Below are 56,959 nucleotides of genomic sequence, written 5' to 3'. Positions count from 1 at the left end.
TGATCGACGACGAGCCGCCGATCCGCCGGCTGCTCCGCACCGGTCTCGGGACGCAGGACTACGCGGTCGTCGAGGCCGCCGACGGGGCCGCGGCCCTCGCCGCCCTGGAGGCCGGCGGGGTGGATCTCGCGCTCCTCGACCTCGGCCTTCCCGACATGGCCGGCCACGCCCTCCTGGCGGCGGTCCGCGAGCGCTGGCCCGACCTGCCGGTCGTGATCCTGTCGAGCCGCGACGACGAGCGCGGCAAGGTCGAGGCCCTCGATCTCGGCGCCGACGACTACGTCACCAAGCCCTTCGGCATGAACGAGCTGCTGGCGCGCATCCGCGCGGCCCTGCGCCATCGCCTCGCCAAGCAGGGTGAGCGGCCGGTCTTCCGGGTCGAGGACCTCTCGGTCGACCTCGTCCGCCGCATCGTCCGGGTGGGCGAGCGCGACGTGAAGCTGTCGCCGCGGGAATACGAGTTCCTGCGCGTGCTGGTGCAGCACGCCGGCAAGGTGCTCACCCACGCGCAGCTCATGCGCCACGCGCCGGCTTCGTCGGACCCGCAGTACCTGCGCGTCTACATCCGGCAGCTGCGCCAGAAGCTCGAGCCCGATCCCGAGCGCCCGCGCTACCTGCTCACCGAGACCGGCGTCGGCTACCGCCTGCGCGCGCCGGACTGAGCCCGGCGCGCCGGCTCAGGGCTCCAGCCCCTCCTCGACGCGCCGCGCGGCGCGCAGCTTCTCGACCCGCGCCACCGAGAACACCGAGGCCTCGTAGAGGAGCAGCATCGGGATCGCGAGGGAGAGCTGCGAGATGACGTCCGGCGGGGTCAGGATGGCGGCGGCGACGAAGACCAGCACGATCGCGTAGCGGCGCTTCTCGCGCAGGAACGCCGCGTCGATGATCCCGATCTGGCCGAGCAGCGTCAGGATCACCGGCAGCTGGAAGGCGATGCCGAACGCGAAGATCAGCGTCATGATCAGCGACAGGTACTCGTCGACCTTCGGGAGCAGCTTGATCGTCGGCTCCCCGGCGACGCCCACCTGCTGGAGCGACACCGAGAATTTGATCAGCAGCGGCATCGCCAGGAAGAATACCACGAGCGCGCCGAGCAGGAAGAAGATCGGGGTGGCGACGAGGTAGGGCAGGAACGCCTTGCGCTCGTTGCGGTAGAGGCCGGGTGCCACGAAGGCGTAGATCTGCGTCGCGATCACCGGGAAGGCCAGGAAGGCCGCGCCGAAGACGCTGAGCTTGATGTTGGTGAAGACCTGCTCGAGGAAGTGCGTGGCGATCAGCTCGGCGTTCTGCGCACCCACGATCGAGACGTAGGGGTAGACCAGCACGTTGTAGATGTCGCGCGAGAAGAAGAAGCACGCGAAGAACATCAGCACGAAGGCGATGAGCGACTTGATCAGCCGCGACCGCAATTCGATCAGGTGCTCGAGCAGGGGCGCCCGGGATGCCTCGATCTCGGCCTCGTCCGCCTCGCTGATCATCGGGCAGCCGTGCCGTTCTTGGACTCTTCGGTGGCGGGATGCGCGGCGGGCGGGGCGGGCGGAGGGCCGAACGGATCGTCCACCGAGCCGGGCACGGGCAGGGGCGCCTCCGCGACCTCGGTCGTCGCACCATGGTCCGACGCGCCGGCGGGCGTGACCGGATGCGTATCGGAGGCTTGAGGGGTTGCCGCGGCTTCCTGCTCGGCCTTCAGCTGCGCCGTGGCGTCGGCCAGCGACCGGGTCTCGACCGGCGGGGTCTCGGGGCCGGGCATCTCCGGTCCCATCTTCTCCGGACCCATCTTGGCCCGGCCCTCGACGGCGCCCTTCAGCTCGTCGCGGATCGTCTGCACCGGATTGAAGGTCGAGCCCGCCGTGCGGACGGTGTTGCGGATGCCGTCGACCTCGCGCCGGACGTCGTCGAGCTCGGCCTCGCGGATCGCCTCGTTGAACTGCATCTGAAACTCGCCGGCCATGCGGCGCAGCTTCGTGGTGATCTGCCCGACGGTGCGCAGCGCCTTCGGCAGATCCTTCGGCCCGATGACGATGAGGGCGACGCCGCCGATCAGCATCACCTCGCCCCAGCTCATGTCCAGCATGTCGTCGACGGTCCTGCTGCCCCGAGATCCGGCACGGCGGCCGGACCCCGTCAGGCTCTACACGAGCGCGCGCGCTCTGACAGTCCTACAGTCAAGCTCGCCGTCAGACCGGCTTGCGCTCGCCGCCGGGGATATGACTCGCCGGGATGGCGGTGCCGGGGCTCGTCTCGGCGGTGTGCGGGATGGTGCGAACCGGCTCGGCCGGCGGCGGCGCGGCCTGGGCCGCCGGCGGGGTCTCGTCCTCGGCCATGCCCTTCTTGAAGGCCTTGATGCCCTTGGCGACGTCGCCCATCAGGTCGGACACCTTGCCGCGTCCGAAGAGCAGCATCACGATGACCGCGACGATGACCCAGTGCCAGATACTCATGCTGCCCATGGCAACCTCCTGCGGGCGCCCCGAAGAAGCGGGAGCGTGACGCCACGTCCGGTTGAGGATTTCGGGGCGAACCTAGGGATCGCGCCGCCCGAACACAAGCAGAGGCGATGCCACGGCCGGTGGAAGGCCGCGATGGAACGTCGCGCGGTGTCTCAGGTCAGGCGGCGGCGAGAGCCGCGGCGAAGCGGTCGCGGGCTTCCGCGACGTCGAGCCCGTCGCCGGCGGGGTCGAGCCGCGCCAGCGCAGCGGCGGCGCGCCGCGCGGCCTCGCCGGTCAGTTCGGGCGCCGCCTCGGCCACAGCCTGCATCTCGTCGCGCGCGCCGTTGCAGTGGAGGCCGATGTCGATCCCCGCCGCGAAGGCGCGCTCCGTCCGGTCGCGGAACGTGCCGGTCAGCGCGTGCATGGACAGGTCGTCGGTCATCAGCAGGCCGTCGAAGCCGATGGCGCCGCGGATGATGTCGCGGATGACGGTGTCTGACTGGGTCGCCGGCCGGTCGGGGTCAATGGCGGTGAAGACGACGTGCGCGCTCATCGCCATCGGCAGGTCTGCGAGGGCGCGGAAGGTGCGGAAATCCTGCCCGGCGAGATCCGCGCGGGTCGCGTCGACCACCGGGAGGCCGTGGTGGCTATCGCAGGTGGCGCGCCCGTGCCCCGGAATGTGCTTCATCACCGGCAGGACGCCGCCGGCCATCAGGCCCTCGGCGACGGCGCGTCCGATCTCGGCGACCCGTTCCGGACTCGTCGCGTAGGCGCGGTCGCCGATGATGTCGTGCGAGCCCGGCGCCGGCACGTCGAGGACGGGGGCGCAGTCGACGTTGATGCCGACCTCGGCGAGGTCGTGTGCCATGAGGCGCGCGCCGAGGCGGGCGATGGTCGCGGCGCTGCCGTTCAGCCGACCGTAGCGACCGCCGGCCGGATAGGCCGGCCAGTGGGGCGGGCCCATCCGCTGGACCCGGCCGCCTTCCTGATCGATCAGGATCGGCGCCCGGTCGGACCCGACGCAGTCCCGGAGTGCCCCGGTGAGGGCGCGGACCTCGTCGGGCGTCCCGATGTTGCGCTTGAACAGGATGAAGCCCCACGGCTTCACGTCCCGGAAGAAGGCCCTCTCCTCCGCCGTGAGCGACGGGCCGGTGCAGCCGAGAATCAGGGCGCGGGAGGTCATCTGGAACGGCTCGGATACTGCTCGGTGGCGGCGCGAAGACGGCGCGAGAACGGCGGCGGAACCGCCGGGCGGCGCGAATCGATGGCGACAGAGTCGGGCGGGAACGGGGAGCCGGCAAGACCAAACCGGGGCCCCGGACCAGTGGCCGGGGCGATCGCGCCGCCCGTGTTGCCTAGGGGACTCGGTCGGACGGGCGACGCGGATCACCGCGGACGGGCACGCCGTCCCGTCCGCGAGGTGCCGTCAGGAGATCAGTTCTTGGCCACGAAGCACTGGCCGCCCGCGCCCTGCAGGGCGCTGCACAGGCTCGCGGCCTGAGCCTTCTCCAGCGGTCCGACGCGGACGCGGTAGATCGTCTTGCCGTTGACCTCGGCCTGCCGGATCAGCTCGGGCTTGCCGGCGAGCTGCGCGTACTTGGCCTGCAACTGGTGGAACGCGGCCTTGGCCTCGGCGGCGGAGCTGCGCACTCCCAGCTGGACCGAGAAGCCGCTGACCGGGCCGGACTTCACGGCGTCGTCGTCCGTCGTGGTGCTGGCGGTGGTGTCGGGCGCGGCCGCCCCGGCCGGAGCGACGGCGGCGATGCGCTGGGCGGCCTTCGGCGGCGGCTTCACGGCCACCGGCTTGGGCGCCGGCTGCTCGACCGCGGCTTCCGGCTGCGCGTCGACGGGCGTGGCCGTGGTCGCCGGCATGGCTGCGGCGGTCTGGCGGACGGGCCTGGACTTCGGGGCCGGCGGAGCGGGCGGCTCGTCGCTCGGCAGGACCATGGTGGGGATCGGGGCCGGCCCGGCATCGGCGGCCTGCTGCTCGCGCGGCGGCGGCGCGGGCGGCGCTTCGGGCTTGACCGCCACGGTGCGGACGCGGCGCGGCTCCCCGAAGGCCTCGAACGGGCCGCTGCCCGGCGTCGTGCCACCCTGGGCGCCGCTCGGCTGCGACGGGCCCTGGGCCGCCCGCGCGGCCTCGGCCACGTCGAGGGGCTGCTCCTCGCGGTTCACGATCTTGATCTGGCCGTCCTTCTTGCCCTTCGGGTCGTAGATCTGCCGGTTCTGATCCGGGATCTCGACGCCGTCGGCGACCTTCGGGGCGACCTTGAGGGGCGTAGAATCGGCCTGGACCACCGGAACGCCGCCGTGGCCCGAATTGCTCAGGCCCTTGTAGGTGAGCGCCCCGGTGACGGCGAGCGCCACCACGGCGACGCCGGCACCCACCGAGGCGAGCCGCCGCCGCGGATTGGCGCGCCGGAGCGCGCGGCTGTCCGCGTAGGTCTCCTCGTCGCCGGTCGAGGTCGGGCCGCCCTCCGGAGCGTAGCCGGCGCCCTCGCGGTGCGTGTCCTGCTCTACCGAGGCGAGATACTGGTCGAACGCGTCGGCCGGCGTGGCCTTGGCGGGTTCCGGGGCGAAGCTCGGCTCGACCCGGGCATTCCAGGCGGCCTGCTGCGGGGCGGCGGGCGCGACGGCGCGCATCTCGTCGCGGGCCGCGAGCAGCGCCCGGAACGGGTCGTCCTGGCCGACGATGCGGGCGAGTTCCGCCAGCGGGTCGCCCTTGCCGGACGCCTGCGGCGCCTGGCCCTTCTCCTGACGCAGATCGCGCGCGAGGGCGTCCAAATCGACCTGAGCGCGCGAAGCGTTCGTCATGGCAGCATCCTCACATCAACGCCGAAGACCGGCCCGATGCACCCGGGCCTATCGCATCTCGTCCGGCGCGGTCACACCGAGAATCGCAAGGCCGGCCGCCAGCGTGCTCCGCAGAGCTTCGACGAGCGCCAGCCGGGCCCACGTCGACTTTCGGTCGGTTGCATTAACAAACCGTAATTGCGGCAAGTCTTTGCCCTTGTTCCAGAAACTATGCAGCGCGGAGGCCAGTTCATAGAGGTGGAAGGCGATTCTGTGCGGCTCGTGCGCCAGCGCCGCGGATTCGAGGACCCGCGGGTACTGCGCGATGAGGCGCATCATCTCGATCTCGCCCGGGTCGCTCAGCACGGAGAAATCCGCCTCGCGGGCCAGCGCCGCGGCCGAGAGGTCGGCGTCCGGGAAGGCCTCGCGCGCTTGCCGCTGCACCGAGCGGACGCGGGCATGGGCGTACTGGACGTAGAAGACCGGGTTGTCCTTCGTTTGCTCCACGACCTTGGCGAGGTCGAAATCCAGAGTCGCGTCGTTCTTCCGGTAGAGCATCATGAACCGGATCGCGTCGCGGCCCACCTCGTCGATCACGTCGCGCAGGGTCACGAACTCGCCGGCCCGCTTGGACATCTTCACCGGCGCGCCTGCGCGCAACAGCCGCACGAGCTGGCAGAGCTTGACGTCGAGCGTGGCCTTGCCGTCGCTGACCGCCTTCACGGCAGCCTGCATGCGCTTCACGTAGCCACCGTGATCGGCCCCCAGGACGTCGATCAGCTCGGTCGCGCCGGCGAGGTACTTGGCCCGGTGGTAGGCGATGTCGGAGGCGAAGTACGTGTACGAGCCGTCCGACTTCAGCAGCGGGCGGTCGCTGTCGTCGCCGAATTCCCGGGTGCGGAACAGCGTCTGCTCGCGGTCCTCCCAATCCTCCGGCAGCTGACCCTTGGGCGGCGGCAGGCGGCCCTCGTAGACGAGGCCCTTGGCGCGCAGTTCCGCGAGCAGGGACTTCACGGCCCCGCTCTCCTGGAGCGTGCGCTCGGAGAAGAACACGTCGTGGCGGATGCCGATCGCCGCCAGGTCGGCCCGGATCATATCCATCATCATGCCGAGCGCGGTCTCGCGCACCGCGGGCAGCCACTCCGCCTCCGGCTTGTCGAGGAGCGCGCGGCCGTGGGTCTCGGCCAGCGCGGCGCCCACGGGCTTCAGGTAGTCGCCCGGGTAGAGGCCCTCGGCGATCGCGAAGGGCTCGCCCAGGGCCTCGCGGTAGCGCTGGAAGGCCGAGCGGGCCAGCACGTCGACCTGAACGCCGGCGTCGTTGATGTAGTATTCCCGCGTCACCTGCCGGCCGGCGGCGACGAGCAGGTTGCACAGGGCGTCGCCGAACACCGCGCCGCGGCCGTGACCGACATGCATCGGCCCCGTCGGGTTCGCCGACACGTACTCGACGTTGATCGGGCCGCCGGGCAGCCGCGAGCGGCCGAACGCCTCCGGCGCCGTCAGCGCGTCGCGCACGACCGCGTGGAAGATCGCGGGGTCGAGCCGCAGGTTAATGAAGCCCGGCCCGGCGACGCTCGCCTCGACGATCCGCGGGTCCGCGCGGAGTTCCTCCGCCAGGGCCTCGCCGAGCGCCTTCGGGTTGGTCCGCGCCTCCTTGGCGAGCACCAGGGCGGCATTCGTGGCGAGATCGCCGTGCGACGCGTCGCGGGGCGGCTCGACGACCACGCGGCCCAGGTCGAGGCCCTCGGGCAGGTGGCCGGCGCGGGTCAGCGCCTCCACGGCCTCGCGCACGCGCGCCTCGAACAGGGCGAAGATGTTCATGGGTCTCGATCTCGCTCGCGCGGGGGTCTCGTCGCCCGGCCCGTCCGGCCTGCGCCCGCCCCGGCGGTCTAGCAAGGGGGCGGGAGGGTGTCACGGCGCCGGGCCGCGCACCGACCGCGCGGAATCCGCGGTCGCGGCATCGCTCCGGTAACCACGTGCGCGTCGCCGACGGGTTATCCCGCGCGACGAATACGGATCGCCCAGTGTCCGTCTTGTCTCGAACGAGACGACACGGTGTCATCGTTGGCGATCGTGAGTAGGCCGATCGCGGAGTTACTGATGAAGACCTTGACGATTGCGGGCACGGCGCTCTGCGCGCTCATCCTGGCCACGCCGAGTGCCGAGGCGGGCGGGTTCCGCGGCGGCGGATTCCATGGTGGCGGATTCCATGGTGGCGGATTCCGGGGCGGTTACCGCGGCGGCTACGGCTACCGCGGTGGCTACGCGGCCCGCGGCTTCTACGGGCGCGGCTACGGTTACGGCTACCGCGGCGGCTACGGTCGGGCCCTCGGCTACGGGCTGGCCGGCGCGGGGATCGGCCTCGGGCTCGGGCTCGCCGCCGGCAGCGTCTACGGCGGCTACGGTTATGGCGGCTACGGTTACGGCTACCCGGCCGCCTACGGCGGTTACGGCTACGGTTACGGCTATCCCGCCGCCTACGGTGGCTACGGCTACGGCGGGTGCTACGGCAGCTTCACCTGCGGCTGCGGCTGCTGACACGCGCCGGCCCCGCGCCGGGCCCTCAGGGCTCGGCGAGGGGCAGGCCCCGGCTGGGCAACTCCCAGTGCAGGTCCGGCGTCGTCGCGTAGAGCTTGCGGTGCGCCAGGACCGCGTAAGTGTCGGTCATGCCGGCGATGTAGTCGGCAACACGGCGGGCGACCCGGGCCTCGGTGGCACCGTCGAGACCGGCGCTCCACTCCTCCGGCATCCGGGCCGGCGCCGCGGTGAACGCGGCGAACAGGTCGTTGACGATGGCGTCGGCCTTCTTCCGCACGGCCACCACGCCGGGATGCCGATACATCCGCTCCCACAGGAAGCGCATGATCTCGGCGTCAGCCGCCGCGATCTCCGGCGAGAACACGATGACCGGCTGATCCGCGTCGCGGATGTCCTCGACGCGCTGCGGATCCAGGGCGGCGATGCGGCGGCCGCCCTCGCGGATGACGTCCTCGACGAAGCGGGTGATCACCCGGCGGGCGAGCTCGTGGATCATCCGCGACGGCTCCAGGCCCGGATGCAGCCGGTCGATCTCGTCGAGCAGCCCGGCCAGGAACGGGACCGCCCGCAGCTCCGGGATCTCGAACAGGCCGGCGCGCAGCCCGTCGTCGAGGTCGTGGGCGGCGTAGGCGATGTCGTCCGCCAGCGAGGCGGCCTGGGCCTCGGGGCCGGCCTGGCTCCACAGGTCGAGGGGATTCAGCGCGTCGTATTCCAGGATCGCCGCCGGGATGCCGCGGGCGGCGTAGCGGGGCGTCGGGTGGCCGTCCGCGGTGAGCAGCGGACCGTTGTGCTTGACGAGGCCCTCCAGCGTCTCCCAGGCGAGGTTCAGCCCGTCGAAGCCGGCGTAGCGCCGCTCCAGCCGGGTGACGATCCGCAGCGCCTGGGCGTTGTGGTCGAAGCCGCCGTGGCGCGCCATGCAGGTGTCGAGGGCGTCCTCGCCGGTATGGCCGAAGCAGGTGTGGCCGAGGTCGTGGCTGAGGGCCAGAGCTTCCGCGAGGTCCTCGTCGAGCCCGAGGGCGCGTGCGAGCGCCCGGCCGATCTGGCTCACCTCCAGCGTGTGGGTCAGGCGGGTGCGGTAGTGGTCGCCCTCGTGATGCACGAAGACCTGCGTCTTGTGCTTCAGGCGCCGGAACGCCGTCGAGTGGATGATCCGGTCCCGGTCGCGCTGGAAGTCGCTGCGGGTCGGCGAGCCGGCCTCCGGGATCAGGCGGCCCCGGGTGCGGGCCGGGTCGGTGGCGTAGGGCGCGCGCCAGCGCTCACCGTTCGGTCGCACGGCATCCGCTCTGTAACTCACGCACCCTGCTCATGACGGCTCCCCGCCCGGCGCGTTGCGGCGCGGGCTTGCGGCTCATATCTTGTGGGTCGAGGCGCCCTCGGCAACGGGCCGGGCGCGCCGTCCACCGAACGAATGCGTGGCCAGAGACCGATGGCTGAGATCACCCTGACCGCCCGCGCGGCCAAGCGCATCAACGAGATCATGGTGGCGGAGCCGGCGGGCTCGTCGCTGCGGATCAGCGTCAACGGTGGCGGCTGCTCGGGCTTCTCCTACGCTTTCGACATCACCCGCGCCCGCGAGGCGCAGGACGTCGCGATCGAGCGCGACGGCGCCACCGTGATCGTCGATCCGGTCTCGCTCGAGTACATGAGCGGCTCGACCATCGATTTCGTGAACGATCTGATCGGGCAGTCTTTCAAGATCGAGAACCCGCTCGCCACCGCCTCCTGCGGCTGCGGGACCTCCTTCTCGTTGTAGCCCCCGCCCCGGCGCCGACGCGCCGTTGCGTCCGTACGACACCTTTCCAGGCTCGATCGCCCGGGCCGGCGCGCGCGATTGCCTCGCCCGGCAAAACACGGCACGGCTAGGGCATCCCCGCGAGAGCCCTGGTCCGGACGCTGCCATGAACCACCCGAAGGCCCGTCTCCGCCTCCGGTCGGCCTGGGCGACGGCCGCCACGCTGGCCCTTCTCGGCCTCGCGCCCGCGCCGCTCGCCGCGCAGGAGGGCGCCGCCGCCGTCCAGGACGTGACGGTCAACGACGTGGTGATCCCGCTGGGCGGCACGCTGCTGAAGGCTCCGAAGCTGACGGCCAGCGGCACCCGCCTCTCCAAGGAGGATCTCGCGGCGATCCTGCGCCCGGATTCCAACGTGCCCTGGGAGCAGCGCCTCGCCCGGCTCGACGCCGGCAGCCTGACCGTCCCGGTCCTCGTCTCCGAGAACGCGGGTCCCGGCGAGAACCGGCAGACCGTCACCTACCGCGACGTGGTCGCCCGCGACATCCGGGCCGGCCGCGTCGGCGAGCTGACGGCGGCCGGCGCGACGGTCAGCTCCGTCGCGGGGCCGAACCGCGGGTCCGGGACCTACGGTCAGGTGCGCGCCACGGACCTGGATCTCGCCGCGCTCAGCCGGCTCTACACGGTGCCCGGCGACGGCAAGGGACCGGTCCAGCGCGTCTACGGCACCATCCAGGTCTCGGACGTCACCTACTCGGACGCGCGCGGCACCACCGTGAAGATCGCCCGCCTCGACGGCCGCGACCTCGGCGGCCGGCAGGTCCCGGACGGCTGGAGCGGTGCCTTCGCCATCGTGGCGAACGGCTTCGACGGCGCCAGCGACCGCCGACCGCTGGCCGCCGCCGCCGCCGATCTCATCGACGCCACCTCGGTCGGAAGCCTGGAGATGCAGGGCCTGAGCGTCAGCGACACCGATCCGAAGGGGCCGGTGCTGTTCGAGATCGGCCGGGCCGCCTACACCTCCTCGGGCTCCGAGGGCGGCACCACCCTGGACAACCTGTCGATGACCCGCGGCGCGCTGCGGATCCATGTCGGCCGCGTGGCCGCGCTGGGGACCTCCCTGGCGCCGACCGTCGCGACCCTCCAGGGCATCGCCGCCGAGCCGACGGGCGGCGCCGGCTTCTCCGACGTCGAGATGCGTCGCCTGACGCCGAAGCTCGGCACGCTCACCCTCACCGACCTGTCGATCGACCTGCCGCCCGAGGCGGAGGTCGAGCGGGCGCCTCCCCGCGACGTCCGGCCCCCGGCCCGTAGCGCCCTGCCCGAGCCGGGCCGGTCGGCGCGGACACCCGAGCCCAGGCCGGCCGACAGGACCGCGGATCCCCTGGCGGTCACGGTGTCGCCGCGGACGTCCCCCCGCGTCGCGCTGCGCGAGGCGGCCCTGGCCTTCGGCCCGCTGACCGATGGCGTGCCCAGCGCGACCCGCATCAGCCTCACCGGCCTGAGCCTGCCCGCCGACCTGCTCGCGGGCGCGCCGCTCCTCGGCCTGCTGCCGGCCTACGGCTACCGAGACCTCGACCTCGACCTCGTGGCCGACGCGAGCCTGGACGAGAAGGCCCGCGACCTCGCCCTGCGCGAGGTCACGATCTCCGGGCGGGACATCGGCACCGTCCGCCTGTCCGGCACGCTCGGAGGCATCGGGCCCGAACTGTTCTCCGGCACCCTGCCGGCGGCGACCATGGTGATGTTCTCGGGCAGCGCCAAGACCCTGAACCTGACGGTCGAGAATGCCGGCCTGTTCGAGCGCTTCCTGGCCGCGCAGTCGAAGGATCTCAGCCTCAAGCCGGACGAGTTGCGCAAGGAATACGTCACCGCCAGCCTGCTCGGCGTGCCGATCATCCTGGGCAACAGCGCGGCCGCCAAGGGGATCGGCGCCGCCATGGGCCAGTTCGTGATGAAACCCGGCAAGCTCGTGGTGCACGCCAAGTCCAAGGAGCCGGCGGGGATCGGCTTCATCGACCTGGGCGCGGCGCGCTCACCGGCCGCCGTCCTCGACCGGCTCGAGGTCGAGGCGAAGGCGAACTGAGGGGCGCCGCGATCGGCCGAGGCCATGGCCCGGCTCCGAAGGCGACGCCCGCATATCTGGAAGGGCCGCCCATGCTCGCCGTCCGCCTCTCGAAGGCCGCCCTCGTCGGCGCCCTGGCCCTGACTTGCACGCTGGTCGTGTACGGCAACGTCACGGAGCCGGCAGTGAACCTCGCCTTCGTGCAGCACGTGCTGTCGATGGACACGATCCTGCCGGATTCGGGCATCGCCGACCGCGCGATCACCGATCCGGCACTGCAGCGCGGCGCCTTCGCGATGATCGTCGCCGCGGAGGCTGTCACGGCGCTCCTGCTCTGGATCGGCGTCGCGCTGATGCTCGCGCGGCTGCGGGCCCCGCGCGGCGACTTCGACCGGGCCAAGACCTGGGCGATCGCCGGCCTGAGCGTCGGCTTCCTGGTCTGGCAGGCGGGCTTCCTGGGCATCGGCGCCGAGTGGTTCGGCATGTGGATGTCGAAGGTCTGGAACGGCCAACAATCCGCCTTCCGCTTCGCCATGACGGTCCTCGGCGTGATGATCTACGTCGCCCTGCCCGAGGCCGAGGATCCGGAGGCGGGCCGCATAGGCTGAGATCGCGCGGCCAGCGCTGCCCCGACGCGGGGGCTGTCGTGCCGACCGCGTTCTCGGAGTTCGCCGCACCGCCACCCGGAACGATCGGGAATCGCGATCAGTTCGTTCCATAAGTTCTGTTGGATTGAACGCTCGGCGAGAGGGATGGTGGCTCCCTGTTCCGGAGCCGAGCCGTGTCGCGCAGGACCAACCCTCTTTCGATCGCGTGCCGCATCCGCGGTTCCGTAGCCAGGCTTGGCTCCCGCCTCGCGGTCAGCCCCAGAGCCGTCGGCCCGAGGCGGTCGAGGTCGCGATCGTCGACCGGGCCCTGAACCTGCACCCTCGCTCGCCGCGCCCACCGCCGTCAGCCTCCACCTGATCCGCCTTCTCGGCATCGCGTGATGCCCGGGTCCAGTTCGAGGAGCGTCAGGAGAGAGATCGGACCGCGCAACCGCGATCTGCAAACCGCAGAGCAACGGTCATCGAGTTACCCCACGCCGTTGAGGAGACATCGCCGTGAGCCAATCCGCCCTTCCCCGCCGTGCCGTGCTGGCCGGCCTCGGCCTCGGAGGCCTCGCTGCGGCCGCCCCGGCCTGGGCCGCCGGCACGGTCAGACTCCCCCTGCCCGGCGGTCCCGAGCAGCGCGCGGTCACGACCGCCTTCCCCGGGAAGGGCGCGATGATCCTGCAGCGCACCCGGCCGCCACTGCTGGAGACACCCTTCGCGGTGTTCGACGAGGGCGTGTTCACCCCCAACGACCGCTTCTACGTGCGGTGGCACTGGGCCGAGATCCCGACCGCGATCGACGTGCCGTCCTTCCGACTGACAGTGCGCGGTCACGTCGAGACGGCCCTGTCGCTGTCCCTCGACGCACTCGCCGACATGCCGCGATTCGAGATCGCGGCGGTCAACCAGTGCTCGGGCAATTCGCGGGGCCTGTTCGTGCCGCGGGTCCCCGGCGCGCAGTGGGCCAACGGCGCGATGGGGAACGCCCTCTGGACCGGCGTACGCCTGAAAGACGTGCTCGACCGCGCGGGCGTGAGGGCCGGGGCCGTACAGGTGCGCTTCGCCGGCCTCGACGAGCCGGTCGTGAGCGACGCGCCGCACTTCCGGAAATCCCTCGCCCTCGACCATGCCCGCGACGGCGAGGTGATGATCGCCTACGCGATGAATGGCGCGCAGTTGCCGCTGCTGAACGGCTTCCCGCTGCGCCTCGTCGTTCCGGGCCGGTACTCGACCTACTGGGTCAAGATGCTGTCGGACATCGAGGTTCTGGACAGGCCCGACGATCAGTACTGGATGGAGACGGCCTACCGCATCCCGGACGTGCCGGGAGCCAACGTCCAGCCCGGCCAGACCGGCTTCAAGACGGTGCCGATCGACCGCATGGTGCCGCGCGCCTTCGTGACGAACCTGCAGGACGGCGCCCGGGTCGCGGTCGGCGCGCCGGTGGCCGTGCGCGGCATCGCCTTCGGGGGCGATTGCGGGGTCAGGTCCGTGGAGATCTCCACCGACGGCGGCGCGTCTTGGGCGCCGACGCGGCTCGGGGCCGACGCGGGCGCCTACAGTTTCCGCCGCTTCGACGTCGACTTGCCGGCCCTCGCGACCGGCACCCGCGCCATCAAGGTCCGCTGCACCAACACGAACGGACTCGCGCAGCCGATGGACCCCGTCTGGAACGGCGCGGGCTTCATGCAGAACGGCGTCGAGACCGTGACGCTCCAGGTCGCCTGAGGAGGAGTTTCATGTCCCTGACGCCAATAGCGCGCTGCCTGGCCGCGCTCGCCCTGATCCCCGTCTCCGCGGCCGCCGCGCCGGAGCCGATGCGCTTCGCGTCGCAGCAGGTCGAATGGCCCACGTCCGATCAGGTCTTCCCGGCGGGACCGGGCGCCGAGGCGATCAGCAACACCTGCCTCGCCTGTCACTCGGCCGGGATGATCCTCACGCAGCCCGCCCTGTCGAAGGCGCAGTGGAGCGGGATCGTCGACAAGATGATTCACAGCTACAAGGCCAGCGTGGATCCCGCCGACCGGCAGGCCATCATCGACTATCTCGCCGCGCTGAAGCCGCGGCCCTGACTGCGCCGCTCACGGCGTCCCGTCCCGGATCAGGCCGAGCAGGGCGTCCGCGGCGCGGCTCCGGTACCGTTCCCTGTGGCGCAGCATCCGGAAGGTCCGTGCCGGCAACGGGAACGGCGGCGCGACGAGCGCGCCGGCGGCCAGCTTGCCCGCCACGACCGCCTCCGACAGGACGCCCGCACCGGCCCCGGCCTCGATCGCGGCGAGCACGGCCTCGTTGGAGGGCAGCTCGAGCGACACCGTCACATCCGCGAGCGCCAGCCCCGCCGCCGCGAGCGCCGCCTCGAAGGCGGAGCGCGTTCCGGAGCCCGCCTCGCGCAGCACCCACGGGTGGCCCGCGAGATCGGCGGCCGTGAGGGTCTCCCGGGCCGAGAAGGGGTGGCCGGCCGGCACGACGAGCACGAGCCGATCCTGCGCGACCGCCGCGCTCGCCAGGATCGGATCCTCGACTTCGCCCTCGACGAAGCCGAGTTCGGCCGAACCATCGGCGACCGCCCGCGCCACCTCCGCGGTGTTGCCCACGGCGAGCCGGATCGTGACGTCCGGATGGGCGGCCCGGAACGCGACGAGATGGCGGGGCAGCCAGTGGCTGGCGATGGTCTGGCTCGCGTGAACGCGCAGGCTTCCCCGCCGCAGGCCGCTCAGGTCGGCCAAGACCCGCTCGGCCGCCTCGGCGCGGGCGAGGACCGCGCGGGCCTCTTCGAGGAAGACGCGACCGGCATCGGTCAGCTCGATCCCGCGGCCGACCCGGTGGAACAGCTTCACCGCGTGGCGCTCTTCCAGCCCGGACACCGCGGCGCTGACTGCGGACTGCACGATGTTCAAGGCCTCGGCCGCGCGGGTGACGTGCTGACGCTCGGCGACCGCCACGAAGATGCGCAACTGATCGAGGGTCATCGACGGGCTCTGCGACCGCGAGGGACGATCCAGGCTACCACGCCTTCGCGCCGCGCCCTGTCGTGAGCGCGAGCGCCGTCGCGGCCAGCGCCAAGGGCGCGAAGGACACCCAGAGAACCGTGTCCCAGCCGTAGCTCGTCAGCAGGCCCCCGGACGAGAACGAACCGACCGCCACCATTCCGAACACGATGAAGTCGTTGATCGACTGCACCCGCGTCCGCTCCTCCGGGCGATGACAGTCCAGCACCATCGCGGAGGCGCCGACGAAGCCGAAGTTCCATCCGACGCCGAGGAGGATGAGGGACAGCCAGAAATGCCCGACGTCCGCGCCCGCGAGTCCGACGAGCGCGGCCGCCCCCGTCAAGGTGAGGCCGGTCGCCACCACGCGGGACGCGCCGAAGCGCGTGATCAGCCGCCCGGTGAAGAAGCTCGGGCCGTACATGGCGATGACGTGCCACTGCAGGCCCAGATTGGCATCCTCCTGCGCGTGGCCGCACAGGCGCATGGCCAGCGGGGCGGCCGTCATGACGAAGTTCATCAGGAGGTAGGACACGGCCCCGCAGATCACCGCGATCACGAAGCGCGGCTGCGCGAGGATGACGGCTAGCGGTCGTCCGCCCGAGACGGACCCGGTGGACGGCCGCGGCAGGCGAACGCCCGCCAGGATCAGGGCGGCCGCGGCGGCGACGGCGGCCTGGGCCAGGAAGGTGGCGGCGAACAGGTAGGGAGGCCACAGGTCCATGGTGTGGGTGACGAGCTGCGGCCCGATCACTCCGCCGAAGACACCGCCGGCCATGACGGCCGACAGCGCCCGCGGGCGGCGGTCGGCCGGAACGCAGTCCGCGGCGGCGAAGCGGAACGAGAAGACCACGGCCGCGTAGGCGCCCCCGAGGAACATCGCCGCGCAGAACAGCCAGAAACTGGCCGCGACGATCGCCCAGGCCGAGAGCAGGCCGACGAGCACGCCGCACCCGGTGCCGACAATGAAGGCGGTGCGGCGCCCGTGGCGCTTGGCGATGCTGCCGGTCGGAAGGGCGCAGGCGGCCATCCCGACCACGAAGATCGAGATCGGCAATGTGGCCAGGACCTTGCTGGGCGCGAGCATGTTGCCGACGACCGCGCCCGTCGCGAACACGACGGTCGAGTTCGCGCCGGCGAGGGCCTGCGCGACGGCTAGCCTGACTACATTGCCGGTGCCCGACCGGTCGGCGACGGGCGCGCGGTCGATGGCCGAGGGGGACGTGCGGGACATCGGGACGCTCTGGATTCGACAAGGCTCCGCGGCCGGCCGGTGCGACGAGGGCACCGGTATAGCGGCGGCGTTCCCGTCCGTATCGCGATGCGATGACAAACCGTGCCGCCCGGTCCTTCGCCGCGACTCGCGTATCCGGGCCGATCGGCGCCCGCTCGCCGCAGGATCGCCCGCCGTGCGGCAGCGATCCCGAGCGGTCGCGCCTGCCGCGGCTCTTCCGCCATGTAGGCTTTCGCCCCGCTGCCCGACACGGCCTCCGCCGCGTCGCTGAAGGTGCCGCGTTCCAGCACCTCCCGCGCCGCGTGCGCGAGACCGCCGAGGGCCGCCCGCGCGAACGACCTGCCGACACTGATCCCCACCTCCCTCGAGCGACCCTACGCCGCTCGGGTCCCGCGGGGAGATGGCCTACCTGGCCGGGGATCGTCCGAGGTTGAGATGGAGGGAGGTTCAACGATCCGTTCGGGAGGCGCGCTGAACGCAGTGGCCGACCTGGACCGATTGCATCGGCCGAACGGCCGGCGCGACACGCGTCACTGCGCGATGATCTCCGGATGCCGCGCGGCGAGGTTCGCCCGCGTCGCCTCGGCCCAGGCGCGGTCGCGTTCCCGGCGCGGCCGGTCGAGGCGGACGTCGGCGATGAGACTGGCCGGGCGCCGCGACACGAGGAGCAGCCGGTCTGCGATCCCGATCGCCTCGGCGACGTTGTGCGTCACCATCAGCACGCTCATGCCGGCCCGGTCCACCGTGTCCACCACGAGGCCGCGCAGTTCCGCGGCGGCGGCGTCGTCGAGGGACACGAACGGTTCGTCGAGGACGAGGACGCGCGGGCCGTCGGCCAGGGCGCGCGCCAGCGCCACGCGCCGCTGCATGCCCAGCGACAGGGCCTTCGGGTAGCGCGTCCGCCACGCCGTCAGGCCGAGCCGCGCGAACAGATCGTCGAGATCGCGCCCGCGCCGTGCCCGGGGTAGGCCGAGGCGGACGTTGTGCTCGACGCTGCGCCAGGGCAGCAGCCGCGGCTCCTGGAACACGATGCCCGCCCGGTCCGCGCCGGAGACGCGGCCCTCGAAGGCGGTGTCAAGGCCGAGCAGGATCCGCAGGGTGGTGGTCTTGCCGGCGCCCGACGGCCCGATCAGGCAGACGATCTCCCCGGCGCCGACGCCGAAGGTCAGGTTCCGGACGGCCTCGACCGCCTCGGCCCGGGCGGGCCGGTACCATTTCGACGCGATCGCGACTTGGAGGACGGGCTCAGCGCCAGCGACGGACATAGGCTTCGAGCCGCTGGAGGAGGAGGACGTCGATGCCGATCATCACGGCCATGAAGACGAGGCTGTAGCCGATGATGGCCGCCACGTCGGTGCTCTGGACGAAGTAGTAGTTGATCGCGAAGCCGACCCCGTCCGGGCGCCCGAGCAGCTCCACGACAAGCACGATCTTCCAGGCGAGCGAGAGGCCCGACCGCGCCGCCGTGACCATGTAGGGCTGGAGCTGCGGGATCAGGATGTCGCGGGCCCAGCTGCGCCGGTCGAGCCGGTAGGCGCGAGCCATCTCGTCGAGCCCGGGATCGAGATTCCGCGCGCCCTCGCGCACGATCACCGCGACGTTCGGCAGCTTGTTGAGCACCACCGCCAGGATCGCGGCGGTCTCGGTGAGGCCGACCCAGACATAGGCCAGGACCGTGATCACCAGGGCAGGCGTGTTCAGGAGGACGAGCAGCGGCGTGTCGAGGGTGACGTCGGCGGCCTTGGACCGTCCGAGCGCGACGCCGAGGAGGACGCCGAGGACCATCGCCACGGTGAAGGAGATCGCCACGCGGAGCAGCGTCATGCCCACGTTGTGCGCGAGGTCGCCGCGCTCCGCCTCCTGAACGATGAAGCGCAGCACCGCGAGGGGCGCCGGCAGCAGGCGGGAGCCCGCCTCCATCGCGGCGAACTGCCAGGCGGCGAGGAGCACGGCCAGGGACGCGATACGGGTCAGCGCGCCCATGCGGTCCCGATGATCCTGATAGTCTTGACGGTCGACACGCGCGCCCGCCGGGCGGCCGCCTCAACCATTGCGGCCGATGTAGTAGAGGTCCGGCGGGAGCGCGTTGCCCTTTCCGACGAGGCGGGCGCCGCCGAGCCGCGCCATCACCGCGTAGAGCTTCTCGGCGTCGGCGCGCTCCTCCGCGATGGAGCGGCGCGGAATGCCGGCCAGGAAATCGTGCTTCAGAGCCTCGAAGGTCGCCTCGTCCTCCGCCGCCATCAGCGGGCGCACGATCTCCCACGTGCTCGGGTCGGAGGCGAGCATGTCCTTGGCGGCCCGCGAGGCCCGGGCGAAGGCCGCCACGGCCGCGGGCTTCTCCTTCACGGTGGCGTCCTGGAACAGGTAGCCGATCAGCGCCACGTCGCCCGGGACCCCAAGGGCGTGCATGATGTCCTCGGCCCCGACCAGCTGCCGATAGCCCTTGGCCTTGAGGCGGGCGCAGTAGGTCCAGTAGGTCAGCGCCGCGTCGAGGGCGCCCTGCTCCAGCTTCAGCGTGATCAGAGGCGGGGCGCCGTAGGCGATCTCGGCGGCCTGCTCGAGGTCGATGCCGGCCGCGTCCTTGGCCTGTGCCCGGAGGAGGAGCCAGTTCTTGTCCAGGGGGCCACCCGCCACCCCGAGGCGCTTGCCCGCGAGATCCTTGAGGCTCTTCACCGGGCTGCCGCCCGGCACCATCACGCCGCCCTCGGAGGTCGAGTACGGGATGAAGCGGACCGCCTGGCCGTCGTTGCCGAGGCGGGCAGCCCAGAGCAGGTCGCCGATGATCGTGTCGACCTGCCCGCCGATGAAGCTGATCCGGGCCGCGTCGTTGCCGGCGAGCTTGACCGCGTCGAGCTCGAAGCCGTTGGCCGTGTCGAGGCCGCGGGCCTTGATCACCGCCGCCTCCCAGGTAGACGTGCCGAAGGGCAGGCTGCCGAGGCGGATCGTCGGCACGTCGGCGCGCGCCGCCCGCAGGCCGAGGCCGCCGAGCAGGCCCCCGGCGAGCATCGCGCGCCGTGACAGCATCACGCCTTCTCCCATCGTATTGCGCAGTCTTCAGCGGCGGCAGACTGGAGTGCCGATCGAGCCGGACGCCATTGCCAAAAGGTCATAGGGCTCACATCGGTTTCCGTCCACCGCGGCAAACACGCTTGCGCGCAACCGGCCGCGGCGGCACCCTCGGCAGCGACGGTTTCATCGGAGATGGATCATGAGCGAGCGACGCGAGGGCGCACTGGACGACGCGACCGTGGAGGCGCGGCTGAAGGCCGAGCTGCCCGCCTGGCGGCTGGAGGACGGGTGGATCCGGCGCACCTACAAGACGTCCGGCTGGAAGAGCACCCTGATGGTGATCAACACGGTCGGCCACCTCGCCGAGGCGGCGTGGCACCATCCGGACATCACGGCCTCCTACGCCTGGGTCGAGGTCCGGCTGATGAACCACGCGGCCAAGGGCATCACCGACAAGGATTTCGCCCTCGCCCGGAAGATCGAGGAGGTCGTCTCCTGGCAGCCGGGCCTGGAGGGACAGGGGCTCGAGGGCACCCCGACCGATCCGCGCTTCGCCTATATCAAGTACGAGAAGTAGCGGCCGCCGCGTGCGTCACCGCGGCTCCTTCACCCGGCGGCACTCCGTCTTCAGGTAGGCGGTCTTGCCGATCTCCTCGCGCAGCTCGGTGCGGGCGATGATCTCCTGCCAGCCGGTGGCGCAGCCGAGTTCGTTGGCGACCCGGACCTTGCGGACCTCGAGCGCCTGGGCGTCCGTGCAGGACTCCTGCGCGATCCCGTTGGCGCAGACCAGGACGACGGCGATGAAGGCGTTCATGGGCGGGACGGTCCTCGTTTCCGTCGCACCCTACGCGCCGGAACACCGTCGGGTTTCCGGCGGTGTGGCCCCGCTCGCGTGAAATATCGTCACGGTCGGCCCGCCCTGAGGGGGCGGAGGGGCGGGCCGACCGTTTCTCGCAGCGCCCGCGGGCGCCGCGATCGCGTGAGCCGGCAGATCAGCCGGCGTGGGCCGCCGGCGCGCCGCCCGTCTCCGGGCGGATACGGTAGCAGCCGACGTAGAGCGCGGGCAGGAACAGGAGCGTCAGGAAGGTCGCCGCCAGGATCCCGCCGATCATCGCGAAGGCCATCGGCCCCCAGAACACCTCGCGGGCGATGGGGATCAGGCCCAGGCTCGCCGCGGCCGCAGTCAGGAGGATGGGCCGCATGCGGTGGTGGGTCGCCTCGAAGACCGCCTGCCAGGGCGCCATCCCCTCGGCCCGGAACTCCTCGATCTGGCTCACCAGGATCACCGCATTGCGGATGATGATCCCGATGAGCGCCAGGATGCCCAGGATGGCGACGAAGCCCATCGGCTTGTCGAACAGGAGCAGCGCCGGCACCACGCCGATCAGGCCGAGCGGTGCCACGGTGAAGACGAGGAGCATCCGGCCGAAGCTCTGGAGCTGCATCATCAGCAGGAACGCCATGGCCAGCAGCATGACCGGGACCACGGCCGCGATCGGGCCCTGGCCCTTGGCGGATTCCTCGACGGCGCCGCCGGTCTGGACCGTGTAGCCCTCCGGGAGCGCCTTGATGAAGGCGTCGAGACCGGGCTGCAGGGCGGCCACGATGGTGGCCGGCTGGGTCGCGTCGTGGATCGTGGCGCGCACCGTCACGGTCGGGAGGCGGTCCCGGCGCCAGACGATCGGCTGCTCGAGATCGTAGCCGATCCGCGCGAAGGCGAGCACCGGCACCACCGTGCCATTCGCGAGACCGACCTGCAGCGACTGCAGGGTGTCCAGCGACGACCGCTCGGCGGCGCGGGCGCGGCCGACGACGTTGACGAGGTAGATCGAGTCCCGGACCTGCGTGATCGCCTGGCCGCCCTCGATCCCGTTCAGGATGCCGGCGACGTCCTGGCTGGTGACGCCGAGCTGGCGCGCCTTGTCCTGGAGGATCTCGACCCGCAGGACCTTGCCGGGCTCGTTCCAGTCGAAGGTCGGCACGTCGAGGCGCTTGTCGGCCGCGACCACGTTGGCGAGGTCGAGCGACAGGCGGCGCACCGTCTCCATGTTCGGGCCGCTGAGGCGGTACTGCACCGGCCGGCCCACGGGCGGCCCGAGGCTCAGGGGCTGCACCAGCACGTCGGTGCCGACGAAGTCGCGCAGGCCGATGGTCTGCAGGCGCGCCATCACGCGGTCGCGCACCTCCAGCGACTTTGTGACGATGACGATCTGGCCGAAGAAAGCGTTGGCGAGCTGCTGATCGAGCGGGAGGTAGAAGCGCACCGCGCCCTCGCCGACGTAGGACGACCAGCTCGTCACGTCCGGATCGTCCTTCAGGTTCGCCTCGAACCGGTCCATCTGCGCCCGGGTCTCGGCGATGGTGGCGTTCTGCGGAAGGGTCAGGTCGACCAGCACCTCGGACCGGTCCGAGGACGGGAAGAACTGCTGCTGAACGTGCCCCATCCCGACGATGGCCGCCGCCATCAGCCCGAGGCAGACCACCACCGTCGTCCAGTGCCAGCGCATGGCGAGCCGCAGCGCCCAGACGAACAGGCGCGTGAAGATCCCCTCCTTCTCCGTGTGGTGCTTCATGGTCTTCGGCAGGAGCGTGACACCGACAAGCGGCGCGAACAGGACCGCCACGACCCAGGAGACCAGCAGCGAGGCCGCGATCACCACGAACAGCGAGTAGGTGTACTCGCCGGCGCCGGAGCCGTTGAAGCCGATCGGCAGGAAGCCCGCCACCGTCACGAGCGTCCCGGTCAGCATCGGGAACGCCGTCGACGTGTACGCGAAGGTGGCGGCCTTCCGCAGCGTGTCGCCCCGCTCCAGGCGGGCCACCATCATCTCGACGGTGATCATGGCGTCGTCGACGAGGAGGCCCAGCGCGATGATCAGCGCGCCGAGGGAGATGCGCTGGAGGGTGACGTCCATGATCTGCATGACGACGAAGACGATCGCCAGCACGAGCGGGATCGACACCGAGACGACGAGGCCGGCCCGGACGCCGAGGCTCACGAAGCTCACCCCCAGCACGATGATGACGGCCTCGACCAGCGCCTGGGTGAAGCCGCCGACCGCGTGCTCGACCTGCTTGGGCTGGTCCGACACGAGATGGACGCCGACACCGAGCGGCAGGGTGGCCTCGATGGCGCGCATGCGCTCCTTCAGGGCCTCTCCGAAATGCAGCAGGTTGGCGCCCGGACGCATCGCGATGGCGAGGCCGATCGCGGGCTTGCCGTCCACCCGGAACAGCGGTGCGGGCGGATCCTCGTAGCCGCGGCTGATCTCGGCGATGTCGGCGAGGCGGAAGAAGCGGTCATTGACCCGCAGGTTGAAGTCCTGGAGCGAGGCCTCGGAGGCGAAGGAGCCGCTGACCCGCAGCGAGATGCGCTCCGGCCCGGCCTGCACCACGCCGGAGGCCGAGACCGCGTTCTGCGCCTGCAGGGCCTTGATCAGGGCCTGGAAATCAATGCCGTAGCCGGCGAGCTTCCGGGTGGAGAAGTCGAGGTAGATCGTCTCGTCCTGCGTGCCGATCAGCTGGGTCTTGCCGATATTGGGCACCCGCAGGACCTCGGTGCGGATGCCCTCGACGTAGTCGCGCAGCTGCCGGTGCGTCAGGCCGTCGGCCGTGAACGCGTAGATATTGCCGTAGACGTCGCCGAACTCGTCGTTGAAGAACGGACCCTGCACGCCCTCCGGGAACTGACCCTTGATGTCGCCGAGCCGCTTGCGGACCTGGTAGAAGGCCGGCTGGATCTCGTTCTTCTTGAGCGTGTCGCGGAACTGGACGAAGACTGTCGACGATCCGGGCGTCGTGTAGCTGCGGACGAAGTCGAGGCCGTTGAGCTGCTGAAGCTCCTTCTCGACCCGGTCGGTGACCTGATCGAGGGTGTCCTTGATGGTCGCGCCGGGCCACGTGGTCTGCACCACCATGGTCTTGATGGTGAAGGGCGGATCCTCCTCACGGCCGAGGCGGGTGTAGGCCATCAGGCCCGCGATCAGCGAGACCAGCATGAGGAACCAGACGAACGAGCGGTGCCCGAGCGCCCAGTCGGAAAGGTTGAAGTCCTTCACGCGAAAACCCCGTGCGGCCGGATCAGACGGCGCCGTCGGTCAGGCGCACGGCCTGGCCTTCCTTGATGACGTGGACGCCCGCGACCACGACGCGCTCGCCGGCCTTCAGGCCGGCGACGACCGCGACGCGGCCGTCCTCGGCGTTGTCCCGCGCCGCCACGGTGACGTCGCGGCGCGCTACCGACTTCCCGTCGGGCGAGACGACCCAGACCGAGCGGCGGTCACCGTCCTCAAGCAGCGCCGAGGCGGGCAGAAGGACGGTGGGCGCGACCTTGCGCATGAGCGACACGTTGATGGTCGCGCCGAGCCGGAAGGCCGGGCCGGGATCGTCCAGGGTGATCCGGATGCGCTTGGACCGCGTCCCCGACTCGGCGAGGGGCGCGATCTCGCGGACGCGCCCGCGCGCCGTCAGCTCCGGAGCGCTCTGGAGCGCGACGGTGAACACGCCGTCCGACGGCAGAGCCCCGACATGGGCCTCGGGAATGTCGACCACCGCCTCGCGAACGTCGGGCCGCGCCACGGTCACGACGCCCTGGCCGGCGCTGAGCACTTGGCCGACTTCGGCGAGGCGCTGGGTCACGACACCGTCGAACTCGGCCTTCAGCTCAGTGTAGTCCATCTGGTCGCGGGCCTTCTGGAGGCTCGCCATCGCCTGATCCACCCGGGCCCGGGCGGTCTCGCGCTTGGCGACAGCCTGGTCGAGCGTCGCCTGGGAGACGGCGTTGCCGGTCATCAGGCGCCGGGTCCGCGACTCCGCGGCCTCTGCGTTCTCGGCCTGCGCCTTCGCGTCGGCCAAGTCGGCCTCGGCGCGGGTCAGGTCGAAACGGGTCACGATGGTGTCGAGGGCCGCGAGGCGCTGGCCGCGGGTGACGAGGTCGCCGATCGTCACGTCCCGCGCGACCATGCGCCCGGGGATCTGAAAGCCGAGCTGCGCCTGGTAGCGCGGCTCGATCGTGCCGGCGAACGGCCCGAACGTGACGGTGTCACTCGGTACGACAACCTGCGTCAGCACCGGACGGACCGGGGCCGCCGCGGCCTCGCCTCCCTCCTCGCCGTGACCGTTGCACCCGGCCAGTGCCGTCGCGAGGAGGCCCAGGACGAGATACGCGCGCGCTGTCATGGGCGGTCTCCGATCTCGGCGGCCGCGACCGTCTGGCCGGGACGCAGGAACTGGATGCCGGCGATGACCACGCGCTCGCCCGGCTCGACGCCGCGCTTCAGCGCGATGATATCGGGGCCGAAGCGATCGATCTCCACCGCGCGGACCGAGACGGTCTTCCGGTCCGGATCGTAGACCCACACCGAGGGCTTCCCGTCGTAGCGGTAGAGCGCCGACCAGGGCAGGATCACCGATTCGTGCGGCGCGAAGCGCCCGCGACCGATCACGACGGCGCCGAGCCCCATGGCGTCGGGCGTCGACTTAAGGCCGATCTTGACCCGCACCGTGCCGCTGGCGGCATCCACGGTGGGAGAGATCTCCCGCACGGTCCCGACCGCGGTGACGGACGGGTCCGACTGCAGCGCCACCGCGACGGTGTCGCCGGCCGGCGGCTGGGCCAGCAGCGATTCGTAGACGTTGAAGACCGCGTCGCGGGGCCCGTCCTGCGCGACGACCAGCACGGTCTGGCCCGACTGGACCACTTGGCCGACCTCGAAGCTGCGGCTCGTCACCACGCCGGACACGCCCGCGCGCAGCTCGGTATAGGAGAACTGCTCCTGCGCGGTTCCCAGCGCCGCCTTGGCCGAGTCGACCGCCGCCTGCGTGGTGCGCAGCTCCTGCTCGGCGTTGTCGTAGGTCGAGCGGGTCGTGAAGCCGCCGGCCAGGAGCTGCTTCTGGCGCTCGTACGACATCTTCGCCTGCGTGAGCAGCGCCTCGGCCGAAGCCAGGGCGGCCTTGGCGTTGTCGAGATTCGCCTGCTGCGTCAGGGGTTCGAGGACGGCGAGGACCTGATTGGCCGTGACGTGGTCGCCGATCTCGACGCGCCGCTCGGCGACCTTCCCGTTCGTTCGGAACGAGACGTTGACCTGCGCCTGGGCCTGGACGTCGCCGGTCACCACCACGTCGAGCGCCATCGGTGTGCGACGCGCCTGCACGACCCGCACGCGCGCCACGGCGGAGTCGAGCGCCGTCTCGGGCGCGGCCTGGGCGCACCCGATCCACGCGAGCGCGGTTAACATCAGCAGCGCGGATGCGGATGGAAGGAAGGCGATGCGGTTCATGCGATCGACCGTGTCGGCGCGACTCGTGCGAATTGCGTGGCGCGTTCCTACGCCATCCGTTACATACCGTCCAGACGGTTTTTAGTGCAGGTCCGTGATGCAGGCGAAGCGACAGCGACTGGCGGCGCGCCCCGAGATCATCCTGGAGGCGGCCGCGGCCGTTCTCCTGAAGGGAGGCGTCCGCGGGCTGACCATCGACGCGGTCGCGGCCGAGGCCGGGCTGAGCAAAGGCGGCGTCCTGCACCATTACGCGTCGAAGGACGCCCTGGTGGGGGCGCTGGTCGCCCGCAAGCTCGCGGACGTGCGCGCGGAGATCGACGCCTGCGCGCGGGAGATACCGGCCGGCCCGTCGCAGCTTCCCAGGGCGATGGTGGCGCATATCCGCGGGCACTACTGCGACGACAACGAAGCGGCGCGCGCACTCCTGCTGGCATCGATGGAGTCACCGGAGGCGCAGAAAGACTTCCAGGCGTTCGTCGCGGATCAGCTGGACCAGCTCGGACGGATCGAGGGCGCTCCCCCGGGCGAGGGCTCCGTCCTGTACTTCGCCATCCTCGGTCTGTTCATGAGCCGGGCGCTGGGCTTCCAGCAACTCGACGAGGACGCCCTGGCGCCGATGCTCGAGGCCCTCGACCGCATCGCCGGGCGAGCCGGCGGCTAGATCCGGACGCTCAGGCCTGGAACGCGAGGACGGCGCGCGTCCCGGCGCTTCGGGGGGCATACGACAGGGCCGAGCGCAGGTTCGACGCCATGGCGCGCACGATGCGCGACCCGAGACCGGTGCCGCGGACCTCGCCCTCCCCGGTCCAGCCGATACCGTCATCCTCGACGGCGAGCAGCACGGTGTCGGCGGCGTCCCGCTCGACCGCGACGCGGATCTCGCCCGACGTGCCGACCGGGTAGGCGTACTTGTAGGCGTTGGTCACGAGTTCGGTCACGACAACGCCGACCGACACGGCCTTGTCGGTCGAGAGCCGCACCGGCGCGGCACGAAGGCGGATCGCGTGGTCGCGCCCGCTCGCCCGCATGGCGGCCTGCAACTCCTCGACCAAGCTCTGCAGGTAGGCGTCGAGCTCGACGGATTCGACGTCGTCGGACGTGTAGAGGCGGCGGTGGATGCCGGCGATCGCCGAGATCCGGGCCTGCATCTCGTCGAGCGCCGCCTTGGCGGCCGGGTCCGTGACGGCGTTGCGCTGCATGTGCGCCAGGGCGGCGACGAGGGCCAGGGAGTTGGCCACGCGGTGGTTGACCTCGCGCAGCAGCAGCTCGGCGCGGTCGCGCGCCTCGCGCATCTCGGCCTCGGCCCGCTCCTTGTCGCGCCGCAGGCTCTCCTGCCGGAGGGCGGTGGCGACGGCCTCGCCGAGCAGCTCGCGGAACTGACCCTGGACGTCCTTCCAGACGTAGTCCACAGCTCCGGCCTTCAGGGCCGCCACGGCGACGCGGCTGTCCTCGGAGCCGGTCACGTAGATGACCGGCGGCGCCTCGGGCAGCGCGCGGATCTCGGGCAGCAGGTCGAGGCCCGTCTGTCCCGGCATGTGGTGGTCGAGGGCGACGGCGTCGATCCCGCCCTGGGCGAGCCGCGCCAGCCCCGCCGCGCCGTCGGGACAGAGCTCGACCGCGTAGCCGCGCGCCTCGAGGGCGCGCCGGACCAGGCGGCCGAGGCCGGGATCGTCGTCGATGTAGAGGATGCGTGCCGCCGCGGCGGTGCCGTCCCCGCTGGCACGCCGAGCAGTCATGGGTTCTGCGGAACCTGCATGACCGAGAAGAACAGACCGAGCTGGCGGATCGCGTTCGCGAAGCCGTCGTAGCTCACCGGCTTAGTGATGTAGACGTTGGCCCCGAGGTCGTAGCAGCGCTGGATCTCGCGGCTGTCGTCCGTCGTGGTCAGGACCACCACCGGGGACCGACGCGTGTGCGGGTTCGCCTTCACCTTCTCGAGGATGTCGAGGCCGGTCATGTCCGGCAGGTTGAGGTCGAGCAGGATCAGCAGGTGCCGTCGGGCGCTCGCCTCGCCGGAGCCGTCCGGCCCGAGCAGATAGTCCAGCGCCGAAGTGCCGTTGCGGAACGGCACGATGTCGTTGTTGACGCCGGCGCGTCGGATGTTGCGCTCGATCAGGCGCGCATGGCCCTCGTCATCCTCGATCATCACGATGCTGACGGGGTGCACGGGCCGCTCCACGCTCATTAGGCGGCGATGGGCGCCGGTTCGGGGTCGATCCGGACCGCTGTAGCTGTCCCGTGCGGCAAGGTCACGTCGAACGTCGTGCCCACACCGAGTTCTGAACGGATCTCGATCCGGCCCCCGAACGAGCGCACCAGCGCCTTCACGTGGGCGAGACCGATCCCCTCGCCCGGGCGGTCCTGGGCGCCCGATCGGCGGAAGAGTTCGAAGACGCGGGCATGGTCCCGCGCGGCGATCCCCCGGCCGTTGTCGGCGACGGAGAAGCAGACGCCGCGTTCGCCCACGGCCTTGGCCGTGACGGTGATCCGTCCAGGCCGGCTCGGGTCGAGGTATTTCACGGCGTTGTCCAGCAGGTTGCCGAAGACCTGCTCGATCGCGAGCCGGTCGGCGACGATCTCGGGCAGGTCGCGGGCGATCGTCACCGTGGCCCCGACCGCCTCCGCCTGATGCCGCTGGGCATCGGCCACGCCGCGGAGCACGCCCGTCATGTCGAGGGCCTCGGGCGAGAATTGTCGCCGGCCCTCTCGCGAGAGCTTGAGGATGGCGGCGATCAGCCCCTCCATCCGGTTCACCGCCGCCTTGATGAAGCCGAGCGCCTCGCCGAAATCGGCGTCGAGCCGCTCTGCCGCGGGGTGATCCCGGAGGGCCGCGGCGACCTCGGTCCGGGTCGCCTCCAGCTCGCTCGTGAATCCCATCACGTTGACCAGCGGCGCGCGCAGGTCGTGGCTGACGATGTAGGCGTAGCGCTGGATCTCCTCGTTGGACTCGCGCAGGTCGGCTTCGGCCTGACGCTGCTCGGTGATGTCCGTGTGGACGCCGACCCACTCGCGGATCTCGCCGCGCGCGTCGATGACCGGGATGGCACGGATCGCGAAGTGTCGCCACGTCCCGTCGCGCACCCGAACCCGGTGCTCGTGGACGTAGGTGCGCCGCGCCCGGACGGTCGCGTTCCACGTCTCGACGGAGGCCTCCATGTCGTCGGGATGGACCGCGTCGGCCCAGCCGTAACCCTGATACTCCGCCCGCGTCTGACCGGTGATCGCGCTCCAGCCCGGCTGCTCGCCGAGCATCCGGCCCGTCGCATCGTTAGTCCAGAGCACGCCGCGCACGGCCTGCACGGCGGCCCGGAACCGCGCCTCGCTCGCCTGGAGCTCGCGCTGCACGCGCTGCTGGTCCAGCGACGAGGCGAGCATCGCCAGGAACAGGATGAGGAACGTGGCACCGGCGACGTAGAGGGCGAGGTTCTTCTGAGCCGGAGCGCCGGTCACCGCGTGGGCGGTGTGGGCGCCGCCCGCCTCGGCGGTGATCGTCGCCGCCGCCATGCCGGTGTAGTGCATGCCCGCCACCGCGAGGCCCATCACGCAGGCCGCGACGAGCTTCTGCCAGACGCCGTGTTGCCGGAAGGAGAGCCACAGGGCGGCGGTCGCCGCGGTCACGGCGATCGCCACCGAGAGCGCGATGATCGCCGGGCTATAGGCGAGGTCGCCGGGGATCCGCAGCGCCGCCATGCCGGTGTAGTGCATGCCGGCAACGCCCAGGCCCATCAGCGGGCCGGCGACGAGAAGGCTGCCGGTCCCCTCGCCGACGCGCGCCACCCACAGGAAGGCGGCGCCGGTCGCCGCGACGGCGATCGCGAGGGACAGGAGCGTGAGTCCGGTATCGTAGGCGGCCGGCAGGCCCATCTCGAAGGCCAGCATGCCGATGAAGTGCATCGACCAGATGCCCCCGCCCATGGCGAGGGCGGCGCCGGCGATCCACGGCCAGCGCGGTCCCGCGACGGGCCCGCGGATCCGCGCGCCCAGGTCCAGCGCGGTGTAGGACGCGAAGACCGCGAGGCCGATCGACAGGGCGACCAGCGCCGGATTGTAGCCAGTATGGACCATCGACTGCGATCGACGCGTGAATGAGCCTTCTCGCGATGTATCCCGGGTGATCCGTCGGCGCTATCGCGATTCCGAGACGCATGAAGCTCCCGAACATCGAGCCGCGTCGGCGAGCACCGAGACCGGCACCGGGACCAGAACGGATCGGCCACCGCGATCGGCATCCCGGTGCGCGCCACACAGGCTCAGGCTAGCAGGGTCAGCGATGATGCACCGCGACCCCCGTCAGACGAGACCGGCAGACAGGATGCGCGCCAGAGGCTGGATGACGGCGACGCTGGCATCCCGGCCGGAATGCCTCGGTGGACAGGCGCGTATCGCCGCCGCTGCGCGGCCGAGCCGCGTCGAAAAAAAACGCGTTCGTCACACAGCGACGGTCTCTCCCGGCGGTCGCGCGCGTTCTAGGTTCTGTTGATCGCTCAACGCGAATGCAGGTTCATGAACGGACACGCCGCGGCACGATTTCCGGACGACCTGCGCGAAGCCCTGGCGCAGGCTCTGTACGATTGCGAGCGGACGGACGGGGAGGATCGCGCCGCCTGGACCGACACGGACCTTGAGGCCCGCCACCCGGGCCTGCGCGAGCGCTATCGCCGATCCGCCGACGCCCTGGCGGCCGGTCCGCTCGCGGACCTGATGGCCGCCCGCCATGCCGACGAGGAGGAACTGCGGGTGCTGCGCCGGCAGAGGATGTCGCCCGAGCGCGAGCGGGAGCTGCTGGAGGCGAACAACCGCCTCGTCGCCCGCGCCGAGGCCGCCGAGACGGCGCGGCACACCGCGGAGGAAGCGCTCGCGACGCTGCGCCGCGAGCGGGATGTCGCGCGGGAAGCCGAGGCGTTCTGGCAGCAATTCGCCTTCGACGCCGACGATCTCGCGACCCGGCGCCTCATCGAGCAGACCGACGCCCGCGCCGAGGCCGAGCGGCGGGCGATCGAGGAGCGTTGCCGACGGGAGCGCGCGGAGGCGGCGCTGCGCCTGTTCGCCGACCGGGCCGACGTCATGCCCAAGGAGGGATGGGCGTCGGAACTGGCGAAGGCCAATCGCGACATCCCGCTCTGGTGGTTCCACGCGGCCCGAGTCGCCCTCGAGCCGCCGGACCTGTCCCGACCGACCGAGGGCGGCGAGGCCTGAACGCCTCAGGCCGCCGCGGGCTGCTTCGCGGGCGTGTCGCGGAACAGAGCCGTACAGCCGGAGCCGCGATGCATGCTCAGGATCGACGCGCGGTCGATCTCCGGGTGCGTCTTGAGCACCTTCTGAACGCAAGCGAGCACCCGCTCGTACTGCGCGGCGTCGTAATTCGGTTCGAGCGGGCTGACGGCGATGTAGGTCTCGACCACCAACACGCGCTCGGCGCGGTCGTGGGCGACGTCGACGGCGATCCAGGACGACTTGATCAGGCTGGTGCTGGCGAGCATGGGCGTTCCTCGTGCAGCGTTACATCGTTTCACCCACGGCCGCGACGCGTATTTCATCCCGCGGCTGGGGCAATTTTGGCGAAATCATGGACCGCCTGTCGGCGAATGCCAAGGGGTCGCCGCCCCGGACCCCCTGCACGCTGTGCAGCGTGTTGAGCGCGAGCCCGCACCGGCTTACGGTCGGCCATCGGCCGGTGCCGGAGGTGTCCACAATAGGCACTCGCATCCGGCAAATGGCATGTGGTATACAAACTGGCGGACTCGTCACCCCGGGTCCGCGTGACGGTGTCGCGATACGACGGGACCGCGCTGTGGGAGGGAGAACAGACATGATCCGTTCGAGGATGGAAGGCCCCTGCCCCTCAGTCGCGGCACGCGCGACACGGGCCCGTGCAGGCATCGAACCGATATCCCGCGCGGCCTGAGCCGCCCTCCGACATCCCCAAACCGACTCCAGCTCCGAGACCGATCATGACCAAGGCCCTCGAAGGCGTCCGCATCCTGGACTTCACCCACGTTCAATCCGGCCCGACCTGTACGCAGCTCCTGGCTTGGTTCGGCGCCGACGTCATCAAGGTCGAGCGGCCGGGCGCGGGGGACGCCACGCGTCAGCAGCTTCAGGACATCCCGGACGTGGACAGCCTCTATTTCACGATGCTGAACCACAACAAGCGGTCGATCACGCTCGACTCGAAGAACCCGAAGGGCAAGGAGGTTCTCTGGCGGCTGATCAAGGAATGCGACGTCCTGGTCGAGAATTTCGCGCCCGGCGCCCTCGCCCGCATGGGCCTGACCTGGGAGAAGATCCATGAGGTCAACCCGCGGATGATCCTGGCCTCCGTGAAGGGCTTCGGTCCGGGCCGCTACGAGGATTGCAAGGTCTACGAGAACGTCGCGCAGTGCGCCGGCGGCTCCGCGTCGACGACGGGCTTCCGCGACGGAATCCCGATGGTGACGGGCGCGCAGATCGGCGATTCCGGCACCGGCCTGCACCTCGCCCTCGGCATCGTCACGGCGCTCTACCACCGGACCCAGAGCGGCCTCGGCCAGAAGGTCGACTGCGCCATGCAGGACGGCGTGCTCAACCTCTGCCGGGTCAAGCTGCGCGACCAGCAGCGTCTCGCGCACGGGCCTCTCAGGGAGTACAGCCAGTTCGGCGAGGGCATCCCGTTCGGCGAGGCGACCCCGCGTGCGGGCAACGATTCCGGTGGCGGCCAGCCTGGCCGGATCCTGCGCTGCAAGGGCTGGGAGCAGGACCCGAACTCCTACATCTACGTCATCACCCAGGCCGCCGTCTGGGAGCCGATCTGCGACATCATCGGTGAGCCGGATTGGAAGACCGATCCGAACTACGCGACCCCGAAGGCCCGCCTGCCGCATCTCAACGAGATCTTCACGCGGATCGAGGCCTGGACGATGAAGGTGTCGAAGTTCGAGGTGATGGACACCCTGAACAAGTACGACATCCCCTGCGGCCCGATCCTGTCGATGAAGGAGATCGCCGAGGACGAGTCCCTGCGGAAGACCGGCACCATCGTGGAGGTCGATCACCCGACCCGCGGCAAGTACCTGACGGTCGGCAACCCCATCAAGCTGTCGGCGAGCCCGAGCGAGGTCACCCGCTCGCCGCTCCTCGGTGAGCACACCGATGAGATCCTGCGCTCCGTGCTCGGCTACTCCGAGGCCGAGGTTGGCGAGATCGCCGAATCTGGCGCGATCGGCGCGGTCCAGAAGATCGCGGCGGAGTGATCGGTCTCCGGCGATCCGGGGGCGAGATCCCGGATCGCCGATGTTACAATCCGGGGGCGTGCGTGAAGCGCGGCCCCGGATTCCGGGTGACGCCGTTCGACAGCCGGGGCACGGTCGCGCCGCCGAGCCCGCGTTCGGTTTGTTTCTCCCCGGCCCCGCTCAGGGTCCGGATGACACCCAGGAGCCTGCATGCGCATCGCCTTCATCGGTCAACAGGATTTCGGAAAAGCGGTCCTGGAGGCGTTCCTCAAACGAGGCGATGAGGTTGCGGCGGTGTTCTGCGCGCCTGAGAAGCCCGGCGCCAAGCCGGACGTCCTCAAGACGGCGGCCGTCGAGAAGGGGCTGACGGTTTTCCAGTTCCCCAGCCTGAAGAGCCCTGAGGCCGAGGACGCCATGCGCGGCCTGAACGCCGATATCGGCGTCATGGCCTACGTGCTCCAGTTCGCGCCGCAGAGCTTCGTCAACATCCCGAAGCACGGCACCATCCAGTATCATCCGAGCCTGCTGCCGCGTTACCGGGGCCCCTCCTCGATCAACTGGCCGATCGCCCGGGGCGAGTTGCAGACCGGCCTGACGATCTTCCGGCCGACCGACGGTCTCGACGAGGGGCCGGTGATCCTGCAGAAATCCTGCCCGATCGGCGCCGACGCGACCCTGGGCGACGTCTACTTCGACAACCTGTTCCCGATGGGCGTCGAGGCCATGCTCGAGGCGGCCGACCTCGTCGTGGCCGGCCAGCATGTCGAGATCGATCAGGACGAGGACGCCGCGAGCTACGAGGGTTGGTTCCGCGGCGCCGAGGCGGAGATCCACTGGTCGGCCCACGCCGAGCAGATCTACAACCTGATCCGCGCGGCGAACCCGGCACCCGGTGCCTGGACCACGCACGACGGCAAGAAGCTCCAGATCTTCGACAGCAGCCTGCATCGGATCCGCAAGCTCGCCGACGTCGTCGGCAAGCCCGGCGAGGTGATCGCCGTCGACGACGAGGGCTTCAGCGTCTGCGCGCAGGGCGGGCGCCTCGAGATCCGCAAGGTCAAGGCGGAGGGCGGCAAGAAGGTCGCGGCCGCCGAGTACGCCCGGGAGGCCGGGCTGGCGGTCGGTCAGTTTCTCGGGCGCTAGGTCACCCGCGCGTCAGGTCGTCTCCGGCGCGGTCGGCCGCGCCGCATTCAGACCGTAGCCGCGGAAGCGCTCGACCGTCGTGCCGATCTCGTCGTCGGACAGGATGATCGGCGTCCCGATCTGCCGCGCGACGGCGTATTGCTGGCAGAGCGTCTCCAGCTCGACGGCGAGCCACAGGGCCTTCTCCAGGCTCGCCCCGGCCGCGATCATGCCGTGATTGGCCAGGAGGCAGACGTTGCGGTCGACGAGCGCCGCGAGGGCGAGGTCCGAGAGTTCCGCGGTGCCGTAGGGCGCGTAGGGCGCGCAGCGTACCGTCGGGCCGCCGAAGGTCGCGATCATGTAGTGGACCGCCGGGATGGCCTCTCCGCACATCGCGAAGGCGGTGCAGTAGACCGGATGCGCGTGGACCACCGCGTGGAATTCCGGACGGGACGCGAGGATGTCCCGGTGGAAGCGCCATTCCGATGACGGCTTCCGATCCGGCGCGTGGGTGCCGTCGAGACCCATCCGGACCACGTCGTCCGGTCCGATCCGTTCGGTGGGCACGCCCGACGGGGTGATCAGGAGCCCGTCGCGGAAGCGCACCGAGACATTGCCCGACGTGCCGCGGTTCAGCCCCTGTGCGTCGAGTGCCCGCGCCGCCGCTACGACGCCCTCGCGCGCGATCCGCTCGTCCCTGTCCATGCCCGATCTCCGGAAGGCCCGGTTCCCGGTATGCAGGAAGCCCGGCGCCGTAAAGACGGCGCCGGGCTTATTCGCTTCGGTTCGGCGCCGCGGCGGCGAGCGATCGGGGCCTGCTACTGCGCCAGCACCGGCGCGAGGCCCGCCTCGGGCTTCTTGGTGTAGGCGGCGCGCATCGGCTTGAGGACGAACAGCGCCAGCAGGGCCGCGAGGATGTTGAGGGCCGCGGCCGCGAGGAACACCGTGTGCCAGCTTCCGGTCATGGTCGTGAGCACGCTGGTGTAGGGAACGATCAGCGCCGCGGTGCCCTTGGCCGTGTAGAGCAGCCCGGCATTGGTCGCCGCGTACTTCGAGCCGAACGTGTCGCCGCAGGTCGCCGGGAACAGCGAGTAGATCTCGCCCCACGCGAAGAACACGAGACCGGTCAGCAGCACGAAGGCGATCGGATTCTGGCCGAACTGGCTCAGCGCGTAGATGCCCAGGCCCTCGATCGCGAAGGACAGGAACATCGTGTTCTCGCGGCCGATATGGTCGGAGACCCAGCCGAAGAACGGGCGCGTCACGCCGTTGAGAACCCGGTCGAGCGTGGCCGCGAAGGTCAGCGCCGGCAGCGTGATCCCCAGGAGCGAGACCGGGACGTCGGCGATCTTGAAGTCCTTGGCGATCGGGCCGAGCTGCGCGGTGGCCATCAGGCCGCCGGCGGCCATCATGACGAACATCGCGTACATGACCCAGAAGATCGGGGTGCGGACCATCTCGGAGGGCTTGTAGTCCCGCTTCGACTGGCTGACCCGGGCGACTTCCGGAACCTGGCCCTTGGCCGGCGCGCGCAGGAACAGGGCGATCAGCATGACGATCACGCCCTGCCCGATCCCGAAGTAGAAGAAGGCCGCCTCGTAGCCCTGGGACTTGATCATCGCCTGGATCGGCACGACCGTGAGTGCCGAACCCGCGCCGAAGCCCATGGCGGTGATGCCGGCGGCCAGGCCGCGGCGGTCGGGGAACCACTTCAGCGAGTTGCCCACGCAGGTACCGTAAACCGCGCCTGCACCGGTGCCGCCGATCGCGGCCGCGATGTAGAGCACGGTGAGCGAGTCCGCGTAGGAATTGATCACCCACGCGACGGCGCAGAGCAGGCCGCCGAACAGCGTGACGATGCGCGGACCGTACTTGTCCACGAACCAGCCCTCGATCGGGACCAGCCACGTCTCGGTGACGACGAACAGCGTGAACGCCACCTGGATCGCCGCGCGATCCCAGCCGTGCCGCTCCTGCATCGGGCTCACGAAGAAGGTCCAGCCGTACTGCATATTGGCAATCATGCACATGCAGACGACGCCGAAGGCGAGTTGCAGCCAGCGGCCGCGCCCAACCGGTTTGACGATCTCGGACATACCGTTCCCTCTTGGCAGTATTCTTGTCGGCGTTCGCGCTCGAACCGGGCTTATGCCCTGCCACGGCGCAGCTTGTCAGAACAACGTGATCGGAATTCTTCGAAAAATTCTTGGCCCGCAGACAAATAATCTCTGCAGTACAGCAGCATCCGACGCCGAGTCGGCCTTGATGTCCGATGGTCGACGGTATGCCAGCAAGATGGTGCTGATTTAATCCCGGGGTGTCAATCAAACCTGCAAAAAAACACAGGTTCGCGACCGGGGATTAAATCGCCTTCCCGAACGTGTCGCGCTAGGCGACGGGTGATGGTCGCGCCGCGGCCAATTTTTCAGGTGCCGAGCGCCGGCAATGGTCACAGGTCTGTGGGACCGCTCCGCGATCGACTAGGATCTCGCAAAGGTTTGGGTTAGGTCGTTTGAGAGCGCACGACAGAGAATGCGTGCGAGACATCATGCGTGTGAGCTGACTGGACGAGGGATGTCGAATTCCGAACCGCTGAGCGTGAAGCCCATCGTCGCCAGCTCCAGTCTCCGGACATTGGCCTACGAGGCGCTCAAGACGGCCATCACCAACATGGACATCTACGGGCGTCCGGACGAGGTGCGGCTCGACGAGCGCAAGCTGTCGCAGGATCTCGGTGTCAGCCGCACCCCGGTGCGGGAGGCCCTGACGGTTCTGGAGCAGGAAGGCTTCGTCCGCTCCGAGGCCCGGCGCGGCGTCTTCGTGATCAAGAAGAACAAGCGCGAGATCGTCAGCATGATCCACGCCTGGACGGCGCTGGAGAGCATGGCGGCACGCCTCGCCTGCGCGCGCGCCACCGACGGCCAGCTCCGCTCGCTGCGCGAATCCTTCCCCGAGTTCTTCGAGGGCCAGCCGTCCGAACACATGGACGAGTATTCGGACGCGAACATCCGATTCCATCAGCGGATCATCGCGCTGGGTCACTGCGAGGCGATCGCCGATCTGACCAGCAATTTGCTCATGCACGTGCGCGGCATCCGCAGCACCGCGCTCCGGCAGGGCGATCGGGCGGAGCGCTCCATCCGGGAGCACGTCGCCATCATCTCGGCGCTCGAAGCCCGTGATGCCGATCTGGCCGAGAGACTCGTTCGCGAGCACGGTCTGGGTCTCGCGCAGCACGTCGACACCTACGGCGATTATCTGGATTGAGCGACCGTTCAGTCCTCGCCTGACGGATCGCCCGGCCCGGACGACACCTCGTGCCTGTGCGGCATGATGATGGGCCAAGGGCGCGAGCGGCGCTCGGGGGGAACCCTCGTTTGCCGCGCCGGCTATCACACAAGCTCAGCACGCGCCTGAATATAAATCGCGCGCAAGCGTTGATGCACTGCAGAACATGTTCGGCGAGGCCACAACCTTTCAAAGCTGATCGGTTGTGCATTTTTATGCATGACTGGGCAACAATCCGAACTTTGTGGGCTCGATCTGCGCGCCCCATGCATGTTCGACATAATCGGTATTCGTAATCTGGCATACCAAGTTGCGCAGCAGCATGGCACGCATTGCGTCGCAACATGAGGCGGTTCCAGACCGCGCCGGAGAATCCGATGATCGCCAGCTTCCTCGCCATCTTTGTCGCCTTCGCCGCCTGCCAGGCGCTGCTCACCGTCAAGTTCGCGGACTTCCTCTCCGCCGACCGTGCCCGGAACACTGTCGAGCCGACCGCCGACGTCGCGAACGCCAAGCTCGCCTGAAGTCAGAGCTGGATCCGCGATACCAGAGAGTGCGTAGGGGTAACGCTTTCCTCAAATTTTACGCGTAGGGTGAACCGATCGTTGACCGTGCGGGCGAGGAGCTACCGCGTTGGCCCTCGGCGCAGCCTCGGTTTTCTCGGACGGCCCCTTCGTCCTCCTCGTATCGGACCGCCCGTCCGAACGATCGGCCCTCGAGCGTGCCATCGCGCTCGTGATGAACTGCTGGTCGATCCCGCCCGGCGCGCCGCTACCGTCAGGCCGCCCGCACCTCGTCATCCTCGACCTGCCGCCGGCCCAGACCGCCAGAGTGCAGTCGACCCTCCCCCAACACGGACCGCCGGTTCCGCGCCTCGTCCTCGTGCGCGGCGAACCCATGCCGGCTACCCGCTATCTGCGTCAGCTGCCGGCCGCCTCGCCCCGGCAACTCGTTCTGGCGAACGTCTTCGCCATGATCGAGGAGGCGACGCGGTCCGCAGAGCTGCGGCAGCGCCGGCTCCTGGAGCGCGTCTCGGGCGCGACCGCCGTCGTCGCCGAGATCTTCGACAGCGCCGCCCTCGGGGCCCGGCTGCAGCGCGCCGACGCGGATCGCGGGACCGAGCTCGTTCTGGCGGCCATCTCCGAGGTCGGGATCTCCGAGTGGCTTGCCGAGGTCTGGCGCCACGAGATTGGCGTCTATCAGCACACCCTCGGCGTCGCGGGCCATGCCGCCACGTTCGGCTCGCAGATCGGGCTCGGTCAGACCGATCTCGCACTGCTGGTGCGGTCGGCGCTCCTGCACGACATCGGCAAGGCGCGCATCCCCGTGGAGATCCTCAACAAGCCGGGGCCGCTCAACGCCGAGGAATTGCGGCTGATGCAGCGCCATCCCGACATCGGCGCCGATCTGCTCCGGGCGCACGGCGATTTCGAGGACGCGGTGATCGACGTGGTCCGCCACCACCACGAGCGTCTGGACGGGAAAGGATATCCCGATCGGCTGTCCGGCCCCGCGATCTCCGACCTCGTGCGGATCGTGACGATCTGCGACGTGTTCTCCGCGCTGACCGAGCGGCGGACCTATCGGCAGCCCGCCTCGCCCGCCGAGGCGCTGTCGATCATGACGGACAGCGCCGGGCATCTGGATCCGGATCTCCTGCGGGCCTTCGCGCCCTCCATGCTCAAAGGCAGCGCCCTGGCGGCCTGAATCCGCAGCTTGAACTCGCGGCCTGATCCGCGGCCGGGCGTGGCTCTGGCGCCACGCCGGTCGGCGGGATCCTGCCGGCGCGCCGCGCGCCGCGCTTTCGCCGCAACCGCGCCGGAGGGAAGCGATCCCGTCTCACGCAACGCCGTCCGGACCGTGCCCAAACTCAGTCGCGCCATCGCCGCCGCCCTCCTGCTGGCCCTCACCGGGTGCGGCGGTCTCTCGGTCCTTCCCGAGTCCTCTGTCGAGAACGCGACGCACACCGCCGTGCTCGACGAGGTCGCGGCCGCCGCGGCGATCTCGGCCTACCGGGTCCAGCACGGCCTGAGCCCGGTCGTGGTCGATCCGGCTCTCGTGAAGGCGGCCGCCTTCCAGGCCGGCAACAACGCCCGCCGCGGCCAGCTCAGCCACGATGCCGGCGGCAGCTTCACCTCGCGCATGGCGTCGGCCGGTCTCGCGAGATCCTGGGCAGCCGAGAATCTCAGCGCCGGCTCCGAGACCCTGGAACAGGTGCTCGCCCGCTGGAAGGCGAGCCCCGAGCACAACAAGAACATGCTGCTCCCGCAAATCCGCAGGATCGGGATCGCCCGGGTCGATGCACCCACGACGCGGTACAAGCGCTTCTGGGCGCTCGTGATGGCCGGGACCTGACGCCGGGGCGTCTCAGGGTTCGGACCGCGCGAGATCGACGATCCGGAGCTGGGCCCGCTCGGCGCCGCGCCAGCGGTCGCAGGAGAGGGTCCCGGCCACGTGCATCTCTCGGCCGATCCCGTTCAGGAGGGCGAGGCCGAGCGGCCGTTCGGCCGCGCGGAAGCAGATCGCCCCGACCACCTGACCGTCGCGGCTGCGCAGTCGCGCCCTGACATGGTTCGAGCCGACCACGCCGGCATCGACGAGGCGATGCCGGCCCAGCGCGAAGAGCGGCTCGGGCGCGCCCTGGCCGAACGGGCCGGCCTGCTGCAGCAGCCGGACCGTCTCCGCGGTGGCGCCGCCGGCGCTGAGGCCGCCGTCGATCAGCAGGGCGTCGGCCGCGCGGGCCACCGCGACGCTCGCCCCGAGCAGCATCGCCAGGTGCGCCTCGAAGCGTGGGATGTCGTCGGCCCGCACGGTGACGCCGGCCGCCATGGCGTGGCCGCCGCCCTTGCTGGCGAGCCGGGCCTCGACGCAGGCGCGGACCGCGAGCCCGAGATCCGCGCCCGGGATCGAGCGCCCAGACCCCGTGGCGGTGCCGTCCGGGCGGATCGCGAACGCGAAGGCCGGGCGGTTGAAGCGCTCCTTCAACCGCGAGGCGATGAGGCCGACGATGCCGGGGTGCCACTCGGCGCTGGCGATCACCAGCACGGTGCGGGCCGGATCCAGCGTCAGCGCCCGGTCCATCTCGGCCTCGGCCTCCTGGACGGCCTGCGCCTCGATCGCCTGGCGCTCGCGGTTCAGCCGATCGAGGTCGGCGGCGATCCGGGCCGCCTCGCTCGGGTCCGCCGTGGTCAGCAGGCGGGCGCCCAGTGCCGAATCGCCGATGCGGCCCCCGGCATTGATGCGCGGCCCGAGGACGAAGCCGAGGTGCCAGGCTTCCGGCGGCTCGCCGAGCGAGGCGGCGTCCAGCAGCGCCGCGAGCCCGGTGCGGCCGCGATGGCGCATCACCGTGAGGCCCTGGGTCACGAAGGCCCGGTTGAGGCCCGTGAGGGGCACAACGTCGGCAACGGTCGCCAGGGCGACGAGATCGAGGGCGTCGGTGAGCTGCGGTTCGGGACGATGGCCGCCGAAGAAGCCGTCCTGCCGCAGGGCGCGGTTCAGCGCGACCAGGGTCAGGAACACGATGCCGGCGGCGCAGAGATGGCCGAGGCCCGAGAGGTCGTCGAGGCGATTCGGGTTGACCACGGCGCGAGCCGGCGGGAGCACCTCGGAGGCCGCGTGGTGGTCGAGGACGATGACGTCCAGGCCGGATTTCTCGGCCTCCTCCAGGGGCGCGTGGCCGCTCGTCCCGCAATCGACGCAGATAAGGAGCGTCGCGCCCTCGGCCGCGAGCGCGGTGATCGCCGCGATGTTGGGTCCGTAGCCCTCGGTGATCCGGTCGGGAATGTGGATCGGCGCGCGCAAACCCAGCTCGCGGAGGTATCCGGCGAGCAGGGCCGCGCTCGCGGCGCCGTCGACGTCGTAATCGCCGAAAACCGCCACGGTCTCCCCGCGCTTCACCGCCCGAACGAGTCGGCGGACGGCCGCCTCCATGTCGAGCAGCGTGTCCGGATCCGGCATCAGGTCCCGCAGGCGCGGGGCGAGGTGGCGGGGCGCCGCCTCCGGTACGATCCCGCGTCCCGCGAGCACCCGGGCCAGCAGTTCCGGCAGGCCGTGGGCCTGGACCATCTTGGCGATGTGATTCTGGACGGCCGCGCCGCCGCAGCGCTCCTGCCAGCGCCGGCCGGTCACGGAGGCGGCCACACCCAGGAAGGGCGGCAATTCGGCGAGGAGCGGAGCGGACGACACGGGCGCCACCCTACACCGGCCGGCGCGGGGAATCTTGCGCCCCGCCGCAACAGCGACGGTGAACCCGATCGCCACAACGAGAAAGGGCGGGCATCGCTGCCCGCCCCTCGACGCTGCCGGAGACCTGGGTCTCAGAGCGACTTCAGCACGCTGTCCACGACCTTCTTGGCGTCGCCGAACAGCATCATGGTGTTGTCGCGGAAGAACACCTCGTTCTCGACACCCGCGTAGCCGGAGCCCATGCCGCGCTTGATGAACAGCACGGTCTTGGCCTTCTCCACGTCGAGGATCGGCATGCCGTAGATCGGCGAGGCCTTGTCGGTCTTGGCGGCCGGGTTGGTGACGTCGTTGGCGCCGATCACGAAGGCGACGTCCGCCTGCGGGAACTCACCGTTGATGTCCTCCAGTTCGAAGACCTCGTCGTAGGGCACGTTGGCCTCGGCGAGCAGCACGTTCATGTGGCCCGGCATGCGGCCCGCCACCGGGTGGATGGCATACTTCACGTCGACGCCCTCCTTCTTCAGCATGTCGGCCATCTCGCGCAGGGAGTGCTGCGCCTGGGCGACCGCCATGCCGTAGCCCGGGACGATGATGACCCGCTCGGCGTTCTTCATGATGTAGGCCGCGTCGTCGGCCGAACCCTGCTTCACGGGCCGGGTCTCGACCTGGCCGGTGCCGGCCGCGGCGGTGTCGCCACCGAAGCCGCCGAGGATCACCGAGATGAACGACCGGTTCATCGCGTGGCACATGATGTAGGACAGGATCGCGCCCGAGGACCCGACCAGCGAGCCGGTGATGATCAGCGCGAGGTTGCCCAGGGTGAAGCCGATCCCGGCCGCCGCCCAGCCCGAGTACGAGTTGAGCATCGACACGACCACCGGCATATCGGCGCCGCCGATCGGGATGATGATCAGGCCGCCGAGCACCAGCGAGGCGATGACGATCAGCCAGAAGATCGCCTTCGACTCGGTGCCGATGAACAGGGCGATCAGCAGCACGAGGCCGGCGGCCAGCAGCGCGTTGATGAGGTGGCGCTGAGGCAGCATGATCGGCTTGCCGGACATGCGCCCGTCGAGCTTGGCGAAGGCGATCACCGAGCCGGTGAAGGTGATGGCGCCGATGGCCACGCCGAGACCCATCTCGAACAGCGACTGCTTGTGGAAGTGCCCGTTCTCGATGATGCCGAACGCTTGCGGTGCGTAGAGGGCGCCCGCGGCCACGAAGACGGCCGCGAGGCCGACCAGCGAGTGGAAGGCCGCCACGAGCTGCGGCATCGCGGTCATCGGCACGCGCTTGGCGATCACCGCGCCGGCGCCGCCGCCGAGCCCTAAGCCCAGCAGGACGAGGATCCAGGCGCCGGCACCCGCCGGCGGGTGGCCGACCAGAGTGGTCAGGATGGCGAGCCCCATGCCGACCATGCCGTACAGGTTGCCCTGCCGGGAGGTCGTGGGGTGCGAGAGCCCCCGCAGCGCCATGATGAACAGGACGCCGGCGACGATATAGAGAAGGGAGGAGACGTTCTCTGACACCGGCTCAGCCCTTCTTCTTGTACATGCCGAGCATGCGCTGCGTGACGAGGAAGCCGCCGAAGATGTTCACGCTGGCGAGCACGATGCCGATGAAGCCGAAGAACCGGGCGAGGCCCGTGCCCTTCTCGATCAGCGGAACGCCGACCGCCAGGATAGCGCCGACGATGATCACCGACGAGATCGCGTTGGTCACCGACATGAGCGGGGTGTGCAGGGCCGGGGTCACCGACCAGACCACGTAGTAGCCGACGAAGATCGCCAGCACGAAGATCGCGAGCCGGAACACGGTCGGATCGACCGCGCCGCCGGTGGCGGCGCTGAGCCCGTGGCCCATGCCGTCGGCGATGACCTGCGCCTGGTCGGCGGCGTTGCGCGCCACCGCGGCCGCGGCGCGCGCGGCGTCGGCCAGCACGCGGGCCTGATCGGCCGCCTGATCGGGAGGGACGATGACGTTTGCCATTCTGCTACTCCTCTCGGCCAGGCTTCACTGCGCGCCTGCCGGGGTGGCCGCACCGGACGCCTTGCTGGCCTCCGACTTGGCCAGCCCCACGGAGGCGGCTTCCGAGGCTGCGCCATCGGTCTTGGGCTGGAAGGATGCGTGGACGACCGAGCCGTCTCGGGTGAGGTTCGTGGCCTTCACCAGCTCGTCGTCCCAGTTGATGGCCAGCGCCTTCGATTCCTTGTCGATCAGGGTCTCGACGAAGGCGTAGAGGTTGCGAGAGTAGAGGCTCGACGAGGTGGCGGCGAGCCGCCCCGGCACGTTGACGTGGCCGACGATCTTCACGCCGCGATCGTTCGTGACGACCTCGCCAGCCTTGGCGCCGGCGACGTTGCCGCCGCGCTCCACCGCAAGATCGACGAGGACCGAACCCGGCTTCATCGACGCCACCATCTCCTCGGAGACCAGCTTCGGCGCCGGCCGGCCCGGGATCAGTGCGGTGGTGATGACGATGTCCTGCTTGGCGATGTGGCCCTTGACCAGCTCCGCCTGCTTCTTCTGGTACTCGGCTGACATCTCCTTGGCGTAACCGCCGGCCGTCTCGGCCTGCTTGAATTCGTCGTCCTCGACGGCGACGAATTTGGCGCCGAGCGATTCGACCTGCTCCTTGGTGGCGGGCCGGACATCGGTGGCGGTGACGACCGCGCCGAGCCGGCGGGCTGTCGCGATGGCCTGGAGGCCGGCCACGCCGACGCCCATGACGAAGACGCGGGCGGCCGGCACGGTGCCGGCGGCGGTCATCATCATCGGCATGGCCCGCCCGTACTCGGCGGCGCCGTCGACGACCGCGCGGTAGCCGGCGAGATTCGCCTGCGAGGACAGGACGTCCATCACCTGCGCGCGGGTGATGCGGGGCATCAGCTCCATGGCGAAGCCGTTGATCCCCGCCTCGGCCATCGCCTTGAGGGCGTCCTCGTTGCCGTAGGGGTCCATGATCGCGATCACGGTGGCGCCGCGCTTCAACTGCGGCAGCTCCTCGGCGCTCGGGCGCCGGACCTTGAGCACGAGGTCGGCATCCCCGGCAGCATCGGCGGCGCTCCCAGCGATGCTGGCGCCGGCGGCCTCGTACTCGGAGTCCAGGATTCCGGCCTTTTGACCGGCCCCGGACTGCACCACGACGTCGGCACCGAGAGTCTTGAACTTCTTGACGGTCTCAGGAACCGCGGCGACGCGCGGCTCCGCGGAGTCCGTCTCGGACAGCACAGCAATGCGCATGCGAGGGTTCCCCTGGAAAAGCTCGGCCTTTCGAATGCGCGAACCGGCGCAGCTTTTCGAGAGGCGGATCTACGATACCGCGATGGATGCGGCCGGAATGTAACTTGCGCCCAATTTAATTGCCAACAATGTGTCAGCGACCCGCCCGGCGAACGCGAGCGGGTTCGTCATCCGCGGCGACGCTCGACGCCGCCGCCCACGGCCCTCTCAGGCGAAGAACAGGTAGAGGACCAGGAGAATGCCGACGACCAGCGGGGCCTTCCACCCCACGGCCGGCGCGAGGGCGCCCACCGCGCCCGCGGCTCCGGAGGCGATCACGCCGACGATGGCCAGCAGCCACGCCTCGCGGATCCCGCCGATGGCGAGGGCCAGCACCCAGCAGATGACGACGCCAGTGGCGATTTCGACGAACCGGACAAATCCGCGATAGGTCTGCTCGTGCGTCGTCGCGTCCATCGCCGGGCTGTAGGTGTGCCCGGCCACCGTGTCACTCTCGGCCATCGTGCGCTCGTTTCCCTAAGACGCGACTTCTTGCGGTCGCGGTCGGATGTAGCTCAAGCGTTTACCTGCCGCAATCGGACGCACGCAAGTTGATCGCTCTCCCGGTGCATCTTCGCGTCGAATCAGGCCGGTTTCGGCAGACCGGCTTCGGTGAGTGCCCGGCCCTGGCGTTTCGTGAGTTCGTCCAGCGAGAAATGCTCGATCTCGGCCTCGAACAACCGGTGGTAGTTGAGCTCAGATCTGAGGTGGAGGAACACGGCGCCCAGCCCCACGGCCGCGCGATCCATGAAGACGAATTCCTGCGGGACAGTCACGGGCCCGCGCTCCTTCAGGGCCTGATGGACTTGGAAGGCCTGTCGGCGACCGTACTCCCCCGGCTTCACGCCGTCGGCGACGGTGCGAGTACGGTCTTCGAGCAGCGGCCCGTAGATGAAGCGGGCCCAGATGTTCAGGATCTCGATCTTCTCCTTGTCGAGATCCTTGAATCCCCAGACCTCGTAGGCGTGGACGATGCGGGCATCGTCGTTCTCCAACAGGCCGCGGTAGAGATCCACGACGCCGCCGACGAAGCGCGGATGGAAGATCCGAACGCAGCCGTAGTCCAGCAGGTTGATTCCCGCGGCCTCGCCGGCGTCCGAGAACACGGTGTAATTGCCCAGATGCGGGTCGCCGTGGATCACCGCTGCCCGGCTGAACGGGTGCCACCACGCCTTGAACATCGCCTGGGCGATCCGGTTGCGCACCTCGACCGGCTCGTCGGCGAAGCCCAGGATCTTGTCCCCGTCGAGCCAGCCGAGCGTGAGCAGACGCTTCGTCGAGAGCTCCGGAAAGACGCGCGGCACGCGCACCGCCGCGATGTCCTTCAGCACGGCCCCGTAGAGCGCCGCGTGCTTGGCCTCGCGCTCGTAGTCGAGCTCCTCGCGCACCCGGGCGCCGATCTCCTTCGCGATCTCGCGCGTGTCGAGCCACGTGTTCATCCGGCGGTGCAGCGCGAACGCGACCTCCAGCTGCTTCAGGTCGGCCTCCACGGCCGACTGCATGTCCGGGTACTGGAGCTTGCAGGCGAGACGTTCGCCGTCCTTGGTGGTCGCGCGATGGACTTGGCCCAGCGAGGCCGCCGCCGCGGGTTTGAGGTCGAAGCTGCCGAAGCGCTCCTGCCAGCCGGCGCCGAGCTCCGACTGCATCCGGCGCCGGACGAAGGCCGCGCCCATCGGCGGAGCGTCCGCCTGAAGCTTCTGCAGCTCGGTCGCGTATTCGGGCGGGAGCAGGTCCGGAACGGTGGCCAGCAGCTGGGCCACCTTCATGATCGGGCCCTTCAGGCCGCCCAGCGCCTGCGCCAGGGCGGCGGCGTTGGTAGTGCCCTCCTTTCCGAACAGCCGTGCCACGGCCATCCGGGCGGCGACGCCGCCGACGTTGGCGCCCACGCTGGCGTAGCGCCCGGCGCGGGCGGAGAAGCGGTTGGCTTCGCGGTCGGTCTCGGCCATCACTCGATCTGCTTGTCTGACGATGATGCGCAGATAAGCCGCCCCCGGCCGCGAACCAGGGGCGTGGGTCCCTGCGCCGCGGGGGCCGACGGGGTCCGCGGCGCTCGGCTCAGGCCTGTCCTTCCATGCTCTCGAGCTCGACGATCATGCTCTCGATCATGCCGAGCCCGATCTGCCAGAAGCCCGGGTCCTTGGCGTCGAGGCCGAAGGGCGCGAGCAGCTCGCCGTATGGCTTCGAGCCACCGGCCGCGAGCAACGCGAAGTAGCGGTCCACGAAGCCGTCCTCCGCCCGGGCGTAGACGCCGTAGAGCGAGTTCACCAGGCAGTCGCCGAACGCGTAGGCGTAGACGTAGAACGGCGAGTGGATGAAGTGCGGGATGTAGGCCCAGAACGGCTCGTAGCCGGAATCCAGCGTGATGGCCGGACCGAGCGATTCTGCCTGGACGGACAGCCACAGCGCGTTGATCTGATCTGTGGTCAGCTCGCCCTTGGCGCGGGCGAGATGGACCTTCCGCTCGAACGAGTAGAAGGCGATCTGGCGCACCACCGTGTTGATCATGTCCTCGACCTTGGCGGCGAGCATGGCCCGACGCTGGGTCGTGTCCGTGGTCGCGGCGAGGAGCCGACGGAAGGTCAGCATCTCGCCGAAGACGCTCGCCGTCTCGGCCAGCGTCAGGGGCGTCGGCGCCATGAGGGCGCCGTTCGGCCCGGCGAGCACCTGGTGGACGCCGTGGCCCAACTCGTGCGCCAGCGTCATCACGTCCCGCGGCTTGCCCTGGTAGTTGACCAGCACATAGGGGTGGACGGAGGGCACGGTCGGATGCGCGAAGGCGCCCGGCGCCTTGCCGGGACGGGTCGGTGCGTCGATCCAGCGCTCGTCGAAGAAGCGCCGCGCGATCCCCGCCATCTTCGGCGAGAAGGCGTCGTAGGCGGACAGCACCGTGTCGCGGGCCTCCGTCCACGGGATCGTGCGCTGCTCGACGCGGGGCAGCGGCGCGTTGCGGTCCCAGTAGGGCAGAGCCTCCTGCCCGAACCACTTCGCCTTGAGCGTGTAGTAGCGGTGGGACAGGCGGGGATAGGCCGCCCGCACGGCGTCGACGAGGGCTTCCACCACCTCGGGCTCGACCCGGTTCGACAGGTGGCGCGCGTCTGCGACGTCCTTGAACCCGCGCCAGCGGTCGCTGATCTCCTTGTCCTTCGCCAGCGTGTTGGTGATGAGCGTGAACACCCGCAGCTGACCGCGCAGGACCGCGCTGATCGCGCCGGCCGCCTCCTTGCGGACCGCGCCGTCCGGATCCTGAAGCTTGTTGAGCGTCGGCTCCAGCGGCATCTCCTCGCCCTGCACGGTGAAGCGCAGCGCGGCGATCGTTTCGTTGAACAGCCGGTCCCAGGCGGCGTTCGACGTGACCGACTTCTCGAGGAACAGCTTCTCGGTGCGATCGTCGAGCTGGTGCGGCTTCTCCCGCCGCAGGTCCTCGATCCACGGGGCGTAGTGGGCGAGCGGCCCTTCGGCCATCGCGGCGTTCATGGCCGTATCGTCGACGCGGTTCAGCTCCAGGGCGAAGAAGAGGAGATCCGCCGAGGCGCTGGTCAGCCGCTCGCGGGTGTCGCCGTAGAACTTGGCGCGCGCCTCGTCGGTGGTGTCGCCGGAATAGACGAGACCCGCGAAGGACATGAGCTTGCCCAGCAGGTCCTCGATGCCCTCGTAGGCGCGCACCGCCTCGGCCAGCCGCGCGGACGCGTCCGGGCCCGCGGCGAGCTCCGCGATCCGGCCGGCGTAGGTCTCGGAGAAGCGGCGGCACTCCTCCTCGGCGCGGGTCATGTCGCCGGAGAAGTTCGGATCATCGAGGCCGGAATAGAGATCCGTGAGGTCCCATTCCGGAAGATGGCCGAGGTCGGCAGCCTTCGCGGCGGCGCGCGCGGCACTCACGCTCTCCGGCAGGCGGACAGTCACCGGCGAGGCGGTGTGGCTCGGCATCATGGTGTGCGATCCTCTCCAAGGGCTCCGGCCCCGTACCCTGATATCGAGCGTGCCGCCACGCGTTCAACGCGGAGGGACCGTCGGACCGGCGCGCGATCGGTGACGATGCGGCGCAAACGTCGTTAAGCGGCACTTTACGACTGTCGGTCACCCTACGGCTCGAAACGAAACAGTCGCCGAATCGGAAGGCCGCGACCGGGTCGAGCCCGCGTCGCGTGTCCGGCCTTCGCGCGCCGTTCAGGGAGCCGCCATGTCCGCCACCGTGCTCATCGTGGATGACGATCCGGTCCAGCGGCGCCTGGCCGAGGCGGCCGTGCGCCGCTTCGGCTTCGAGGCGCGGATCGCCGAGACCGGTGCGGACGCGCTGACCCTGCTGCGATCCGAGGGTGCGGATGTCGTGCTCCTCGACCTCGTGATGCCGGGGCTCGACGGGCTCGGTGTCCTGGCCGAGATGCGCAAGAGCGGCCTCGCCACGCCGGTCATCGTCCAGACCTCCAACGGCTCCATCGACACTGTGGTCAGCGCCATGCGGGCCGGCGCCGTGGATTTCGTGGTCAAACCGGCGGGCGCGGAGCGGCTCCAGGTCTCGATCAAGAATGCCCTGCGGGTCGACACGCTTGAGGAGGAGGTGCGCCGCATGCGCCGCCGCGCCTCCGGGGCGCTCACCTTCAAGGATCTCACCTCGAAGAGCCCCGACATGGAGCGGGTGATCCGCCTCGCCGAGCGGGCGGCGAAGTCGAACATCCCCGTTCTGATCGAGGGCGAGTCCGGCGTCGGCAAGGAGGTCCTGGCCCGGGCGATCCAGGGGTCCGGCGACCGGCGCGGCAAGCCTTTCGTGACCGTCAATTGCGGGGCGATCCCGGAGAACCTGGTGGAATCCACTTTGTTCGGCCACGAGAAGGGGGCGTTCACCGGCGCCACCGAGAAGCACGCCGGCAAGTTCGTCGAGGCCTCGGGCGGGACCCTGTTCCTGGACGAGATCGGTGAGTTGCCCCTCGACGCGCAGGTGAAGCTGCTCCGGGCCCTCCAGGAGGGCGAGGTCGATCCCGTCGGCGGCAAGCGCTCGGTGCGGGTGGACATCCGACTCGTCTCGGCGACGAACCGGTCGCTGCTCGACCTCGTGAAGCAGGGCAAGTTCCGCGAGGATCTCTACTACCGCCTGAACGTCTTCCCGATGACGCTGCCGCCCCTGCGGGCGCGCCGCGAGGACATCCCGGACCTCGTCCGCTCGTTCTGCGCGCGGTTCTCGGCCGAGGAAGGCAAGCGCGTGCGGGCGATCAGCCCGGAGGCCATGGCCCTGCTCACGCGCTATCCCTGGCCGGGCAACGTCCGGCAGCTGGAGAACGCCCTGTTCCGCGCCGTCGTGCTGGCGGACGGCGACGAGTTGACCGTCTCCGAATTCCCCCAGATCGCCGCGCAGGTCGAGGGCTTCGACGTGCGGATCCCGGCAGCGCCGGTCCAGCCGCAGATGCCGGCCTACGCCCCCGAACCGGTGCGGGAGATCGTCCGCGTCGAGGTCCGCGACCCGCACGCTATGTCGCTCGTCGCCGAGGAGACCGGCGAGATGAAGCCGATGGACGTCCTGGAGGCGGAGATTATCCGCTTCGCGCTCCAGTTCTACCGGCAGCGGATGTCCGAGGTCTCGCGCCGCCTCGGCATCGGACGCTCCACCCTCTACCGCAAGCTCAAGGATCTGGGGCTGGAGGAGGACGATAAAACCGAGGACGCGGCCTGATCGAGCGCGGCGTGCGCTAGCGCACCGCGCGCATTCGTTTCGGCCACGGTCGCTGAAATTCTCGGCCCTGCTGCGTCGCGCCGGCAGATGATTGAGCGGATCGTAAGCTGAGCAGCATTAGAAATGACACATTCATCTGCAGGACCGAGCCTCTATTCGCGATAACTGCGGTTGCTCAAAGCCACGCTTGCGCGGATAATCACAATCTGAGCGTGCGGTCCTGCCGCCGCGCCCCGGGAGATCACAATGCGCGTCCCGCGCTCCAGCCTCATCGCGCTGGCCGCCCTTCTCGGTGGCACGCTGGCACCGGCCGGCTCCCTCCGCGCCGCGACGGCCGCGCTGGACCAGCCGGCCACCGATGTCCCCGCGACCCCGCCCACTGCCGCGCCGGGGCCGGCGGCGCCCGCGCCGGCGGACCCGTCGGCGCCCGCCGCGACCGCCCTTCCCGACTACAAGCCTGAGGCGCCGGCGGCCGAGCCGTCCCCGGCTCCCGCCGCGGCGGCCCCGGTCGCCCCGACGGACCCGCTCGGCGCCGCAATCTTCGCCCGGTTCGCGGATGCCGCGCCCCTGCTGCTCCGCCTCGCCGGCAAGGACCGCGGCGCGATCCGGAGCTTCTACGAGGCCCGCAGCTTCAAGCCGCTCTGGATCTCCGGCGGGGCCTGGACCGACGCCGCGAAGGCGGTGTCGGCGCGGCTGGCGGCCGCCGCCGAGGACGGGCTCGACCCCCGCGCCTACACGGTCCCGGCGCTCGCCGACAAACCGGACGAGAAGGCGGTCGCCGACGCCGATCTGCGCCTGTCCGCGGCGGCGGTTCTCTATGCCCGGGACGCCCGCGGCGGCCGGATCAACCTGGCCTCGATCTCGCGGCTGATCACCCCGCACCTCGATCTGCCGGCCGGCAACGACGTCCTGGCGAAGCTCGACGAGGCCGGCGCGAAAGCCGGCGAGACACTGCAGGCCTACAACCCGGCGACTCCGGGCTATCTCGCGCTGAAGGCGCGGCTCGCCAGCCTGCGGGGGCCTGCGCCGACCGCGGTGAAGCCGCTGCGCCTCCCGGCCGGGCCGGCCCTGCGCGTCGGCATGCGCGATGCCCGCGTCCCGCTGCTGCGGGCACATTTCAACCTCGAAAGCCGTCCGGCCGCGACCCTGGACAAGGGGCCCGGCGAGCCGGAGGAGTACGATTCCATGGTCGCCGACGCGGTGGCCAAGTTCCAGCGCGGCCGCGGCCTACCTGGGAACGGCGTCCTGAACGTCCAGACGGTGCTCGCCCTCGCCGATGCCGGCCGCACGGCGCGCCCGACGGGCGGTGAGGCCGAACTCATCGTCAACATGGAGCGGTGGCGCTGGCTCCCGGGCGATCTGGGGCCGGATTACATCCTCGTCAACGTGCCGGAGTATCGCCTGCGCGCCTACCGGGGCGGTGTGATGCGCGACGAGGCGCGGGTCATCGTCGGCAAGCCGGAATCGCGCACGCCGCTGTTCTCCGGGATGATGGAGTATGCGGTCGTCAACCCGTCCTGGTACGTCCCGCCGTCGATCCTGAAGACGATGGCGCCGAAGCTCGCCGGCTACGGCGGCAAGACCTGGGGCGGCTACGAGGTCGTCCGTCGCGGCGGGCACATCTCGCTGCGCCAGCCCCCGGGGGAGCGCAACGCGCTCGGCTTCATCAAATTCATGTTCCCGAACCAGCACGCGGTCTACCTGCACGACACGCCGAACCGCTCGCTGTTCTCGGCCGCGAAGCGCGATTTCAGCCACGGCTGCGTCCGCGTCGACGACCCGTTCCGCCTCGCCGACGCGGTGCTGCCGAACTGGTCCGCGGATCGGCTGAAGAAGCTGATCGGCAAGGGCGAGCGCACCATCCGGCTGCCGGAGAAGCTGCCGGTCCACCTCGCCTACTTCACGGCGTTCGTGGACGACGGCGGCACCTACCGCACCCTGCCGGATCTCTACGGCTACGACGCGCCGATGCGCGCGGCCCTCGGGCTGCCCGGCGGCGGCGGTCCGGCGATCGCCAGGCTCCCGGAAGAGCCGGCGCGACGCAAGGCCGAGCGCGCCCCGAAGCCGCCCGCGCCCCGGACCGTCCATCGCCGCGCGCCCGAGCGGCCGATCGCGGATGCCGACGCGTGGCCGGGCGGGCGCTACGAGGAGGCGGAGACGCCGCGCCGCGCCCAGCGTCGCGCCGCCCGTGCCGACAGCGCGCCGGAATACGGCGAGCCCGGCCTCTGGACGCCCGCGCCGCAGCAGGCGGCGCCGCGCGGGTGGTGGTAGCCCACCCGCGCCACCAGCAGCTTTCAGGTGCGCGGCCGCACAGCCGGGCACGATTTCGCCACGGTCGAGCCTTAGCCGTTTCGGTCGCGAACCCGGTTCAACAGGCGTCGGGTCAGGCTGTCGGGAGAGGATCAGGACCGTCGTGCCCAGTCTCCCGCGCGCCCTTCGCCACCTCACTCTCGCCCTGTCCAGCCTCGCGCTCGGACTGATCGCCGGGACGGCCGAGACCGAGGACGCGGTCGCCAACGGCGACACCCGCTCCCTGTCGATCTACCACACCCACACGCAGGAGAGCGCGACCATCACGTTCAAGCGCGATGGGCGCTACGACCGCGCGGCTCTCGAGCAGCTGAACTGGCTCCTGCGCGACTGGCGGGTCAACGAGCCGACAAAGATGGACCCGCGGCTGTTCGATACGGTCTGGGAGGCCTATCGCCAGGTCGGGGCGACGCAGCCGATCCACGTCGTGTCGGCCTACCGGTCGCCGGGCACCAACGCGATGCTGCGCCGCCGCTCCAGGATGGTGGCCGAGTACAGCCAGCACATGCTCGGCAAGGCGATGGACTTCTTCCTGCCGGACGTGTCGATCGACCGGATCCGGGAGGTCGGTCTCCGGATGCAGCGCGGCGGCGTCGGCTGGTACCCCCATGCCGGAACGCCGTTCGTGCACCTCGACGTGGGCTCGGTGCGGATGTGGCCGCGCATGACCCACGATCAGCTCGCCCGCCTCTTCCCGGACGGCAAGACCGTCCTGCTCCCGAGCGACAACCGCCCCTTCCCTCGCTACGAGGAGGCCAAGGCCGAGATCCTGGCCCGCGGCGGCACCGTGGCGGGCCTCACGACGCAGATGGCCAGCGGCGAGGAGGAGGACGGGCCCGGCCTGTTCGGCTTCCTGGCCAGCCTGTTCGGCGGCGGCCGGTCGGCACCGGAACCCGCGCCGGTGCCGGCCCCGGTGGAGACGGCGCGGAAGTCGCGCCGCGCGCCCGTCGTCGCCGTGGCGAGCGCCGATCCGCAGGATCCGGCGGGCGCGCGCGCGGCCCTCGCCTACGCGGCGCCCGCGGCCGACGACGCCCTGCGCGGCTCGCTGGCCGAGCGGGCGCAGGCGAAAGGCGCCGAGACCAAGCCCTCCGACACCAGGCCCGCCGACGCCAAGGCGCTCCTGACCGCCAGTCAGCCGGTCGCCGTCGACGATACCGTGACCGCCGTCACGGCACCGCTCCCGCCGCGGCGCCCCGCCGATATGGCCGCCGTCGCGGCGAGCCTGAACATGCCCCTGCCGCCGCCCCGCCCTGTGCAGTTCGCGGCGCTGGAGCGCGGGATGGCCAACCTCGCGCCGGCGGCCGAGATCCGCGCCCTCGACAAGCCGGCGGCGGCGGTTCCGGCTCGCGCCCGCTCCCTCGTGGCTCCGGACGCGGATGCCAAGGCGCAACTGCGCGCCCTGTTCGACTCCGTATCGGCCGGCCCGGGCGCTGCCCCGGCGAGCCGCGCGACCCCCGTGCACGTGGCCGCCACGCGCCTGCGCGGCGCCGCGCCCGACGCGGTGGTCGGCGCAGCGCCCGACCGGGTCACTACGCGCTTCAGTCCCCGCAGCCCCGGCGACGACCTGCCGACCCGTTTCACCGGCTCGGCCGCGCGGGCCGTGTCGGGGGCGCGGTGATTCGACCGTCGTCGTCAGGACGTCCGGATCGGAGCCACGCAGTGGGCCGGGCCACCCGGGGCGGTCGACGCCGGATACCCGCTCAGCGCAGAGGCTTGGACAGGTTGACCGCCAGCGCGCCGACCAGCGTGGTCGCGTAGCTGTCTTCCTGCGTCGCCGAGATGCGCTCCGCCTCGCTGCCGCTGTTGGCCGCGACCGACATCATCAGCATCACGGCCGTGACGACACCGCCGAGACCGGCGACGAGAGCGAGGTAGGCGCGAACGGCGACGCTCGGGACAGCCGCGACCGCTTCGGTCTCGGCGAGGCACAGCGGCGATGGGCTGTGGGACATGGTGGCGGCCGCTTCTGACGGGCGATGCTGAACCCGACGCGGGCCGATTAGGCGCACGTCGGGCGTACCCGTTCAATCGAAGAACGCCTCAAAAAGAGGCGAGTTCGACCGAAAGGCGAATTTTTCCACTGATCCTCATACGGAAGGTTGATAGCCGAAAGGGGGACGTGCTCGGCGTCCCCCGGACCGGTCTCAGCCTTCCTTGCCGGCGACCTTGCCGAGCGCCGCCTGGGCGGCCGCCAGCCGGGCAATCGGCACCCGGTAGGGCGAGCAGGACACGTAATCGAGTCCCACCTCCTGGCAGAAGCCGACCGAGGCGGGATCGCCGCCGTGCTCGCCGCAGATGCCGAGCTTGATGTCCGGCCGGGTCTTGCGGCCGCGCTCGACGCCGATGCGCACCAGCTCGCCCACGCCTTCCTGGTCGATCGTGATGAACGGGTCGGCCGGCAGGATGCCCTTCTGGGTGTAGGGGCCCAGGAAGGTGGCGGCGTCGTCGCGGGAGATGCCCAGCGCCGTCTGGGTGAGGTCGTTGGTGCCGAAGGAGAAGAACTCCGCGGTCTCGGCGATCTCGTTGGCCTTGAGGGCCGCGCGCGGCAGCTCGATCATCGTGCCGACCTGATAGTCGAGGGTCGCGCCCTTCTCCTCGGCCACGGCCTTCGCCATGGCGTCGATGCGGGCCTTCACGATGTCGAACTCGGCGCGGGTGAAGACCAGCGGCACCATCACCTCGGGCGTCACCGCCTTGCCGGTATCGGCGGCCGCCTGGACCGCGGCCTCGAAGATCGCGCGGGCCTGCATCTCGGCGATCTCCGGGAAGGCGATCGCGAGGCGGCAGCCGCGGAAGCCGAGCATCGGGTTGTGCTCGGACAGCTCGCGCGTCCGGTGCCGGATCTTCTCCTCGGAGACGCCCGTCGCCTTCACGACCTCGGCGACCTCGGCGTCGGTGTGCGGCAGGAACTCGTGGAGCGGCGGGTCGAGGAGGCGGATCGTGACCGGCAGGCCGGACATGATCGTGAACAGCTCGAGGAAGTCCTGCCGCTGGTAGGGCAGGATCTTCGCCAGCGCCGTCCGTCGGCCCTCGGCGTCGTCGGCGAGGATCATCTCGCGGACCGCGATGATGCGGTCACCCTCGAAGAACATGTGCTCGGTGCGGCAGAGGCCGATGCCCTCGGCGCCGAAATTGCGCGCGGTCCGGGCGTCGGTCGGCGTGTCGGCGTTGGCGCGGACCTTCATGCCGCGGATCGCGTCGGCCCACTCCATCAGCGTGGCGAAGTCGCCCGACAGCTCGGGCTCCAGCATCTTCACCTCGCCCTGGATCACCTGGCCCGTGGACCCGTCGATGGTGATCCGGTCGCCGGCCTTCAGCGTCGTGCCGCCGACCGTCAGGGTCTGCGCCTTGTAGTCGATCCGGATCGAGCCGACGCCGGAGACGCAGGGCTTGCCCATGCCGCGGGCCACCACGGCGGCGTGGCTGGTCATGCCGCCGCGGGTGGTGAGGATGCCCTCGGCGGCGTGCATGCCGTGGATGTCCTCGGGCGAGGTCTCGATCCGGACGAGGATGCACTTGCGCTCGGCCTTGCGGTGCGCCTCCGCGTCCTCGGAATTGAATACGATCTCGCCGGTCGCCGCGCCGGGCGAGGCCGGCAGGCCGGAGGCGATCACCCTGCGGTCGGCCTTCGGGTCGATGGTCGGGTGCAGGAGTTGGTCGAGGGCGCCGGGCTCGACGCGGCCGATCGCCTCCTCGCGGGAGATCAGCCCCTCGCCCGCCAGATCAACGGCGATGCGCAGGGCGGCCTTGGCCGTGCGCTTGCCGTTGCGGGTCTGGAGCATCCAGAGCTTCCCCTTCTCGATGGTGAATTCCATGTCCTGCATGTCGCGGTAGTGCGACTCCAGGATCCCGTAGATCCGGGTCAGCTCCGCGAAGCTCTCGGGCATGGCCTTCTCCATGGAAGGCTTGTCGCTCTCCGCCTCTTCCCGCGCCTTCTCGGTGATGTTCTGCGGGGTGCGGATGCCCGCCACGACATCCTCGCCCTGCGCGTTGATCAGGAACTCGCCGTAGAGCGCCTTCTCACCGGTGGAGGGGTTGCGGGTGAAGGCGACGCCGGTGGCCGACGTGTCGCCCATGTTGCCGAACACCATGGCCTGCACGTTGACGGCCGTGCCCCAGCTCTCCGGGATGTTGTTCAGCTCCCGGTACTTCTTCGCGCGGGGGATCATCCACGAATTGAACACGGCGCCGATCGCGCCCCAGAGCTGGTCGTCCGCGCCCTGCGGGAAGTCCGAGCCGTGCTCGTC

General features: G+C 70.5%; 50 protein-coding genes and 1 pseudogene (2 of these 51 running past the window's edge). 19 read left to right on the top strand and 32 right to left on the bottom strand.

Annotated elements, in window-relative coordinates; all coding sequences use genetic code 11:
* Positions 1–662 carry the 3' portion of a response regulator transcription factor gene (locus H288_RS0107865; protein ID WP_020092045.1) on the top strand. 22 nt of this gene lie to the left of the window's left edge, so the window shows 662 of its 684 coding nt (coding positions 23–684); the start codon falls outside the window, past its left edge; its stop codon occupies positions 660–662.
* Between the two features lie 15 nt (positions 663–677).
* On the opposite strand, the gene tatC is transcribed toward H288_RS0107865, so the two are convergent.
* From tatC to argS, 6 genes are all read right to left on the bottom strand, one after another.
* Positions 678–1,478 carry a twin-arginine translocase subunit TatC gene (tatC, locus tag H288_RS0107860; RefSeq protein ID WP_020092044.1) on the bottom strand — a complete coding sequence of 267 codons (801 nt, stop codon included), beginning with the start codon at positions 1,476–1,478 and terminating at the stop codon, positions 678–680.
* Positions 1,475–2,074, bottom strand: coding sequence for a Sec-independent protein translocase protein TatB (gene tatB, locus H288_RS0107855; protein ID WP_020092043.1), 600 nt, complete (start codon positions 2,072–2,074; stop codon positions 1,475–1,477). Before tatB ends, tatC begins: the two co-directional genes overlap by 4 nt.
* Before the next feature lie 103 nt (positions 2,075–2,177).
* Positions 2,178–2,450 carry a twin-arginine translocase TatA/TatE family subunit gene (locus H288_RS0107850; RefSeq protein ID WP_020092042.1) on the bottom strand — a complete coding sequence of 91 codons (273 nt, stop codon included), beginning with the start codon at positions 2,448–2,450 and terminating at the stop codon, positions 2,178–2,180.
* Between the two features lie 157 nt (positions 2,451–2,607).
* Positions 2,608–3,612 carry a beta-N-acetylhexosaminidase gene (gene nagZ, locus H288_RS0107845; protein WP_020092041.1) on the bottom strand — a complete coding sequence of 335 codons (1,005 nt, stop codon included), beginning with the start codon at positions 3,610–3,612 and terminating at the stop codon, positions 2,608–2,610.
* 251 nt (positions 3,613–3,863) lie between these two features.
* Positions 3,864–5,243, bottom strand: a complete 1,380-nt coding sequence (locus H288_RS0107840; RefSeq protein ID WP_020092040.1) for an SPOR domain-containing protein — start codon at positions 5,241–5,243, stop codon at positions 3,864–3,866.
* A gap of 48 nt (positions 5,244–5,291) precedes the next feature.
* A complete protein-coding gene (gene argS / locus H288_RS0107835) occupies positions 5,292–7,043 on the bottom strand; it encodes an arginine--tRNA ligase (protein WP_020092039.1) in 1,752 nt (583 codons plus the stop codon).
* Between the two features lie 279 nt (positions 7,044–7,322).
* Here argS and H288_RS0107830 point away from each other — a divergent pair, with 279 nt between their 5' ends.
* Positions 7,323–7,760, top strand: a complete 438-nt coding sequence (locus tag H288_RS0107830) for a hypothetical protein (protein WP_020092038.1) — start codon at positions 7,323–7,325, stop codon at positions 7,758–7,760.
* A 25-nt stretch (positions 7,761–7,785) separates the two neighbouring features.
* Here the strand turns inward: H288_RS0107830 and H288_RS0107825 are convergent, their stop codons facing one another.
* Positions 7,786–9,033, bottom strand: coding sequence for a deoxyguanosinetriphosphate triphosphohydrolase (locus H288_RS0107825; protein WP_020092037.1), 1,248 nt, complete (start codon positions 9,031–9,033; stop codon positions 7,786–7,788).
* 153 nt (positions 9,034–9,186) lie between these two features.
* Between H288_RS0107825 and H288_RS0107820 the strand changes: the two genes are divergently transcribed.
* The 5 genes from H288_RS0107820 to H288_RS0107800 all read left to right on the top strand — a co-directional run bounded on the left by H288_RS0107820 (position 9,187) and on the right by H288_RS0107800 (position 14,219).
* A complete protein-coding gene (locus H288_RS0107820) occupies positions 9,187–9,513 on the top strand; it encodes an iron-sulfur cluster assembly accessory protein (protein WP_020092036.1) in 327 nt (108 codons plus the stop codon).
* 145 nt (positions 9,514–9,658) lie between these two features.
* Entirely contained in the window at positions 9,659–11,575 is a 1,917-nt protein-coding gene (locus tag H288_RS0107815) for a hypothetical protein (protein ID WP_020092035.1), read from the top strand.
* Positions 11,576–11,646: 71 nt separating this feature from the next.
* The gene (locus H288_RS0107810) at positions 11,647–12,162 is read left to right on the top strand and encodes a DUF2165 domain-containing protein (protein ID WP_020092034.1); all 516 of its coding nucleotides are present in this window, start codon (positions 11,647–11,649) and stop codon (positions 12,160–12,162) included.
* Positions 12,163–12,657: 495 nt separating this feature from the next.
* Complete coding sequence (locus H288_RS0107805; RefSeq protein WP_020092033.1) at positions 12,658–13,875, top strand: molybdopterin-dependent oxidoreductase; 1,218 nt, start codon at positions 12,658–12,660, stop codon at positions 13,873–13,875.
* 11 nt (positions 13,876–13,886) lie between these two features.
* Entirely contained in the window at positions 13,887–14,219 is a 333-nt protein-coding gene (locus H288_RS0107800) for a hypothetical protein (protein ID WP_020092032.1), read from the top strand.
* Between the two features lie 9 nt (positions 14,220–14,228).
* On the opposite strand, the gene H288_RS0107795 is transcribed toward H288_RS0107800, so the two are convergent.
* The 6 genes and pseudogenes from H288_RS0107795 to H288_RS0107775 all read right to left on the bottom strand — a co-directional run bounded on the left by H288_RS0107795 (position 14,229) and on the right by H288_RS0107775 (position 19,392).
* Positions 14,229–15,116, bottom strand: a complete 888-nt coding sequence (locus H288_RS0107795; RefSeq protein ID WP_020092031.1) for a LysR family transcriptional regulator — start codon at positions 15,114–15,116, stop codon at positions 14,229–14,231.
* 34 nt (positions 15,117–15,150) lie between these two features.
* Positions 15,151–16,368 carry an MFS transporter gene (locus tag H288_RS0107790; protein ID WP_020092030.1) on the bottom strand — a complete coding sequence of 406 codons (1,218 nt, stop codon included), beginning with the start codon at positions 16,366–16,368 and terminating at the stop codon, positions 15,151–15,153.
* Between the two features lie 248 nt (positions 16,369–16,616).
* A pseudogene (locus tag H288_RS35890) lies at positions 16,617–16,721 on the bottom strand (isocitrate lyase/phosphoenolpyruvate mutase family protein); the annotation flags it as partial.
* Positions 16,722–16,898: 177 nt separating this feature from the next.
* Positions 16,899–17,633: an ATP-binding cassette domain-containing protein gene (locus tag H288_RS0107785; RefSeq protein WP_020092029.1), complete on the bottom strand. Its 735-nt coding sequence runs from the start codon at positions 17,631–17,633 to the stop codon at positions 16,899–16,901.
* Positions 17,614–18,351 carry an ABC transporter permease subunit gene (locus tag H288_RS0107780; protein ID WP_020092028.1) on the bottom strand — a complete coding sequence of 246 codons (738 nt, stop codon included), beginning with the start codon at positions 18,349–18,351 and terminating at the stop codon, positions 17,614–17,616. Before H288_RS0107780 ends, H288_RS0107785 begins: the two co-directional genes overlap by 20 nt.
* Positions 18,352–18,411: 60 nt before the next feature.
* Entirely contained in the window at positions 18,412–19,392 is a 981-nt protein-coding gene (locus H288_RS0107775; protein WP_020092027.1) for an ABC transporter substrate-binding protein, read from the bottom strand.
* A 184-nt stretch (positions 19,393–19,576) separates the two neighbouring features.
* On the opposite strand from H288_RS0107775, the gene H288_RS0107770 reads away from it, so the two are divergent.
* Entirely contained in the window at positions 19,577–19,954 is a 378-nt protein-coding gene (locus H288_RS0107770) for a 4a-hydroxytetrahydrobiopterin dehydratase (RefSeq protein ID WP_020092026.1), read from the top strand.
* Between the two features lie 15 nt (positions 19,955–19,969).
* Here H288_RS0107770 and H288_RS0107765 read toward each other — a convergent pair whose 3' ends face one another.
* The 4 genes from H288_RS0107765 to H288_RS0107750 form a co-directional block, all read right to left on the bottom strand.
* Positions 19,970–20,191, bottom strand: coding sequence for a hypothetical protein (locus H288_RS0107765; protein WP_020092025.1), 222 nt, complete (start codon positions 20,189–20,191; stop codon positions 19,970–19,972).
* A 178-nt stretch (positions 20,192–20,369) separates the two neighbouring features.
* On the bottom strand, positions 20,370–23,435 hold the full coding sequence (locus tag H288_RS0107760; protein ID WP_020092024.1) for an efflux RND transporter permease subunit: 3,066 nt from the start codon (positions 23,433–23,435) through the stop codon (positions 20,370–20,372).
* A gap of 22 nt (positions 23,436–23,457) precedes the next feature.
* Positions 23,458–24,555, bottom strand: coding sequence for an efflux RND transporter periplasmic adaptor subunit (locus H288_RS0107755; protein WP_020092023.1), 1,098 nt, complete (start codon positions 24,553–24,555; stop codon positions 23,458–23,460).
* Positions 24,552–25,613 (bottom strand): efflux RND transporter periplasmic adaptor subunit, encoded by a 1,062-nt coding sequence (locus H288_RS0107750; RefSeq protein WP_234082474.1) that lies wholly within the window; start codon positions 25,611–25,613, stop codon positions 24,552–24,554. Before H288_RS0107750 ends, H288_RS0107755 begins: the two co-directional genes overlap by 4 nt.
* A gap of 139 nt (positions 25,614–25,752) precedes the next feature.
* Here H288_RS0107750 and H288_RS0107745 point away from each other — a divergent pair, with 139 nt between their 5' ends.
* Positions 25,753–26,316 carry a TetR/AcrR family transcriptional regulator gene (locus H288_RS0107745; RefSeq protein WP_020092021.1) on the top strand — a complete coding sequence of 188 codons (564 nt, stop codon included), beginning with the start codon at positions 25,753–25,755 and terminating at the stop codon, positions 26,314–26,316.
* 10 nt (positions 26,317–26,326) lie between these two features.
* Here the strand turns inward: H288_RS0107745 and H288_RS0107740 are convergent, their stop codons facing one another.
* The 3 genes from H288_RS0107740 to H288_RS0107730 are packed head-to-tail and all read right to left on the bottom strand — an operon-like array spanning position 26,327 to position 29,720.
* The gene (locus tag H288_RS0107740) at positions 26,327–27,391 is read right to left on the bottom strand and encodes a response regulator (RefSeq protein WP_020092020.1); all 1,065 of its coding nucleotides are present in this window, start codon (positions 27,389–27,391) and stop codon (positions 26,327–26,329) included.
* Positions 27,388–27,840, bottom strand: coding sequence for a response regulator (locus H288_RS0107735; RefSeq protein WP_020092019.1), 453 nt, complete (start codon positions 27,838–27,840; stop codon positions 27,388–27,390). The genes H288_RS0107740 and H288_RS0107735 overlap by 4 nt, the downstream gene beginning before the upstream one ends.
* Positions 27,840–29,720, bottom strand: a complete 1,881-nt coding sequence (locus tag H288_RS0107730; protein ID WP_020092018.1) for an MHYT domain-containing protein — start codon at positions 29,718–29,720, stop codon at positions 27,840–27,842. The genes H288_RS0107735 and H288_RS0107730 overlap by 1 nt, the downstream gene beginning before the upstream one ends.
* 438 nt (positions 29,721–30,158) lie before the next feature.
* Between H288_RS0107730 and H288_RS0107725 the strand changes: the two genes are divergently transcribed.
* Positions 30,159–30,851 carry a hypothetical protein gene (locus H288_RS0107725; RefSeq protein ID WP_020092017.1) on the top strand — a complete coding sequence of 231 codons (693 nt, stop codon included), beginning with the start codon at positions 30,159–30,161 and terminating at the stop codon, positions 30,849–30,851.
* Between the two features lie 5 nt (positions 30,852–30,856).
* Here H288_RS0107725 and H288_RS0107720 read toward each other — a convergent pair whose 3' ends face one another.
* Positions 30,857–31,135, bottom strand: a complete 279-nt coding sequence (locus H288_RS0107720) for a hypothetical protein (protein ID WP_012319741.1) — start codon at positions 31,133–31,135, stop codon at positions 30,857–30,859.
* A gap of 471 nt (positions 31,136–31,606) precedes the next feature.
* On the opposite strand from H288_RS0107720, the gene frc reads away from it, so the two are divergent.
* Together frc and H288_RS0107710 are read left to right on the top strand one after the other, a co-directional pair.
* The gene (gene frc / locus H288_RS0107715) at positions 31,607–32,884 is read left to right on the top strand and encodes a formyl-CoA transferase (protein WP_020092016.1); all 1,278 of its coding nucleotides are present in this window, start codon (positions 31,607–31,609) and stop codon (positions 32,882–32,884) included.
* A 189-nt stretch (positions 32,885–33,073) separates the two neighbouring features.
* Positions 33,074–34,006 carry a methionyl-tRNA formyltransferase gene (locus tag H288_RS0107710; RefSeq protein ID WP_020092015.1) on the top strand — a complete coding sequence of 311 codons (933 nt, stop codon included), beginning with the start codon at positions 33,074–33,076 and terminating at the stop codon, positions 34,004–34,006.
* A 12-nt stretch (positions 34,007–34,018) separates the two neighbouring features.
* Here H288_RS0107710 and H288_RS0107705 read toward each other — a convergent pair whose 3' ends face one another.
* Positions 34,019–34,690, bottom strand: coding sequence for a class II aldolase/adducin family protein (locus H288_RS0107705; RefSeq protein WP_020092014.1), 672 nt, complete (start codon positions 34,688–34,690; stop codon positions 34,019–34,021).
* Between the two features lie 113 nt (positions 34,691–34,803).
* The gene (gene oxlT / locus H288_RS0107700; RefSeq protein ID WP_020092013.1) at positions 34,804–36,081 is read right to left on the bottom strand and encodes an oxalate/formate MFS antiporter; all 1,278 of its coding nucleotides are present in this window, start codon (positions 36,079–36,081) and stop codon (positions 34,804–34,806) included.
* A gap of 478 nt (positions 36,082–36,559) precedes the next feature.
* Between oxlT and H288_RS0107695 the strand changes: the two genes are divergently transcribed.
* From H288_RS0107695 to H288_RS0107680, 4 genes are all read left to right on the top strand, one after another.
* Positions 36,560–37,252 carry a GntR family transcriptional regulator gene (locus H288_RS0107695; protein WP_020092012.1) on the top strand — a complete coding sequence of 231 codons (693 nt, stop codon included), beginning with the start codon at positions 36,560–36,562 and terminating at the stop codon, positions 37,250–37,252.
* A gap of 398 nt (positions 37,253–37,650) precedes the next feature.
* Positions 37,651–37,797 carry a hypothetical protein gene (locus H288_RS35595; protein WP_020092011.1) on the top strand — a complete coding sequence of 49 codons (147 nt, stop codon included), beginning with the start codon at positions 37,651–37,653 and terminating at the stop codon, positions 37,795–37,797.
* Between the two features lie 109 nt (positions 37,798–37,906).
* Entirely contained in the window at positions 37,907–38,980 is a 1,074-nt protein-coding gene (locus tag H288_RS0107685) for an HD-GYP domain-containing protein (RefSeq protein WP_020092010.1), read from the top strand.
* A gap of 153 nt (positions 38,981–39,133) precedes the next feature.
* Positions 39,134–39,628 carry a CAP domain-containing protein gene (locus tag H288_RS0107680; RefSeq protein ID WP_020092009.1) on the top strand — a complete coding sequence of 165 codons (495 nt, stop codon included), beginning with the start codon at positions 39,134–39,136 and terminating at the stop codon, positions 39,626–39,628.
* 12 nt (positions 39,629–39,640) lie between these two features.
* Here H288_RS0107680 and recJ read toward each other — a convergent pair whose 3' ends face one another.
* The 7 genes from recJ to H288_RS0107645 form a co-directional block, all read right to left on the bottom strand.
* The gene (gene recJ / locus H288_RS0107675) at positions 39,641–41,458 is read right to left on the bottom strand and encodes a single-stranded-DNA-specific exonuclease RecJ (protein ID WP_020092008.1); all 1,818 of its coding nucleotides are present in this window, start codon (positions 41,456–41,458) and stop codon (positions 39,641–39,643) included.
* Between the two features lie 131 nt (positions 41,459–41,589).
* Complete coding sequence (locus H288_RS0107670; protein ID WP_020092007.1) at positions 41,590–42,987, bottom strand: NAD(P)(+) transhydrogenase (Re/Si-specific) subunit beta; 1,398 nt, start codon at positions 42,985–42,987, stop codon at positions 41,590–41,592.
* 4 nt (positions 42,988–42,991) lie between these two features.
* The gene (locus H288_RS0107665) at positions 42,992–43,447 is read right to left on the bottom strand and encodes a proton-translocating transhydrogenase family protein (protein ID WP_020092006.1); all 456 of its coding nucleotides are present in this window, start codon (positions 43,445–43,447) and stop codon (positions 42,992–42,994) included.
* Positions 43,448–43,471: 24 nt separating this feature from the next.
* Positions 43,472–44,701 (bottom strand): Re/Si-specific NAD(P)(+) transhydrogenase subunit alpha, encoded by a 1,230-nt coding sequence (locus H288_RS0107660; protein WP_020092005.1) that lies wholly within the window; start codon positions 44,699–44,701, stop codon positions 43,472–43,474.
* A gap of 207 nt (positions 44,702–44,908) precedes the next feature.
* The gene (locus H288_RS0107655; RefSeq protein ID WP_020092004.1) at positions 44,909–45,202 is read right to left on the bottom strand and encodes an aa3-type cytochrome c oxidase subunit IV; all 294 of its coding nucleotides are present in this window, start codon (positions 45,200–45,202) and stop codon (positions 44,909–44,911) included.
* Between the two features lie 122 nt (positions 45,203–45,324).
* The gene (locus H288_RS0107650; RefSeq protein ID WP_020092003.1) at positions 45,325–46,686 is read right to left on the bottom strand and encodes an AarF/ABC1/UbiB kinase family protein; all 1,362 of its coding nucleotides are present in this window, start codon (positions 46,684–46,686) and stop codon (positions 45,325–45,327) included.
* A gap of 109 nt (positions 46,687–46,795) precedes the next feature.
* Positions 46,796–48,667 (bottom strand): M3 family oligoendopeptidase, encoded by a 1,872-nt coding sequence (locus tag H288_RS0107645; RefSeq protein ID WP_020092002.1) that lies wholly within the window; start codon positions 48,665–48,667, stop codon positions 46,796–46,798.
* Positions 48,668–48,917: 250 nt separating this feature from the next.
* Here H288_RS0107645 and H288_RS0107640 point away from each other — a divergent pair, with 250 nt between their 5' ends.
* From H288_RS0107640 to H288_RS0107630, 3 genes are all read left to right on the top strand, one after another.
* A complete protein-coding gene (locus H288_RS0107640) occupies positions 48,918–50,402 on the top strand; it encodes a sigma-54 dependent transcriptional regulator (RefSeq protein WP_020092001.1) in 1,485 nt (494 codons plus the stop codon).
* 246 nt (positions 50,403–50,648) lie between these two features.
* Positions 50,649–52,673, top strand: coding sequence for a L,D-transpeptidase family protein (locus tag H288_RS0107635; RefSeq protein WP_020092000.1), 2,025 nt, complete (start codon positions 50,649–50,651; stop codon positions 52,671–52,673).
* A gap of 142 nt (positions 52,674–52,815) precedes the next feature.
* Positions 52,816–54,330, top strand: coding sequence for a DUF882 domain-containing protein (locus tag H288_RS0107630; protein ID WP_020091999.1), 1,515 nt, complete (start codon positions 52,816–52,818; stop codon positions 54,328–54,330).
* A gap of 82 nt (positions 54,331–54,412) precedes the next feature.
* Here H288_RS0107630 and H288_RS0107625 read toward each other — a convergent pair whose 3' ends face one another.
* Positions 54,413–54,664: a hypothetical protein gene (locus tag H288_RS0107625; RefSeq protein WP_020091998.1), complete on the bottom strand. Its 252-nt coding sequence runs from the start codon at positions 54,662–54,664 to the stop codon at positions 54,413–54,415.
* 192 nt (positions 54,665–54,856) lie between these two features.
* A protein-coding gene (ppdK, locus tag H288_RS0107620; protein ID WP_020091997.1) for a pyruvate, phosphate dikinase crosses the window boundary here: on the bottom strand, positions 54,857–56,959 show its 3' portion. It continues 588 nt past the right edge of the window; only the last 2,103 of its 2,691 coding nucleotides appear in the window; its start codon lies beyond the right edge, outside the window; it ends in the stop codon at positions 54,857–54,859.

It is taken from the genome of Methylobacterium sp. 285MFTsu5.1, assembly GCF_000383455.1.
Classification (GTDB): domain Bacteria; phylum Pseudomonadota; class Alphaproteobacteria; order Rhizobiales; family Beijerinckiaceae; genus Methylobacterium.
This window is presented reverse-complemented; position numbering and strand designations above follow the sequence as displayed.

Coding starts and splice junctions, on each gene's coding strand:
- H288_RS0107755 (WP_020092023.1), bottom strand. CDS start 24,555: ATGACAGCGCGCGCGTATCTCGTCCTGGGCCTCCTCGCGACGGCACTG.
- tatB (WP_020092043.1), bottom strand. CDS start 2,074: ATGCTGGACATGAGCTGGGGCGAGGTGATGCTGATCGGCGGCGTCGCC.
- H288_RS0107800 (WP_020092032.1), top strand. CDS start 13,887: ATGTCCCTGACGCCAATAGCGCGCTGCCTGGCCGCGCTCGCCCTGATC.
- H288_RS0107645 (WP_020092002.1), bottom strand. CDS start 48,667: ATGATGCCGAGCCACACCGCCTCGCCGGTGACTGTCCGCCTGCCGGAG.
- H288_RS0107785 (WP_020092029.1), bottom strand. CDS start 17,633: ATGTCCGTCGCTGGCGCTGAGCCCGTCCTCCAAGTCGCGATCGCGTCG.
- H288_RS0107665 (WP_020092006.1), bottom strand. CDS start 43,447: ATGGCAAACGTCATCGTCCCTCCCGATCAGGCGGCCGATCAGGCCCGC.
- H288_RS0107660 (WP_020092005.1), bottom strand. CDS start 44,701: ATGCGCATTGCTGTGCTGTCCGAGACGGACTCCGCGGAGCCGCGCGTC.
- H288_RS0107750 (WP_234082474.1), bottom strand. CDS start 25,613: ATGTTAACCGCGCTCGCGTGGATCGGGTGCGCCCAGGCCGCGCCCGAG.
- H288_RS0107770 (WP_020092026.1), top strand. CDS start 19,577: ATGAGCGAGCGACGCGAGGGCGCACTGGACGACGCGACCGTGGAGGCG.
- H288_RS0107815 (WP_020092035.1), top strand. CDS start 9,659: ATGAACCACCCGAAGGCCCGTCTCCGCCTCCGGTCGGCCTGGGCGACG.
- H288_RS0107635 (WP_020092000.1), top strand. CDS start 50,649: ATGCGCGTCCCGCGCTCCAGCCTCATCGCGCTGGCCGCCCTTCTCGGT.
- H288_RS0107780 (WP_020092028.1), bottom strand. CDS start 18,351: ATGGGCGCGCTGACCCGTATCGCGTCCCTGGCCGTGCTCCTCGCCGCC.
- H288_RS0107735 (WP_020092019.1), bottom strand. CDS start 27,840: ATGAGCGTGGAGCGGCCCGTGCACCCCGTCAGCATCGTGATGATCGAG.
- frc (WP_020092016.1), top strand. CDS start 31,607: ATGACCAAGGCCCTCGAAGGCGTCCGCATCCTGGACTTCACCCACGTT.
- H288_RS0107795 (WP_020092031.1), bottom strand. CDS start 15,116: ATGACCCTCGATCAGTTGCGCATCTTCGTGGCGGTCGCCGAGCGTCAG.
- H288_RS0107745 (WP_020092021.1), top strand. CDS start 25,753: ATGCAGGCGAAGCGACAGCGACTGGCGGCGCGCCCCGAGATCATCCTG.
- H288_RS0107710 (WP_020092015.1), top strand. CDS start 33,074: ATGCGCATCGCCTTCATCGGTCAACAGGATTTCGGAAAAGCGGTCCTG.
- H288_RS0107695 (WP_020092012.1), top strand. CDS start 36,560: ATGTCGAATTCCGAACCGCTGAGCGTGAAGCCCATCGTCGCCAGCTCC.
- H288_RS0107775 (WP_020092027.1), bottom strand. CDS start 19,392: ATGCTGTCACGGCGCGCGATGCTCGCCGGGGGCCTGCTCGGCGGCCTC.
- oxlT (WP_020092013.1), bottom strand. CDS start 36,081: ATGTCCGAGATCGTCAAACCGGTTGGGCGCGGCCGCTGGCTGCAACTC.
- H288_RS35595 (WP_020092011.1), top strand. CDS start 37,651: ATGATCGCCAGCTTCCTCGCCATCTTTGTCGCCTTCGCCGCCTGCCAG.
- H288_RS0107640 (WP_020092001.1), top strand. CDS start 48,918: ATGTCCGCCACCGTGCTCATCGTGGATGACGATCCGGTCCAGCGGCGC.
- H288_RS0107720 (WP_012319741.1), bottom strand. CDS start 31,135: ATGCTCGCCAGCACCAGCCTGATCAAGTCGTCCTGGATCGCCGTCGAC.
- H288_RS0107655 (WP_020092004.1), bottom strand. CDS start 45,202: ATGGCCGAGAGTGACACGGTGGCCGGGCACACCTACAGCCCGGCGATG.
- H288_RS0107730 (WP_020092018.1), bottom strand. CDS start 29,720: ATGGTCCATACTGGCTACAATCCGGCGCTGGTCGCCCTGTCGATCGGC.
- H288_RS0107840 (WP_020092040.1), bottom strand. CDS start 5,243: ATGACGAACGCTTCGCGCGCTCAGGTCGATTTGGACGCCCTCGCGCGC.
- H288_RS0107625 (WP_020091998.1), bottom strand. CDS start 54,664: ATGTCCCACAGCCCATCGCCGCTGTGCCTCGCCGAGACCGAAGCGGTC.
- H288_RS0107850 (WP_020092042.1), bottom strand. CDS start 2,450: ATGGGCAGCATGAGTATCTGGCACTGGGTCATCGTCGCGGTCATCGTG.
- H288_RS0107810 (WP_020092034.1), top strand. CDS start 11,647: ATGCTCGCCGTCCGCCTCTCGAAGGCCGCCCTCGTCGGCGCCCTGGCC.
- H288_RS0107740 (WP_020092020.1), bottom strand. CDS start 27,391: ATGACTGCTCGGCGTGCCAGCGGGGACGGCACCGCCGCGGCGGCACGC.
- H288_RS0107725 (WP_020092017.1), top strand. CDS start 30,159: ATGAACGGACACGCCGCGGCACGATTTCCGGACGACCTGCGCGAAGCC.
- H288_RS0107830 (WP_020092038.1), top strand. CDS start 7,323: ATGAAGACCTTGACGATTGCGGGCACGGCGCTCTGCGCGCTCATCCTG.
- H288_RS0107705 (WP_020092014.1), bottom strand. CDS start 34,690: ATGGACAGGGACGAGCGGATCGCGCGCGAGGGCGTCGTAGCGGCGGCG.
- H288_RS0107820 (WP_020092036.1), top strand. CDS start 9,187: ATGGCTGAGATCACCCTGACCGCCCGCGCGGCCAAGCGCATCAACGAG.
- argS (WP_020092039.1), bottom strand. CDS start 7,043: ATGAACATCTTCGCCCTGTTCGAGGCGCGCGTGCGCGAGGCCGTGGAG.
- nagZ (WP_020092041.1), bottom strand. CDS start 3,612: ATGACCTCCCGCGCCCTGATTCTCGGCTGCACCGGCCCGTCGCTCACG.
- H288_RS0107650 (WP_020092003.1), bottom strand. CDS start 46,686: ATGGCCGAGACCGACCGCGAAGCCAACCGCTTCTCCGCCCGCGCCGGG.
- H288_RS0107790 (WP_020092030.1), bottom strand. CDS start 16,368: ATGTCCCGCACGTCCCCCTCGGCCATCGACCGCGCGCCCGTCGCCGAC.
- H288_RS0107765 (WP_020092025.1), bottom strand. CDS start 20,191: ATGAACGCCTTCATCGCCGTCGTCCTGGTCTGCGCCAACGGGATCGCG.
- tatC (WP_020092044.1), bottom strand. CDS start 1,478: ATGATCAGCGAGGCGGACGAGGCCGAGATCGAGGCATCCCGGGCGCCC.